This window comes from Reichenbachiella versicolor (genome assembly GCF_003171675.1).
Lineage (GTDB): Bacteria > Bacteroidota > Bacteroidia > Cytophagales > Cyclobacteriaceae > Reichenbachiella > Reichenbachiella versicolor.
Window position 1 is genome coordinate 115,343 of record NZ_QFZQ01000011.1, and the last position, 57,671, is coordinate 173,013.

Annotated in this window: 52 protein-coding genes (2 of these 52 running past the window's edge); 30 read left to right on the top strand and 22 right to left on the bottom strand. The window is 36.4% G+C overall.

Annotated elements, in window-relative coordinates; all coding sequences use genetic code 11:
• The 10 genes from DKG80_RS18990 to DKG80_RS19035 form a co-directional block, all read right to left on the bottom strand.
• Window positions 1-325 carry the 5' portion of an OmpH family outer membrane protein gene (locus DKG80_RS18990; protein ID WP_109832960.1) on the bottom strand. It extends 224 nt beyond the left edge of the window, so only the first 325 of its 549 coding nucleotides appear in the window; its start codon is at window positions 323-325; its stop codon lies off the left edge, out of view.
• Between the two features lie 65 nt (window positions 326-390).
• Window positions 391-3,003 carry a BamA/OMP85 family outer membrane protein gene (locus tag DKG80_RS18995; protein ID WP_245907041.1) on the bottom strand — a complete coding sequence of 871 codons (2,613 nt, stop codon included), beginning with the start codon at window positions 3,001-3,003 and terminating at the stop codon, window positions 391-393.
• 97 nt (window positions 3,004-3,100) lie between these two features.
• Window positions 3,101-3,835 (bottom strand): isoprenyl transferase, encoded by a 735-nt coding sequence (locus tag DKG80_RS19000; RefSeq protein WP_109832962.1) that lies wholly within the window; start codon window positions 3,833-3,835, stop codon window positions 3,101-3,103.
• 88 nt (window positions 3,836-3,923) lie between these two features.
• Window positions 3,924-4,619 carry a type IX secretion system protein PorG gene (gene porG, locus DKG80_RS19005; protein ID WP_109832963.1) on the bottom strand — a complete coding sequence of 232 codons (696 nt, stop codon included), beginning with the start codon at window positions 4,617-4,619 and terminating at the stop codon, window positions 3,924-3,926.
• A gap of 29 nt (window positions 4,620-4,648) precedes the next feature.
• Entirely contained in the window at window positions 4,649-5,788 is a 1,140-nt protein-coding gene (locus DKG80_RS19010) for a DUF6089 family protein (protein ID WP_109832964.1), read from the bottom strand.
• Window positions 5,789-5,859: 71 nt separating this feature from the next.
• Window positions 5,860-6,735: an NAD kinase gene (locus DKG80_RS19015; protein ID WP_109832965.1), complete on the bottom strand. Its 876-nt coding sequence runs from the start codon at window positions 6,733-6,735 to the stop codon at window positions 5,860-5,862.
• A gap of 25 nt (window positions 6,736-6,760) precedes the next feature.
• Window positions 6,761-7,426 (bottom strand): CBS domain-containing protein, encoded by a 666-nt coding sequence (locus tag DKG80_RS19020; protein WP_109832966.1) that lies wholly within the window; start codon window positions 7,424-7,426, stop codon window positions 6,761-6,763.
• Window positions 7,423-8,205 (bottom strand): alpha/beta fold hydrolase, encoded by a 783-nt coding sequence (locus DKG80_RS19025; RefSeq protein ID WP_109832967.1) that lies wholly within the window; start codon window positions 8,203-8,205, stop codon window positions 7,423-7,425. The genes DKG80_RS19020 and DKG80_RS19025 overlap by 4 nt, the downstream gene beginning before the upstream one ends.
• A gap of 27 nt (window positions 8,206-8,232) precedes the next feature.
• Window positions 8,233-8,772: a CvpA family protein gene (locus DKG80_RS19030; RefSeq protein ID WP_109832968.1), complete on the bottom strand. Its 540-nt coding sequence runs from the start codon at window positions 8,770-8,772 to the stop codon at window positions 8,233-8,235.
• On the bottom strand, window positions 8,773-9,222 hold the full coding sequence (locus tag DKG80_RS19035; protein WP_109832969.1) for a GatB/YqeY domain-containing protein: 450 nt from the start codon (window positions 9,220-9,222) through the stop codon (window positions 8,773-8,775). It lies immediately after the preceding gene.
• A 109-nt stretch (window positions 9,223-9,331) separates the two neighbouring features.
• Here DKG80_RS19035 and DKG80_RS19040 point away from each other — a divergent pair, with 109 nt between their 5' ends.
• The 7 genes from DKG80_RS19040 (at window position 9,332) to DKG80_RS19070 (ending at window position 16,838) form a co-directional block, all read left to right on the top strand.
• Window positions 9,332-10,045: a pyridoxine 5'-phosphate synthase gene (locus DKG80_RS19040; RefSeq protein WP_109832970.1), complete on the top strand. Its 714-nt coding sequence runs from the start codon at window positions 9,332-9,334 to the stop codon at window positions 10,043-10,045.
• The gene (locus tag DKG80_RS19045) at window positions 10,045-10,809 is read left to right on the top strand and encodes an alpha/beta fold hydrolase (protein WP_109832971.1); all 765 of its coding nucleotides are present in this window, start codon (window positions 10,045-10,047) and stop codon (window positions 10,807-10,809) included. Before DKG80_RS19040 ends, DKG80_RS19045 begins: the two co-directional genes overlap by 1 nt.
• Window positions 10,802-11,509, top strand: a complete 708-nt coding sequence (locus tag DKG80_RS19050; protein ID WP_109832972.1) for an SAM-dependent methyltransferase — start codon at window positions 10,802-10,804, stop codon at window positions 11,507-11,509. Before DKG80_RS19045 ends, DKG80_RS19050 begins: the two co-directional genes overlap by 8 nt.
• 111 nt (window positions 11,510-11,620) lie before the next feature.
• On the top strand, window positions 11,621-12,871 hold the full coding sequence (gene metK, locus DKG80_RS19055; RefSeq protein WP_109832973.1) for a methionine adenosyltransferase: 1,251 nt from the start codon (window positions 11,621-11,623) through the stop codon (window positions 12,869-12,871).
• A gap of 63 nt (window positions 12,872-12,934) precedes the next feature.
• Entirely contained in the window at window positions 12,935-14,947 is a 2,013-nt protein-coding gene (locus DKG80_RS19060; RefSeq protein WP_109833026.1) for a protein-disulfide reductase DsbD family protein, read from the top strand.
• Window positions 14,948-14,956: 9 nt separating this feature from the next.
• The gene (locus DKG80_RS19065; protein WP_109832974.1) at window positions 14,957-16,252 is read left to right on the top strand and encodes a peptidoglycan DD-metalloendopeptidase family protein; all 1,296 of its coding nucleotides are present in this window, start codon (window positions 14,957-14,959) and stop codon (window positions 16,250-16,252) included.
• Window positions 16,253-16,256: 4 nt separating this feature from the next.
• Window positions 16,257-16,838, top strand: coding sequence for a nitroreductase family protein (locus DKG80_RS19070; protein WP_109832975.1), 582 nt, complete (start codon window positions 16,257-16,259; stop codon window positions 16,836-16,838).
• Here DKG80_RS19070 and DKG80_RS19075 read toward each other — a convergent pair whose 3' ends face one another.
• Complete coding sequence (locus tag DKG80_RS19075) at window positions 16,839-17,822, bottom strand: glycosyltransferase family 2 protein (RefSeq protein WP_245907042.1); 984 nt, start codon at window positions 17,820-17,822, stop codon at window positions 16,839-16,841. It abuts the gene before it with no gap.
• 115 nt (window positions 17,823-17,937) lie between these two features.
• Here DKG80_RS19075 and DKG80_RS19080 point away from each other — a divergent pair, with 115 nt between their 5' ends.
• Window positions 17,938-18,798, top strand: coding sequence for a bestrophin family protein (locus tag DKG80_RS19080; protein ID WP_109832976.1), 861 nt, complete (start codon window positions 17,938-17,940; stop codon window positions 18,796-18,798).
• 426 nt (window positions 18,799-19,224) lie between these two features.
• Entirely contained in the window at window positions 19,225-19,959 is a 735-nt protein-coding gene (locus DKG80_RS19085) for a DUF6503 family protein (RefSeq protein WP_109832977.1), read from the top strand.
• On the opposite strand, the gene lipA is transcribed toward DKG80_RS19085, so the two are convergent.
• Window positions 19,956-20,846: a lipoyl synthase gene (lipA, locus tag DKG80_RS19090; protein ID WP_109832978.1), complete on the bottom strand. Its 891-nt coding sequence runs from the start codon at window positions 20,844-20,846 to the stop codon at window positions 19,956-19,958. The genes DKG80_RS19085 and lipA overlap by 4 nt on opposite strands.
• A 126-nt stretch (window positions 20,847-20,972) precedes the next feature.
• The gene (locus tag DKG80_RS19095; protein ID WP_109832979.1) at window positions 20,973-21,671 is read right to left on the bottom strand and encodes a hypothetical protein; all 699 of its coding nucleotides are present in this window, start codon (window positions 21,669-21,671) and stop codon (window positions 20,973-20,975) included.
• 204 nt (window positions 21,672-21,875) lie between these two features.
• Here DKG80_RS19095 and cysS point away from each other — a divergent pair, with 204 nt between their 5' ends.
• Together cysS and DKG80_RS19105 are read left to right on the top strand one after the other, a co-directional pair.
• Window positions 21,876-23,369, top strand: a complete 1,494-nt coding sequence (cysS, locus tag DKG80_RS19100) for a cysteine--tRNA ligase (RefSeq protein WP_109832980.1) — start codon at window positions 21,876-21,878, stop codon at window positions 23,367-23,369.
• Between the two features lie 15 nt (window positions 23,370-23,384).
• Window positions 23,385-23,684, top strand: a complete 300-nt coding sequence (locus DKG80_RS19105; protein WP_221409161.1) for an MTH1187 family thiamine-binding protein — start codon at window positions 23,385-23,387, stop codon at window positions 23,682-23,684.
• A gap of 97 nt (window positions 23,685-23,781) precedes the next feature.
• On the opposite strand, the gene DKG80_RS19110 is transcribed toward DKG80_RS19105, so the two are convergent.
• The 3 genes from DKG80_RS19110 to DKG80_RS19120 are packed head-to-tail and all read right to left on the bottom strand — an operon-like array spanning window position 23,782 to window position 26,288.
• Window positions 23,782-24,528 (bottom strand): ZIP family metal transporter, encoded by a 747-nt coding sequence (locus tag DKG80_RS19110; RefSeq protein WP_109832982.1) that lies wholly within the window; start codon window positions 24,526-24,528, stop codon window positions 23,782-23,784.
• A complete protein-coding gene (locus DKG80_RS19115; protein WP_109832983.1) occupies window positions 24,525-25,268 on the bottom strand; it encodes an SAM-dependent methyltransferase in 744 nt (247 codons plus the stop codon). The genes DKG80_RS19110 and DKG80_RS19115 overlap by 4 nt, the downstream gene beginning before the upstream one ends.
• A 6-nt stretch (window positions 25,269-25,274) precedes the next feature.
• On the bottom strand, window positions 25,275-26,288 hold the full coding sequence (locus DKG80_RS19120) for an FAD:protein FMN transferase (protein ID WP_109832984.1): 1,014 nt from the start codon (window positions 26,286-26,288) through the stop codon (window positions 25,275-25,277).
• A 186-nt stretch (window positions 26,289-26,474) separates the two neighbouring features.
• On the opposite strand from DKG80_RS19120, the gene ruvB reads away from it, so the two are divergent.
• The 6 genes from ruvB (at window position 26,475) to DKG80_RS19150 (ending at window position 34,014) form a co-directional block, all read left to right on the top strand.
• Window positions 26,475-27,503, top strand: coding sequence for a Holliday junction branch migration DNA helicase RuvB (gene ruvB / locus DKG80_RS19125; protein ID WP_109832985.1), 1,029 nt, complete (start codon window positions 26,475-26,477; stop codon window positions 27,501-27,503).
• 1 nt (window position 27,504) lies between these two features.
• Complete coding sequence (queG, locus tag DKG80_RS19130) at window positions 27,505-28,434, top strand: tRNA epoxyqueuosine(34) reductase QueG (RefSeq protein ID WP_109832986.1); 930 nt, start codon at window positions 27,505-27,507, stop codon at window positions 28,432-28,434.
• A 346-nt stretch (window positions 28,435-28,780) separates the two neighbouring features.
• Window positions 28,781-30,832 (top strand): M3 family metallopeptidase, encoded by a 2,052-nt coding sequence (locus tag DKG80_RS19135; RefSeq protein WP_109832987.1) that lies wholly within the window; start codon window positions 28,781-28,783, stop codon window positions 30,830-30,832.
• Between the two features lie 239 nt (window positions 30,833-31,071).
• The gene (locus tag DKG80_RS19140; RefSeq protein WP_109832988.1) at window positions 31,072-32,478 is read left to right on the top strand and encodes an MATE family efflux transporter; all 1,407 of its coding nucleotides are present in this window, start codon (window positions 31,072-31,074) and stop codon (window positions 32,476-32,478) included.
• 83 nt (window positions 32,479-32,561) lie between these two features.
• On the top strand, window positions 32,562-33,518 hold the full coding sequence (locus DKG80_RS19145; RefSeq protein ID WP_109832989.1) for a vWA domain-containing protein: 957 nt from the start codon (window positions 32,562-32,564) through the stop codon (window positions 33,516-33,518).
• Between the two features lie 4 nt (window positions 33,519-33,522).
• Window positions 33,523-34,014: a YfbK domain-containing protein gene (locus DKG80_RS19150; protein ID WP_109832990.1), complete on the top strand. Its 492-nt coding sequence runs from the start codon at window positions 33,523-33,525 to the stop codon at window positions 34,012-34,014.
• A gap of 77 nt (window positions 34,015-34,091) precedes the next feature.
• On the opposite strand, the gene gpmI is transcribed toward DKG80_RS19150, so the two are convergent.
• The gene (gpmI, locus tag DKG80_RS19155; protein WP_109832991.1) at window positions 34,092-35,612 is read right to left on the bottom strand and encodes a 2,3-bisphosphoglycerate-independent phosphoglycerate mutase; all 1,521 of its coding nucleotides are present in this window, start codon (window positions 35,610-35,612) and stop codon (window positions 34,092-34,094) included.
• Window positions 35,613-35,915: 303 nt separating this feature from the next.
• On the opposite strand from gpmI, the gene DKG80_RS19160 reads away from it, so the two are divergent.
• Window positions 35,916-37,106: a GAF domain-containing sensor histidine kinase gene (locus tag DKG80_RS19160; protein WP_109832992.1), complete on the top strand. Its 1,191-nt coding sequence runs from the start codon at window positions 35,916-35,918 to the stop codon at window positions 37,104-37,106.
• A gap of 2 nt (window positions 37,107-37,108) precedes the next feature.
• Here the strand turns inward: DKG80_RS19160 and DKG80_RS19165 are convergent, their stop codons facing one another.
• Window positions 37,109-39,031 carry a monovalent cation:proton antiporter family protein gene (locus tag DKG80_RS19165; protein ID WP_109832993.1) on the bottom strand — a complete coding sequence of 641 codons (1,923 nt, stop codon included), beginning with the start codon at window positions 39,029-39,031 and terminating at the stop codon, window positions 37,109-37,111.
• Window positions 39,032-39,123: 92 nt separating this feature from the next.
• On the opposite strand from DKG80_RS19165, the gene DKG80_RS19170 reads away from it, so the two are divergent.
• The 3 genes from DKG80_RS19170 (at window position 39,124) to uvrA (ending at window position 43,807) form a co-directional block, all read left to right on the top strand.
• The gene (locus DKG80_RS19170) at window positions 39,124-40,023 is read left to right on the top strand and encodes a TIGR01777 family oxidoreductase (protein ID WP_109832994.1); all 900 of its coding nucleotides are present in this window, start codon (window positions 39,124-39,126) and stop codon (window positions 40,021-40,023) included.
• Window positions 40,024-40,111: 88 nt separating this feature from the next.
• Window positions 40,112-40,816 carry an LOG family protein gene (locus DKG80_RS19175; protein WP_109832995.1) on the top strand — a complete coding sequence of 235 codons (705 nt, stop codon included), beginning with the start codon at window positions 40,112-40,114 and terminating at the stop codon, window positions 40,814-40,816.
• Window positions 40,817-40,948: 132 nt separating this feature from the next.
• Complete coding sequence (gene uvrA, locus DKG80_RS19180) at window positions 40,949-43,807, top strand: excinuclease ABC subunit UvrA (protein ID WP_109832996.1); 2,859 nt, start codon at window positions 40,949-40,951, stop codon at window positions 43,805-43,807.
• 9 nt (window positions 43,808-43,816) lie between these two features.
• On the opposite strand, the gene DKG80_RS19185 is transcribed toward uvrA, so the two are convergent.
• A complete protein-coding gene (locus DKG80_RS19185) occupies window positions 43,817-44,185 on the bottom strand; it encodes a hypothetical protein (protein ID WP_109832997.1) in 369 nt (122 codons plus the stop codon).
• 82 nt (window positions 44,186-44,267) lie between these two features.
• On the bottom strand, window positions 44,268-45,392 hold the full coding sequence (gene hemW, locus DKG80_RS19190; protein ID WP_109832998.1) for a radical SAM family heme chaperone HemW: 1,125 nt from the start codon (window positions 45,390-45,392) through the stop codon (window positions 44,268-44,270).
• 37 nt (window positions 45,393-45,429) lie between these two features.
• On the opposite strand from hemW, the gene DKG80_RS19195 reads away from it, so the two are divergent.
• The 9 genes from DKG80_RS19195 to porN all read left to right on the top strand — a co-directional run bounded on the left by DKG80_RS19195 (window position 45,430) and on the right by porN (window position 55,680).
• Entirely contained in the window at window positions 45,430-47,088 is a 1,659-nt protein-coding gene (locus DKG80_RS19195) for a BamA/TamA family outer membrane protein (RefSeq protein WP_162555995.1), read from the top strand.
• Window positions 47,089-47,151: 63 nt separating this feature from the next.
• Window positions 47,152-48,156, top strand: coding sequence for a glycosyltransferase family 4 protein (locus DKG80_RS19200; protein WP_245907043.1), 1,005 nt, complete (start codon window positions 47,152-47,154; stop codon window positions 48,154-48,156).
• The gene (locus DKG80_RS19205; protein WP_109833000.1) at window positions 48,157-49,266 is read left to right on the top strand and encodes a DUF4271 domain-containing protein; all 1,110 of its coding nucleotides are present in this window, start codon (window positions 48,157-48,159) and stop codon (window positions 49,264-49,266) included.
• A gap of 19 nt (window positions 49,267-49,285) precedes the next feature.
• A complete protein-coding gene (locus DKG80_RS19210; protein ID WP_109833001.1) occupies window positions 49,286-50,071 on the top strand; it encodes a uroporphyrinogen-III synthase in 786 nt (261 codons plus the stop codon).
• Window positions 50,072-50,120: 49 nt separating this feature from the next.
• On the top strand, window positions 50,121-51,080 hold the full coding sequence (locus DKG80_RS19215) for a PorP/SprF family type IX secretion system membrane protein (RefSeq protein WP_109833002.1): 960 nt from the start codon (window positions 50,121-50,123) through the stop codon (window positions 51,078-51,080).
• A gap of 227 nt (window positions 51,081-51,307) precedes the next feature.
• Window positions 51,308-52,306 carry a T9SS ring complex lipoprotein PorK/GldK gene (gene porK / locus DKG80_RS19220; protein WP_245907044.1) on the top strand — a complete coding sequence of 333 codons (999 nt, stop codon included), beginning with the start codon at window positions 51,308-51,310 and terminating at the stop codon, window positions 52,304-52,306.
• Window positions 52,307-52,359: 53 nt separating this feature from the next.
• Window positions 52,360-53,178, top strand: coding sequence for a type IX secretion system motor protein PorL/GldL (porL, locus tag DKG80_RS19225; protein WP_109833004.1), 819 nt, complete (start codon window positions 52,360-52,362; stop codon window positions 53,176-53,178).
• Window positions 53,179-53,208: 30 nt separating this feature from the next.
• Window positions 53,209-54,804, top strand: a complete 1,596-nt coding sequence (gene porM / locus DKG80_RS19230) for a type IX secretion system motor protein PorM/GldM (protein ID WP_109833005.1) — start codon at window positions 53,209-53,211, stop codon at window positions 54,802-54,804.
• A 15-nt stretch (window positions 54,805-54,819) separates the two neighbouring features.
• Window positions 54,820-55,680, top strand: coding sequence for a type IX secretion system ring subunit PorN/GldN (gene porN, locus DKG80_RS19235; protein WP_109833006.1), 861 nt, complete (start codon window positions 54,820-54,822; stop codon window positions 55,678-55,680).
• 31 nt (window positions 55,681-55,711) lie between these two features.
• Here porN and uvrC read toward each other — a convergent pair whose 3' ends face one another.
• Together uvrC and DKG80_RS19245 are read right to left on the bottom strand one after the other, a co-directional pair.
• The gene (gene uvrC / locus DKG80_RS19240) at window positions 55,712-57,520 is read right to left on the bottom strand and encodes an excinuclease ABC subunit UvrC (RefSeq protein WP_109833007.1); all 1,809 of its coding nucleotides are present in this window, start codon (window positions 57,518-57,520) and stop codon (window positions 55,712-55,714) included.
• Window positions 57,521-57,671 carry the 3' portion of a transglycosylase domain-containing protein gene (locus DKG80_RS19245; protein ID WP_109833008.1) on the bottom strand. It continues 2,123 nt past the right edge of the window, so only the last 151 of its 2,274 coding nucleotides appear in the window; its start codon lies beyond the right edge, outside the window — the gene reads right to left on this strand; its stop codon occupies window positions 57,521-57,523.

A 57,671-nucleotide genomic window follows, 5' to 3' on the forward strand; every position in this document is an offset into this window, starting at 1 on the left:
ATCCAAAAACTTTGTTTTGATAAGCTTTTACTTCATCCCAACGTTCTTGAATTTCCTTGTATCTGTCATCCTTCATTTCTTTGGTCAGCAAAACCTCTTCCGCCTGATAAGAGGCTTCTAGTTCTTCTACCTCTTGATACATTGCTTGGATTTCTTGCTGCCATTTTGATGACAGTTTATCTATTTCCGATTTTGCTTCACCGTATTCTGGCATTTGCTGAAGTACATACCCTGTATCAACATACCCAAATTTTTGCGCATAGGAATTGACTCCTGATAAAAGGAGTATTACAAAAACAAGGCCATATATTTTTAGATGATTCATCTATTGATCAAAAGACCGTCAAAAATAGTCGTTTGTATGTTTTTTAAAAGCTTAAGTCTCAATAATTATCTAAGTGTTTGACCAATTGAGAAGTGAATTTGCCCTCCACTTGCTGGCTGATTCGGAGTATACTCTCCAGCCACAGGCTGCGGATCATAGCCATACCCCCAATCAATTCCTAACAAACCAAATGCTGGCATAAAAATTCTAACTCCAAAACCACTTGATCTATACATTTGATTTGGATTATAATCGGAGAAATTCAACCAGTTATTTCCAGCCTCAGAGAATGCTAATACATAAATTGTTGCTGAAGGATTTAATGATACTGGATATCTTAATTCCATTGTGAATTTATTATACAAAGTTCCACCACGTATATTCCGTTCCCTGTCTATAGGAGTGATAGAATTATTCTCATAACCTCTAAGACCTATAATGTCCGTACCTAATAAAAAGCTAGTCCCAGTCAATCCATCACCACCAACTTGGAATCTTTCAAAAGGACCGACACCAATTGAAGGTTTATAAGATCCTAAATAACCAAAATGAGCACGAGTTTCCAAAACTAAATCTCCAGCTATCTGCATATAATATTTAGCATCAAACATCCATTTATGATATTCTACCCATTTATATCTATCAGCATTATCTGCCGTAGAATAATCAATGTCATTAAATGTTGAATACGGAGGCGTAAGAGCCAGACTTAGCGATACTGAAGACCCGGTCCTTGGATACATTGGATTATCTACGCTATTTCTAGCAAGTGTTGTATTGAAAGATATATTATTAGCGATTCCAGTATCAAAACCTAACTGGTTTCCAAAATACTCGTCAAGTGCATACCTGAGGTAACTTACAGAATTACTTAATGTAAAGTAATCATCTGGCCATTGTATTCTTCTACCCAAACTAACTGTAACACCTTGCACTTGGAGCGAACCCGTAAAACTTCTGAAATTTCTCCCTGACGGATTAAACCTTTGAATAGAATAATTATAACTAACACCAAAAGATTGAGGTTTTCTACCTCCTAACCAAGGTTCAGAGAAACTAACTGAATAACTCTGATATTGAGTACCGTTTGCTTGTGCTCTCAATGATAATTTCTGACCATCCCCTACTGGAAGTGGCTTCCATTTATCAAAATGAGTTAAATTTTTAAGTGAGAAGTTGTTGAACGTTAGACCAAGAGTACCAACAAAACCAAAGTTTCCTCCCCATCCTCCTGATAATTCAATTTGATCACTAGGTCTTTCTACTAGCTTCCATTCAATATCTACAGTCTCGTCCGCCGGATTTGGAAGAGGATTTGGTACAACCTGTTCTGGGTCAAAATATCCCAATTGAGAAAGTTCTCTTTGAGTTCTTATTAATTCAGATCTATTAAATTTTTGACCCGGGAGGGTTCTGATCTCACGCATGATCACATGATCATATGTTCTATCGTTACCAGTAGCATAAACTTTTTTAATTGTAGCTTGAGCACCTTCGTAAATCCTCATTTCTACGTCAATAGAATCCCCTTCTACCATTACCTCAACAGGAGTAACACTAAAAAACAAATACCCATTATCCATATAAAGAGAACTTATATCAGGTCCATTAGGATTAAAGTTTAATCTCTTATCTAAAGACTCCATATCATATACATCTCCTTTCTCAACAGATAAAATGCGATCAAGAGTAGCATCGTCATGAATATAATTACCTACCCAATAGACATTTCTGAAGTAGTATTTTTTTCCGGGATCCACTCGGATATCAATATCTAAAGACTTAAAATCAATGTTTACTATTGTGTCTTCCACGATCTTAGCGTCACGGTAACCTTTAGAATGATAAAAAGCTATCAAACTCTCCTTATCTTCTTCATATTTTTCTTTTACAAACTTGTTGGACTTAAAGACATTTAACTTGATATTTTCTTGAATTATCCCATAGAATGTATCCGTCCATGTAGTACTGTCTTGTTTAAGTTTTTTCTTTTCAGTACCTGACTTAAAAGCATTGAGAACTATTCCTCCAATCGCACTTGGTACTTTGATTCTTGGCCGTTCACCAGAGTTTTTCATTTTGCTCTTAAGCTTTGAATCACTGAACTCAGTATTTCCGACAAAATTGACATTTCTAATTTTTACTTTATTTTTCTTATCAACTTTGATTTCCATTATGATACTATTTCTTAACGAAGAATCTTGACGGTAATCCATCTGTACTTCGGTATTAAGAAACCCCTTTTCAAAGAAATAACTTTTGACCTGAAGCTCGGTATTCTTAACCATTGCATTAGTCATCACACGACCTCTTATCAACTCTATATCTTCTTTGAGATCCGATTCTTGAGACTTTGAAATACCACTAAACTCAAAACGACTAAGACGTGGCCTTTCCTGAAGAGCTATTGTTAAATAAATACTTTCTCCCTCTACCTTATTAGCTAAAATTTCAATATTACCTATAAGCCCTTGCTTCCAAAGCTTCTTTAAAGCGTTAGAAATTTCATCACCTGGGACTTTAATTTTATCACCTACTTTGAGACCTGATATGGACTTAAGTGCCACAGCATCCAAAAATTCAGCACCTTCAACGTCTATTTGAGCAATAGTATATTCCTTAGGACTAGAATAGCTCAATGAAATATTCGCATTTCCAGATGATCTCCGGCTAGGCATATTGTATCTAATTTGAGCTAACAAAGATTGAGCTAGCAAAAGAAATACAATTAGTACTTTAAATTTTATCATGATGTGATTCCTTCTCGTCTTCCCTTCAACTTAATTGTTCACTGGTTTGACCAAATCTTCTTTCTCTACTTTGATACTCGATTACTGCTTTAAACAAATCATCTTTTCTGAAGTCAGGCCAAAGAACATTCGTAAAGTACAACTCTGCATAGGCCAGTTGCCAGAGGAGGAAATTACTTATGCGTACTTCACCACTTGTCCGTATCATTAACTCTACTTCTGGAGCAGTATTTTTATCAATATATTCTTCAAATTTTGAAACTGACATTTCAAAAGGATCCAATTCACCAGACTTAATTTTCTGAGCTAAACCTTTCATACACGTCGCCAATTCCCACTTTCCGCTATAGTTTAATGCCAAATTAAGAGTCATTCCTGTATTCTTTGACGTTTCTTTTACGCCTTCATTCAAGTTTCCTTGAGCTTCCTCAGGTAAATGCGTGATTTCTCCCAATGGTTGTAGTCGGATATTGTTTTTTTGAAGAGTTGGGATTTCCTTTTTTATAGTAGATACTAAAAGATTCATCAAAGCATCAACTTCTACCTTCGGCCTATTCCAATTCTCTGTTGAAAAAGCATAAAGTGTCAAATGTTTAACCCCAAGCTCAGCACAACCTTCGGTAGTGTCCCTAACAGCTTGAATGGCGTTTTTATGACCAAAAATTCTCTTGGCACCCCGCTGTTTAGCCCAGCGGCCGTTACCGTCCATAATTATCGCAATGTGGGAAGGAATATTTTCTTGATCTATCTGCTCTTTCATGCTTTATGGAGTCCAGTATGCTCCGAATTAAGAGCGCAAATTTGTACTTTTTTTTGGTCAATCGGAATATAGCATTACTATTTCATACCTAGTACATTGACTTATTAGGAACATATTGATAAGTACAAGGTATTTTATAGAGAATCCAACTAATAGAAATTCCAAAATGATAATACCAATCGTCATCTGCTGGATTACCAAACTGATAGTTTTTATTTGTGACATCTCCATCTGAAACCTCATCCAGTTCATCAAAAAACGTCTTTCTCGCCCCAAACTCAATTGAGGCAGTAAACTGCTTACCTATTAAATGCTTAAAACCTAAACCAAAGGGTAAAATCGGCTGAATTGAATTATAATCTGAATTTGAAGTGTTGAAAAATTTGGCTACTCCTGCACCTGCAAATAAATATGGAGACCAACGAATAAGAGACCTGTCGTTTTTGTAATCAATAAAATGATATTCAAACACTGTGGAAACTTCTAAAAATTTCCTCTCAAATGAAGCTTGTCTTTGTTCTCCCAGGATATCTATTGGGTTGTTATCATCTCCTTTAATCCCCCCATAGAGAAAACCAACCTTCCAAGCTACATCCTGACTAGTATTAACTCTTGCTATTCCTTGAATACCAAAACTTTGATCGATAATGTTGTAACCTCTATATAAATCACCCGAATAACTCACTGCCCCTAGGCCCAGTCCGAATTCATATTTCTGTGCCGAACAGAGATGCCCATATAAAATAAAAGCCGATATGAAAATCGGCAGTATTTTTTTAACCATAACCTGTAAACAGTCTAAAGAGTATATTATTATCTAAACTTCCCTTTAGACATTCCTTTTTTATCCAGAATATACACCACCCTTATTTGAGTAGTGACATAAAAGTCATTTGTTTTCCCTCCTCTAGTAAATCCTTCGTAAGAATCTGTCCTTGGTGAATAGTTTTCACCATGTGTGTAAAAAGAATCCCCAGTCCAGCTTGGATCAGCCAACAAGTCAGGGTTTTTTACATTAGTAGTAGTAACATTATAAAGGGCATTATCTCTGACCTGAGAATCACCTTTCAAATAAGCATTAGCATTTGCTCCTCTTTCTGACATTGCTCTAGCCAAATGATTTGTTCCAAATTCATCTAGGTCTTTATAAGTACCTCCAACATCATCGATATAGTCTGTGAATGTATATCTCAATCCAAATTCAAGATTTACATCTATATCTCTTGTTACTTTAACCTTGACACCTAACCCAATTGGAACTGCAAACTGAAATCTGCTGTAACTTTCATTACTTGTATTTAAAGGCTGCAAAGCAACCCACTCTCCTCCTTTTCCAGTTGGGTTTCCAGCCTGATCTGTCTCTGGAGCAATAGCCTTAGGATTATTGTAAAATCCCGCTACACCCAAATAGACAAATGGATTTATTGGAAACCTTCCTCTTGCTCCACTATTACTTGGAATCAAGTCTAATTCAAACCCTGCTGAAATCTCAAGAATATCATTTCTGAAATGGAAATTTCTGGCATATCTACCTCTATCACTGGCATCTTCAGCATTCACATCCCCTGAGTCTCTGTAATCTGAACCTTGAAGCCTAATCCAATTAAAACCTCCTCGCAAAAACACACCCGGATACACTACCTTGGAATACGTTAAACCTAGACCTCTTGGAATAAATGAGCCTGCATAATCAGCACTGAATTTGGAATTTCCTGCGGTCAAGTCTCCCATGTAAGTTCCAGTATTAATGCTAAAACCTACAGTTTTATATTTTGGATTACCTACTCCACTGTAGCCAACTTTACCGCCGCTATACTTTGAAAACTTTTTTTGGTTATTTTTTTTGCTGTAGCCATAATTGCTACGCTTTCTTCTCTTATACTGTGCTTCTACATTAAAAGACAGAGTCACAGTGACAAGTAAAACCAGAGATAATATAAGTTTGTTATTCATTTCAAATATTCAAACGACCACAGGATCGAGTTTTATACATTCGCAATATAATTTATTTGGAGTCATTATTCCTAATTTCGAATATCTAGCCCCCAATTTAGCTTGTTTCTTAATGTATCGAAAAAATTATAGCCCTTTAAGTTAACAAGTTTTACACAAAAGTTCTCTTTTCTAACAGATAGCTTTATACTATTATCTACCGTATAAGACCGATAATCTAAAGATGTCAAAAACGTTCTTCCTTTTCCTTCAATCTCAAAACTAATAATACTTGAGCCTGAAACAATAAGTGGTCTAACATTCAGATTATGAGGACTAACTGGAGTGATAATAAAGTTGTCAGAATGGGGTAAAACCAGTGGGCCTCCCGCACTTAAAGAATAGCCAGTAGAACCTGTTGGTGTTGAAACCATCAAGCCATCAGCCCAATAAGTATTCATATACTCTCCATTTACATAGCAATGCACTATTATCATGGAGGAAGTATCTCGTTTAAGAATTGCTACTTCATTAAGGGCAAAATTTAAACCATCAAATACATCCTGATTACTATCTAAATGAAGCAAAATTCTACTATCAAAAGAAAACTCTTTCCTAAAAAATTTCTCTAATGCTATATCAATTTCATGCTTGGCTGTGGTAGCCAAAAAACCTAGTGTACCCAAATTAACTCCTAGAATTGGTATCTCTAGATGTCCAATTTTAGTAACCGTCTCTAGCAAAGTTCCATCACCACCTAGACTAAAGAAATAGTCTACCTGAACTAGAACATCTTTATTCTCAATAATGTTTTCTATTGGGAAATTGGCACTATATTTTTTCAGCCTATGTGCTAACTGCTCAGTGAAATAAACCTCAGAACCATTACCTTTAATAGTATCTATTACTTGCTGTACATAAACAATAGATTCAGAGTTAACATCTCTTCCGTGAAGGGCAATTCTCATTTAAGCTTGGTGGTTTATTCAGAAATTAAATTTCCAGATATTTTAAGAGAGTATCAAGTCTCTCTTTTTGATAATCATCCTCATTTTCAAGCCCAAAGGTAGAAACAATATTGTAACCATGTCTGCCAAAAGATGATATTACTGCATTACTACTATGCGGATCAATTTTAAGTGTGACTCGAATTGTACCAGATTGCCCTTCAAAATCTTCTATAAAACTGCTTAGAACCTTACCATCTTCTGTTTCAACGATTCTACTCAATTCAGTCATTGAATAATCTTGAATATTCATGGATATAATGATAATTACTCCAGGACTTTGAATAGAAGACATTTTTGAAAAGGCCTCAACTACATCCTGAATTGTTATAGCTCCAATGTATTCTTCATTTTCGTTAACAACTGCTACTAGATTGGAATTAGAATCGTAGGCTCTTTTAATTACATCATAATAGTGCTCATTTTGATCCACAAATACTTGTGAACCTACTATTTGTATGTCTTCAATGGTCTCTGCACCAGAGAATTCATCAAACAAAAGATTTTCATTGAAAAGACCTAAGAACTTTCCTTGATCAACAACTGGTAATTCATGAATATGAAATTCCCCCATCCACTGTTGCGCCCTATCTACATTATCTTTGAGCTTTAGGGGAGGGATACTATAGTTGATCAAATCTTTTGCTCTCATGCTGTTACTGTTTCTTCCAAAAATTCCTCTAATATCTCATTGTAGCGATCCGGCTGCTCCATCATCGGAGCATGACAGCACTTATCAATGAATCTTAAAGTTGAGTTCTCAATTAAACGATTAAACTCATGCGCTACATGTGGAGGTGTAATAGTGTCATTTAACCCCCATATCAATAACGTCTTGTTTTTAATTTTATGCAATTCATCTGCCAAATTATTTCGCTGAGCAGACTTGGCTATACCTACAATACGTAAACAACAAGGAATACTTTTCAATGTCTCGAATATTTCATCAATATATTCCTTTGTCGCTGTTTTAGGATCATAAAACGTATACTCTACCTTTTCCTTTATGAAATCATAACTGCCTCTTTTTGGAAATGATGCCCCCATAGAGTTTTCGAATAACCCAGAACTACCTGTCAAAATCATTCTGTCAACTTTTTCAGGGTATTTCAACACGAACATCAATGCCATATGCCCACCAAGAGAATTACCCATGATGTCAAATTTATCGTAGCCTTTAAATTCAAGAAACCCTTCTAAAAATTCAATTAGTTTAGGTAAACCAGCTTGTTTGACAGGTAACTCGTAAATTGGAAGCATAGGAATTACAACTTTATACTTCCCGGAAAATTTATTGATAACTGATTCCCAGTTGCTAAGTGCACCAAATAGCCCATGAAGTAAAAGCATAGTTTTACCTTCACCTTCTTCGATGTAGCTATACTCACCTTCTTTTTTTACTTGTATTGTTGCATTCTTAATCTCTGGCATAATGTCAAAAGTTATTTATTCTAACGATCAAACCCCAATAGGAATTTGATTAATTGATTCTTGTGTCTGCTCAAAATACTCCATAAAGTGAGGGAACATATTGGAAAAGAAACCAAATAATCCTGGAGCAAAAGCTTTAATTGGTTGATAAAGAATACTAGTTTCTGTAGTTTCTTCTTTTAGTGAACCACCAAAATTGTTAAAAACCCAAAAAAAGATACTAATAAATAGTGCCCATTTTAAGATTCCTAGAATGCTTCCTGCTATATCATCAAGACTGCCTAATAGAGTCATATCTAAAATAGTTTTAAGACCTTTCCCAATCAAATTCAATGATAAAACAACACCAATGAAAATTATGGCGAAAGAAATAACAGGTAAAGCGTGTTCATATCCATCAATGTATTTGTCTAAAAGTTGAATCACATAATCTAGCAATTTAATTCCTAGTAACATCGCTATGAAAAAAGCTGTTAAGGAAATGATTTCCATTAACAAGCCTTTTTTATATCCCGAATATGCTCCAATCAGAAGGAACACCAATATGATAATATCTATAGTATTCAACTAGGAAAGTAATGTCTTGACCATTGCAGAGATAGCCTTTCCATCTGCCTTTCCAGCCAATGCTTTAGTTGCGGCTCCCATTACCTTTCCCATATCTTGAGGTCCTGAAGCCCCTATTTCGGCTATTACTTTTTGCAATTCTGCTTTCAACTCTGCTTCAGACAATTGCTTTGGCAGATACTCACTAATAATTTCAAACTCACTTTGCTCGATATCAGCTAAATCATCTCTTCCCTGTTCTCTATAAAGAGCTATTGAATCTTTTCTTTGCTTAGCAGCCTTCATTAAAAGCTTCATTTCCGAATCCGTAGAAATTTCTTCGGCAGCGCCTTTTTCTGTTTCAGCTAACATGATCATCGATTTAATAGCTCTAAGTGCTGTTAGTCTTTCTTTCTCTTTTGCCAACATTGCTTTTTTTATGTCGGCATTTATTTGGTCTTTAAGGCTCATCTTTCGTACAGATTAGAATCCTAGTAAATGTTTAATTTTACGCCCGATCAGCTACAGGCTCATCTAGGGCTCAATTTGGGATCGAATATACGATAGCTTATCAAATAGTATGACAAAACTGAGTGTAAACGTAAATAAAATAGCCACGATAAGAAATGCACGTGGAGGTAACAATCCAAACCTTATTCAAGTAGTTAAAGATTGTGAAAGATTCGGTGCCCAAGGTATTACTGTGCATCCAAGACCAGATGAGAGACATATAACCACTCAAGATGTCTATGATATCAATGAAATTTGTACCACTGAATTCAACATAGAAGGTTATCCAGATGAGAGATATATAAAAATGATTGAAGAGATCAAGCCTCAGCAAGCTACATTAGTTCCTGACCCTCCTGAAGCTATAACTTCGAATGCTGGATGGGATACTATTAAAAATAAAGAGCTGTTATCTGAAATAATTTTAAGATTAAAAGCAACTGGTACAAGAGTCTCAATTTTTGTAGAACCAGATACAAAAATGATTGAGGGAGCTGCCGAAATTAAAACTGACAGAATAGAACTATATACAGAACCATATGCTGAATTATATCCAAGTAACAAGAAATCTGCAATCAAAGATTATTTAACAGCAAGTCTACTTGCAAAAGGTTTAGGCTTAGGTATCAATGCAGGACATGACTTAGACTTAAACAACCTTAAGTATCTAAAGGAACAGATACCATTCATCGACGAAGTATCGATTGGACATGCACTTGTATGTGATGCACTTTACTCAGGATTAGAGAACACAATCCAAATGTATCTTAGACAACTTATATAATGGAACTACTTAACCACAAGGTTTTTGGAAACGGACGACCTCTTATTGTTTTACACGGATTTTTAGGATCGTTAGATAATTGGCTCACACTTGGAAAAAAGTTCGCGGAAGAATATCAAGTGATCTTGGTTGATCAAAGGAACCATGGGAAATCCTTTCACAGTGCTCAATGGGGATATGATGAAATGGTAGATGATCTAAATACTTTAATAGAACATTACAATTTTGAAAACCCAATTTTACTTGGTCACTCAATGGGTGGAAAAACAGTCATGCAATATGGGGCGTATCATGATGAAAAGGTCAGTAAAATTATTGTCGCTGATATTGCACCAAAGTTTTATCCTATACACCATCAACAAATTTTAGCCGGGCTAAATGCCATCCCTATAGACGAAATAAAAAGTCGAGAAGATGCTGATCAAATACTGAAGCAATACATCTTAGAAGATGGTGTAAGAACTTTTTTACTCAAAAATTTATCTCGCTCTTCCGAGGGGTTCTCATGGAAAATGAACCTTAGTGTATTAAGCAATCAAATTTCAGAAATTGGAAAAGAATTAAACTATAGATTACCTATTGAAACAGAGACATTGTTTATTAGGGGTGGGGCTTCAAATTATATTCTAGATGATGACTGGAACGAAATTGAAGAGGTTTTCCCAAATTCTAAACTAGATACTATTAATGGGGTCGGGCATTGGCTTCATGCCGAAAAACCATCTGAGTTTTATAATAAAGTAATGACATTCATTAATGAATAAGGGTAAATTATTCCTCATCCCAACCGTAATAGCTGAAAATACCGAGACAAACGTAATCACTGAACAGGTCCGTAATGTGATTAAATCTTTGGATTATTTCTTAGTAGAAAACATCAGAACAGCCAGACGCTACATAAGTAAGCTTAAACTAGGTGTTCCTATTGAAGAATTACAATTTGAACTTTTAGATAAAAACACTGATACTAGCACAGTAGAAAAGCTTCTTTCTCCAGTAGTAAGAGGCAGAAACGTAGGAATCATATCCGAATCAGGCTGTCCAGGAGTTGCTGATCCAGGCTCAATTGCTGTAGCTAGTGCACATCAAAAAGGAATTCAAGTAATACCGATAACTGGGCCATCATCTATATTGATGGCACTAATGGCCTCAGGTTTCAATGGTCAATCATTTACGTTTCATGGATATTTACCAATAGACAAGAAAGATCGAATCGAAAAGATACGATCAATGGAACGAGACGCGCAGAAATTGAATCAAACTCAAATTTTTATGGATACTCCATACAGAAACCAAAAACTTTTTCAAGACGTAATTAAGACCTGCTCAAATGGAACCATGCTTTCAGTGGCTAGGGGGATTACGGGAGTTAATGAGCTAATTCTTACAAAAGACATTTCCAACTGGGAAAAAACTAAAATTGATTTAAATAAGATACCTACCATTTTTTCAATACACGCTTAATATTTGATTTTTAAATGATTGAGCAAAACTTATCTTTGCCCGCTATTACACATCAAAATAGAGTTTAATAAAAATATGCCCAATAATTCTGGGCTCAATTAGAATAATATTATGCCATATTTATTTACATCTGAGTCTGTATCTGAAGGACATCCAGACAAAGTAGCCGATCAGATATCTGATTCATTGCTTGACCATTTTTTGGCTTTTGATAACCAATCTAAAGTCGCTTGTGAAACACTTGTTACTACTGGATTAACCGTACTTAGTGGTGAAGTGAAAACTAAATCTTATATAGATGTTCAATCTGTAGCAAGAGATGTTATTAACAAAATTGGTTATACCAAAGGAGAATATCAGTTTGACGGTGATAGCTGTGGTGTGATATCTGCCATTCATGAACAATCCCCTGATATCAATCAAGGTGTAGAAAGAGCTAAAGAAGAGGAGCAAGGTGCAGGAGACCAAGGTATGATGTTCGGTTATGCAACAGCAGAAACAGAGAACTATATGCCATTAGCTCTAGATCTTTCTCATATGCTATTAATTGAACTAGCTAAACTTAGAAGAGAAAATCAAGACATAACATATCTTAGACCTGATGCTAAATCACAAGTTACAATAGAGTATAGTGACGATAATAAACCTACAAGAATTGATGCTATTGTAATTTCTACACAACATGATGATTTCGCAGAAGAAACCGAAATGTTGACTAAGATTCAAGAGGATATTAAGACCATCTTGATACCAAGAGTGGTAGCACAATTGAAGCCTGAACTCCAAGCATTATTCAATGATGATATCAAATACCACATCAACCCTACTGGTAAGTTTGTGATCGGTGGACCTCACGGTGATACTGGATTGACGGGTAGAAAAATAATCGTAGATACATATGGTGGTAAAGGCGCTCATGGTGGTGGAGCATTCTCAGGCAAAGATCCTTCTAAAGTAGATAGATCTGCTGCCTATGCAACTCGACACATCGCTAAAAATTTGGTAGCAGCAGGTATTGCTGATGAAATCTTAGTTCAGGTTTCTTATGCTATTGGAGTAGCAGAGCCTATGGGTATCTTCATAAATACTTTTGGATCAGCAAAGGTTGACTTAACTGATGGTCAAATAGCTGAATTAGTAACTAAAGTTTTTGATATGAAACCTGCGGCATTAATCAAGAGGTTGAAATTGATGAACCCTATCTATTCTGAGACTGCTGCCTATGGTCATATGGGACGTACACCCGAAAATAAGACAGTAACGTTCCATAGCCCAACTGGTGATGTAACTCAAGAAGTTGAAACTTTTACTTGGGAAAAACTTGACTACGTAGAAAAAGTTAAAGAAGCTTTCAATCTTTAAGTTTCAAGACGGAACTTTTTGACATAATTTGCGATTAGTATGTCATTGCTAAATTTATAAATGATGAAGAAGCTAATCGCGATTGCTTTAATAATATTTTTGAGTCCAATTTGCTGGGGGCAAGTACTTCACCCTGCAGATTGGACTTTTTCCGTTTCTAAAGTTAACCCAACAGTTGGTGAGGAAGTTGAATTAGTCTTCGATGCGGTAATAGAAGAAGGGTGGTATTTATATTCGTCTGATTTCGACCCGAACTTAGGGCCACTTGTTACAGAATTTACCTTTGAAGCTAATGATAGCTATGAGTTATTAGGGAGTATACAGCCTCAAAACCCAAAGAAAAAGTACGATTCTCTTTGGGAAGGAGAGTATACATACTTTCGACACAAAGGCAAATTCATTCAGAAAATCAAAGTTCTTACTGAAAATCCAGAGGTAAAAGGAGGCAACTTTTATCAAGTATGTACGGATGTAGACGGTCGTTGTATTCCTTTTGAAGAAGAATTTAACTTTACTGCTTTACTCCAAGGAAAGTCTATTGAAAAAGCAGAAAAAAAACCTGAAGAGTCTACTTTCTCTATTAAATCAGAACAAGAATCCGGTGAGAATACAAGCGATGAAGAAAAAGGCATCTTGACAAAGAAAAGTAGTACTGACCCATATACACTTTTGACATTTATGATTGCAGCTTTCTTGGCAGGGCTCGCAGCGATTTTCACACCTTGTGTTTTTCCAATGATACCTATGACCGTGACTTTTTTCACTAAAAACGGAGGTAAATGGAAAGGTGTAATGTACGGCTTCTTCATCATATTAATATACACTTTAATAGGTGCAGTATTGGCTCCATTCATGGGGCCAACAACAGCTAATGAATTAGCCACCAACTGGATTCCGAACATAATATTTTTTACAGTATTCCTATTTTTTGCACTTTCTTTCTTAGGGCTCTTTGAGATTACGTTGCCAAGCAAATTTGTCAATAATATTGATCGTCAATCCGACAAAGGTGGCTTGATTGGTGTATTCTTTATGGCTTTTACTTTGGTGTTGGTTTCATTTTCCTGTACGGGTCCTCTTGTAGGAACTATCTTAGTTGAATCTGCAGGTGGGCAAGTATTGAAACCTGTATTAGGAATGTTTGCTTTTTCTCTAGCTTTCGCTCTTCCTTTTACCGTTTTTGCGTTATTCCCAAGCCTTATGAATGGAATGCCAAAGTCTGGTGGATGGCTCAATGAGATAAAGGTCGTTTTAGGGTTATTAGAACTAGCATTCGCATTTAAATTCTTAAGTATTGCAGATCAAGCTTACCACTGGCATATCCTAGACAGAGAAGTGTATTTAGCTATCTGGATTGCTGTTTTTAGTATTCTAGGGTTCTATCTTCTTGGTAAGATTCGAATGCCACATGATTCTCCTAAAGAGAAAACTTCAGTCGGGGGATTAGTTTTAGCCATTACGGTTTTTTCATTTGTCATATACCTAATTCCAGGTATGTTTGGTGCTCCACTTAAAGCCTTATCTGGCTATTTACCTCCTTTGACATCTCAGGACTTTATTCTATCAGCAAAATCAGTTGAAAATACAGAAAGTTATATTTGTGAAACACCTGACCATGGTGAAGAGCTACATTTACCACATGGATTACAAGGCTATTTTGATTATGAACAAGCTCTAGCATGTGCGAAAGATCAAGGTAAACCTTTATTTATAGATTTCACGGGGCATGGTTGTGTAAACTGCCGAGAAATGGAAGCTCGTGTCTGGTCAGATGAAAGAGTATTGTCTAGATTAACGAATGACTTTGTAATGGTTGCGCTATATGTTGATGACCGTACTGAATTGCCTAAGTCCAAGTGGTATACTTCTACCTATGACAGCAAAATCAAAAAAACAATTGGGCAACAGAACGCAGATCTACAGATTACAAGATTCAATAATAATGCACAACCTTATTATGTTGTTTTAGATACTAATGGTGATCTACTTCTTCCTCCAAAGGCTTATGACTTAAATATTGCTAACTTTGTTGCGTTTTTAGATGAGGCGAAGAAAATATTTTCTTCGTCTAAGTAAAATTGAGTTATGGCAAATAAGGGAAGAAAAAGGCTCTATTCATTTGGAGCAGCCACCGTTATCTTTGCGGCATGGTATTTTATTCACTCTTCCAATGTTCCTAATGATAAAGTGACGCCTGAACTAGTTATTCAGGATACCGTTCCACAATATGTCCCCAAATACTATCATGGCATTATTGTAGATTCTCTTGAGGTATATGAAGGGGTAATCAAACGCAATCAAAACCTTGCTAATATTCTTAATGAGTATAATGTTACGGATGAAACATTATATAACCTTTCGGTTAAGTCAAAAAACGTATACGATGTGCGCAAATTTGGCAGTCGTAAGAAGTACTCAATTTTATACGAAGAAAAGGACTCTCTAAAATATGCAACACATTTCATCTATAGACCTGACCCAGTCAATTTTGTAGTATTTGATATAAAAGACTCTATTGAAATATATAAAGATCAGAAGGAAATTGAGATAAAGGAAAAAGAACTAGCTGGTGACATAAATATGTCTCTTTATGTTGACATGATGGAAAATGGAGGACACGTTGAACTAGTAAATGAAGTTGCCGAAATTTTTGGATGGGAAGTTGACTTCTTTAGTGTAAAAAAAGGAGACACATATAAAATCATCTACGAAGAAAAGTATGTTGACACTACTATGGTTGGGATCGGACTAGTAAAAGCTGCATACTTCAATCATATGGGAGACTCTATCTACGCTTTCAACTTTGATCAAGGAGATGGTGGAGATTACTTTGACGAAGAAGGAGAAAGTTTAAGAAAAACATTCTTAAAGGCACCTTTGAAATTTTCAAGAATAAGCTCAAGGTACTCAGGTCGGAGATATCATCCTGTGTTAAAAAGATGGAAATCTCATTTAGGCACTGATTACGCAGCTCCTAGAGGAACTCCTATTTATGCAGCTTCTGACGGAATAGTTACACATGCTAGATATAAGTCAAACAATGGAAACTACGTCAAAATCAAGCATAATGGCAATTTGGCGACACAATATCTACACATGTCCAAAATAGCCAGTGGAATCAAAAAAGGTATAAAGGTTAAGAGAGGTCAGACAATTGGATATGTAGGATCAACAGGTTTAGCTACTGGTCCACATTTATGTTATAGATTTTGGCAAAATGGTGTTCAAGTTGATGCTTTAAAAGTTAAACTTCCCCCTGCAAAGCCAATTTACAATGAAAATAAGCTAGAATTCGATTCAATAAGATCAGTATTTACAGAGAGACTGGATCAAATAAACATCCCAGATCGAATAGTCGAAGATCTAACGGCATCAATATAAATTCATGGCAATCGACCCAAAACAACTAGACGAACTGATCAAATCAAGAAGATCAGTCTTTCCTGCTAACTATACAGGTGAAAAAGTAGATGACCAAATAATTGAGCAAATGCTTGAAAATGCGAACTGGGCACCTACTCATAAATACACAGAACCATGGAGATTTGTGGTATTTACTGAAGGAGGTATTAAATCTTTTGCCAATTACCAAGCTGATAAGTACCTAGAGAAAGAAGGCGATCAGTCAGAAGCTAATAAAGAAAAAAAATTAAGAACTAAACCTCTTGCTGCTTCTCATATTATTGCCATATGTATGAAGAGGAATAATGTAATTCCAGAATGGGAAGAAGTTGCAGCAGTTTCATGTGCTGTTCAGAATATGTTATTAACAGCTCAGGCTAATGGAATTGGAGCATATTGGAGCACAGGAGGAGTTACTTTTTATAAAGATGTCAATGCTCACTTTGGATTAGGCTCTGAAGATAAACTATTGGGATTTTTATATGTGGGGGTTCCAAAAGTCAAAAATCTCCCAAAAGGAAAAAGGAAGCCTATTGAGGATAAGGTTAACTGGGTAATAGAATAATTAAGCAAAAAACCAGTAATCTTCAATCACCTTTTTACTCATAGAATCTAGCTGTGCTTTAATTTCAATTTTTCCATCAGGTGAAGAAACTACTATCATGATTTGAGGATTATCCAGTTCTAAGATTGTGCTGTAGTGCTTCATTCTAACTCCATAAATATCCTTACCAATTTTAGAATCACTATCACATACCCAGATAAACTTCTGATTCCTTTCTGAAAGTAGTTTTGCAATGTCTTTACCATTCCTGCCTGCTCCCCATAAAACTAATGGTCTTTTTTGATCTCTATCAAGCGTAAAAAAGTTATTGAGCTTGAGCGAGAAATAACGATTGTCTTTATAAACATCCCAAGTTCTGGAAATACGATCACCTCTATCACGCCAGTAATGCAAAACGTAATCAATACCAATGATCTTCAACTTTTGCTTATAAAATCTAAAACACAAATCGTAATCCTCTGGATAAATATCCGAATCAAAAGCTCCTACCGCATCCATATCCTCTTTGTGCAAAAGCCATGAATGAGAAGGTATCACACACTCTGTATAGATTTCCTCAAGATGTCTACCTTCGCGGGCTACTTGATTAAGCCATTGTTCATATCGTCGGAAACCTCCTCCTACTTCACCTTGGTCTACGAAATGTTCCGTACCACCAGCTATGACATGACCCTTCCCATATTTCACCCATTCTTCATACATCACTTGAAGTTTATATTCCGGCATCTTATCATCTGAGTCCATTCTATTGATAAGCTCTCCTGTACATCTAGCATAAGCAAATTGAAGAGTTGGAATTAATTTAGGAGCAGTACTATCGTAGTATTTTATTCTAGAATCTATTTTAGCATATTCAGCTAAAATTTGTGGTGTATCATCAGAAGAATGATCATTTACAGCTAACAACTCCCAATTTTGATAAGTCTGATTGAGAATAGAGTCTAAACATGCGCTTAGATACGGAGCTGTATCTTTTGTCGCCATTATGATTGATATTAATGGTTTATTTCCACCCATGGCCACAAAAATGATCAAAATCATTCCAATAGCCATTATCTAAACTTCCTTCATTCCAAATCATTCTACATAGCTTTGTTAAATGCTCAACTACAATCCGCGCCACTGGATCATATTTCTGATCCATACTTACAGCAAAGACATCGTCAGCAGACTAATGCCAGGTCTAATAATGGTGGCAGTTTTTACTTCACTTATTACGTATGGTTTTGAAAAGTTTAACATCAACTATCAAAGTAATACAGCTGTTCACAGTATACTAGGTATAGTTTTAGGATTCTTTTTGGTATTCAGAACCAATACCTCCTACGATAGATGGTGGGAAGGCCGAAAAGTATGGGGTGCTCTGGTCAATAACTGTCGAAATCTCTCTATGAAATTGAATGCAATGGTACCAAAAGACCACCCATTATATGAACCAATGCAGATCTGTATATCTGATTACCCAAAAGCCTTAAAAGAACATCTAAGAAATGGCGTACCTGAAAGGCATGTACAATATCTTAAGAATAAGCTTTCAATCAGTGACATGGAGCATATTCCTAATGCCATAGCAAGAGAACTAATTATCAATGTCAATAAAATAAAAAAAGATGGAACAATAGATGGACATCAGTATAGAATATTAGACAGTGAGGTATCCTCTCTAACTGATCTTCTTGGTATGTGCGAACGTATCAAAAATACTCCTCTCCCTTTTTCATACGTGATGTTTATGAAGAAATTCATCTTTACTTATATCATTACACTTCCTTTCGCATTTGTAACTCAGTTTGGATATTGGACGATTGCAATAGCAGTACTTCTACTCTATATCCTTCTTAGTATCGAATTACTTGCAGAAGAAATAGAAGATCCATTCGGAACGGATATCAATGATCTTCCTACTGACGAATTATCTATTAAGATCAATAACAATGTAGAGGAGATTATGAAACAATAAATTATTAGAAAAACGTACGATATACGGCGAATAGAGGGCTTTTCATCTAAGTCAACTACTCGCCGTTTTTATTGAAATCCACTCAACCCTCGATTTTAGTCACTTATCGAAGAATACTTTCCAGTCGTCTAAAAGCACTATTCCGCCTCAGGAAAGTACAAAAATTCACTCTATCATTGTCTCATGAAAACAAGAAAAACAATTACCAAACGTCTTTTAGAAGAGCTAAAATTCGCCATCGAGTTCACTAGTTCTTGTAAAAACAACCAACCCGCTTTAGTACCAATAAGAGTCAAAAAGCGATAAGATATTTACGAGTAGGTTAATTAGGTTTATTTTTTGAAAGAGGTGTCTGGGGAGGCGCCTCTTTTTTTATGAACCTTTTTAAATTGTAAGTCGTTACGACCTTAATCAATTAATAAAAAAGTGATACGTAATAGCTTCTTACTTCTCCTGATAACTGTACTTGCAGCTTGTGAATATAATGATCCACAGCAAATTGTAGATGATGCAATATACGCTCATGGATTAAATGACTTATCAAATCAGTCTTGTGAATTTGAGTTTCGCGGTAAGCAGTATTCCAGATCAATGCAAAATAATGGCACAGTCTACACAAGGAGCTTTTCTGATAGTACTGGAGTAGTCTCAGACTCTTTAATCAACCATGATCAATTTGTTCGGTACATAGATGATAGTTTAGTCAATGTCTCCAGTCTATGGGCAAAACGCTACTCAAGTTCTATCAATTCGGTTCTTTATTTCTTTCAATTACCCTATGGACTAAATGATCAAGCAGTCATAAAAGAATTTGTCGAACAAAATATCCTCAATGGCATAGGTTATAACAAAGTGAAAATCACCTTCAAACAAGATGGTGGAGGAGAGGACTACGAAGATGAATTTTTATATTGGTTTAATGCCAAGACCAACGAACTAGATTTCATGGCCTACGCATATGCTACTAATGGCGGAGGTATAAGGTTTAGAGAAGCCATAAACAAACGCCGTATAGACGGGCATCTTTTCCAAGATTATATTAATTATAAACCTGCGTCAAAAGAAATCACCCTGACCGAACTGGATGATTTATTCGAACAGGGTGAGTTAATAGAGGTTTCTAGAATAATTAATGAGAATATTAAAATACTAAGTCATTAATCGATTGGTACGTTAGCATGACGCTCAGCATGGTAAGAAGATCTTACTAATGGCGAAGACTCCACATATCTTAGACCTCTTGCTAACCCTTCTTCCTTATATTTTTCAAATTGATCTGGATGGATGAATTCAGCTACTTCAATATGCATTTTAGTAGGCTGTAGATATTGCCCTAGAGTCAAAATATGCAAGCCATGTTCTACCAAATCATCCATAGCTTTATGTACTTCATCGGCAGTTTCGCCTAAACCAAGCATAATTCCTGATTTAGTACGTTTGCCGTATTCGTTAGTCAATTTAATTTGATCCAAGCTCCTTTGATATTTAGCTTGCGGACGAACTCTTCGATAAAGACCCTCTACAGTTTCCATATTATGTGAAACCACTTCCTGACCACCGTCTATCATTCGATACAGAGCATCCCATTTTCCTTTTACATCTGGGATTAGCGTCTCGATAGTAGTCTCAGGAGATATTTTCTTTGTCTCAATTACAGTTTGATACCAAATCTCTGCTCCACGATCTTTTAGTTCGTCTCTATTCACAGAGGTCAGCACTGCGTGCTTAACTCCCATAGTCTTAATTGCGTTTGCTACACGCTTTGGTTCCTCTTCATCATATTCGGGAGGTCTACCCGTAGCTACAGCACAAAAGGTACAACTTCTAGTACAGACATTCCCAAGTATCATGAAAGTAGCTGTACCAGCTCCCCAACACTCTCCCATATTTGGGCAATTACCACTTTCACAGATAGTATGTAGCTTATGCTCATCTACGACCTTTCGTACATTGGCATAAGCCTGACCCACAGGAAGCTTTACTCTCAACCAATCTGGCTTCTTTTTCTTTACAGCTTTTTCTCCTTCTACTACTGGTAACTCTATCATGTTCAATCGATTTGATTTGATGGCGGTCGACTAATTCACGCCAATTGAAATGTGTTGCCGCTTTTTATATTTCTTGCAAAGAAACACACAAGACCTCTAAAATCATAACTAGGAAGTACACAGACCTTACTTACGCTTACCGTAGAAAAAAGTAATGAAAAGTGTAGGGTAGAATTTGGTGTTTTTGTCGCTATCAACCATTAACTCCACTTCTCTGAAATAGTAATCAAACAAAGTCCCAACCTCAAAACCTGTGACATTGCTTTTAAAAGCTCCCATTTCGAAGCTTAAAGAAGCTTTTAAATTAAAACCTGCTGTGAGCTCCGATTCAAAAAGGCCTTCAAAGGGATATCCTGTACTTATTACTTCTCTATAATCATCTCCTGGCCGAAAATGATAACTCTCACCCTGATCATTAGTAACATAATATGGTGCGACAACTCCAATGCTTGGTCCTCCGGCGTAATCAACATTAATCTGTACCCCTTTAGAAGGAGTTTTCTTAAAGAGAATATGCCCTCTGCCAAATTGAAATCTTACTGGATATAAATAGTTTGTTTTAAGTGGTATAAACTGACCGAAACCAGTAGACAATTTAACCTCATCAGGATTCTTGAGGTTAACCATTTCAAAACCAAACGTACTAAACTGCTTTTCACCTCTAGACTTTGACCATTTGAAAATAAAGCCTCCTATAAGCCCCCCACGAGTATTTTTATTAACTCCCCATACAAACTCCTTGGTATAGTCATAATTTCCATCAGATTGCGCAATAGCGAAATCTGAGACAAAAAGAACGGTACATATGACAAGAAATCTCTTCAATGTAGTCAGCTTGAATGTATACTGATTTTAGTCTATTCAAATTAAAGCAGTAATGCTTTGATTTAATATAAAGGTGCTTAAGCTTTGCGAATTAAACGAATTTATCACTCTAATGTGGTCAACGGGAGAGAGTAAATTAGCGACTTATCCATATCGCTGGCCATTGAATTTCAATACCTGATTTTCAGGAACAACTTCGAATCGATGCTCAAGGATCTTAGAATCAACAATTCCCTTACTGGTAAAAAAGAACTTTTTGAACCCTTACACGCCCCTTTCGTCGGGATGTATGTCTGTGGACCAACTGTGTATAGCAATGTTCACCTGGGAAATGCACGTACATTCATCAGTTTTGATGTTATCTATAGATACTTAATGCACCTTGGCTATACCGTACGCTACGTCCGAAACATTACAGATGTGGGACATTTAACTAATGATGACGATGCTGGCGAAGATAAAATAGGTAAGAAAGCCAAACTTGAAAACATTGAACCGATGGAAATTGTTCAGCGATATACACAAGATTTCCATCAAGTCATGGAACAGTTCAATGCTCTACCCCCAAGCATCGAACCCAGTGCAACAGGGCATATCGTAGAGCAGATAGAGTTCATCCAAGAACTACTAAACAACGGACTAGCATATGAGGTCAGTGGATCGGTCTACTTTGATGTTAAGACCTACAATGAAAAGAACGACTATGGTAAACTGTCTGGACGCAAAATTGAAGAGTTACTTTCCAATACGAGAGATCTAGACGGTCAGGATGAAAAGAGAAATTCAGTTGATTTTGCATTATGGAAATCAGCTGAAGGTACAGATCATATCATGAGATGGAATTCTCCATGGGGAGAAGGTTTCCCAGGTTGGCATTTGGAGTGTACCGTCATGGGAACAAAATATTTAGGAAAACAATTTGACATACACGGTGGAGGAATGGATTTGAAATTTCCTCACCATGAATGTGAAGTAGCTCAGGCAGTTGGGGCACACGGATGTGAACCTGCAAAGTATTGGCTACATACTAACATGCTAACAGTAAATGGTCAGAAAATGAGTAAGTCTTTGAACAACTCTTTCTTACCACACGAACTGTTCAATGGTGATCATGAGTTACTTGATAGAGCCTACAGTCCAATGACAGTTAGATTCTTCATGCTGCAATCGCATTATGCAAGTACACTAGACTTCTCTAATGACGCTCTGAACGCGGCTCAAAAGGGGTATAGAAAAATGATGAATGGGCTGAAAACATTGAGAAAGATAGACTCTTCAAATATTGAAGCTGGAGAATTAAACGAAAAAGCTATTGGTCAAATTAATTCTCTGTGTGACAACATTTATCGGGCTATGAACGATGATTTCAATACTGCATTGACTATTGGTCACTTGTTCAATCTCTTGAAGAAAATTAATTCGGTGTACACACAACAGTTACCTTTAGCATCTATAAGTGAAGATGTCTTTGCTCGAATGAAAACAACTTACGAGGAAATAGTGATCGAAGTACTTGGACTAAAAGAGGAGTCTAATGTAGACGTGGAAGGACTGTTAGAAATAGTCATCAAAGAATATGCTGTTGCAAAATCTGAAAAAAACTACGACAAGGTAGATGAAATCAGAAATCAGCTCAAAGAGCAAGGTGTGGTATTGAAGGATACTAAGGCAGGTATTGACTGGGCATACGACGAGTAAACTATGGGAGCAATCATGAACTTCGCAATCTTTCCAGTTGACAAGGGTGCGCATATTGGAGAATACGTCAGCAAGGTGATATCGTACATCAAAGAGAGTGGTGTCACCTACCAACTTACCCCTATGGGTACCATAATAGAAGCCGACACGGTTCCAGAAGTCTTGGCAGTAGTAGAAAAAGCATACGAAATCCTCGACCCAATATCAGAACGAGTTTACTGCGTAATGAATATGGACTACAACAAGAAAAAATCAGGCTTGATCAAGTCCAAAATCAATTCTATTGAAAGTAGAATAGGAGAAGTAAATACGTAATTTCTATACACAAATAGAATGTCAACAATAATTAAAGGGTATATTATTTGCCGGTCTTAACTTCATCGTAAAACTCAAATAATTAGCTACCCTACGATCAAATTAGCAACTCAGCAGCCACTGCTAATCCAGCACCAAAAATAGCGATAGCCATTTTTTTACTATTCCATTTATGTTCGGGGCTAGACTCAATAAAAATCGTAGTCGAAATATGAAGAAAATTACCCGCTACAAATGCAAATAGGTAAGTCATCTGAGTAGTATTCAACACTCCTGTTTCTTCAAGAAAATGCCCTGCGAAAATTCCAATCGGTGAAGACAACGAAAATATCAACAACATCAGTAGTTGCGTTTTGACATTCTTATGTGCACACGCTAAAACCGACAACAAAGCAATTGCCGCTGGAATTTTGTGCAAAACGATGCCTGTCAATAAAGTTCCTTCAGAATGATCATGATTATGTACTGCTTCTGGATGAGCCAATAAAGTACCTTCCAAAAAGCTATGAACACAAAGTGCTAACATCAATGAGAAACTTCTCATACTTGTATGGCCTTCTCCATGACCATGAGCATGCATATGGCCATGTTCTACGCCATCAGAGAAATATTCCAAAAACAACTGGAAGAAGAATCCACCTAAAATAAATAAGCTCAAGTACAAGCTTGGAACCTTCGCCTCGAATAATTCTGGAAATATGTGAATCACCGTAATAGAAAACAAAAACGATCCAGCAAAGACCAATAAGTGCTTAACATTAGAAGTAATCTTATCAAATGACTTCATTGCCATCACTCCTCCCAAAATGGAAGAAAGAAATAATATTATGGCACTCTTTATCATGGTTTACGAATAACAAAAATTAAGCGATCAGATACTGCACTGTCATAGGGTGTCAAATAATAATCTCCATACTGATCTAGCACTTCTAAATTTTGTTTTTCGAAATATGTAATAAAATCCTCTCGACGGATCGCCTTTACCTTCTCATAAAACGCGTATTCTTTACCGCCGTCATTTATCTTTATCGACTTTTTGATGTAGTCATCCTCGGTATACTCTCTTTCGATTTCGAACTCGACACCGTCGATTATTTTCTGCTCACATTTCACCAGCTTATTGACTACTACATATGGATTAAGAAAATCAAGTATAAATAGACCATTGCTTTTCAAAGACGCTACTGTAGCCTCTATCACATCAAGGTTCTCTTCTTTAGTATCAAAATAACCGAAGCTTGTAAAGAGATTAAAAATGTAGTCAAACCGATCCGGACTATATACATCACGCATATCATGTATAGCAAATCTCAAAGAGTCATTTGCAAACTGATTGGCATGTTGAATGTTATTAAAGGATAAGTCAACACCTGTAACATCAAGGCCTTTTTTATTGAGGTAAATAGAATGACGACCTTTTCCACACGCTAGATCCAATACATTTGCACCTTGGGGAATATCATATTTAGCAACTAAATTATCAATAAACATCGCAGCTTCTTCGTAATTACGATGCTTATATAAGATGTGATAGTAATGTGTATCAAACCACTCGTCGAACCAATCTTTTTCTCTCTCTTTCAAAACTTGTTAGTCTAATACTTCTATTTGATTAATCATAGCAGGTGAAGTGTACCACTGAAATTTACCATTGTCATCAGTGTATATCAAAAAACCATCTACCCCATCTATTCGTTCCAGCATTTTTATAGATTCTTGAACTCCCAAGACCATGCATGCTGTGGCATATGCATCAGCCATGGTACAGTTTTCAGCAAATACTGTAGCGCTCAATAAGTTTCTGACTTCAGAATATCCAGTCTTGGGGTTAATAGTATGAGCTACTATCTTGTCCCCTGACATATGATAGTTTCTATAGTTACCAGAGGTAGCCATTGCCTTATCTTGTAAAAATGTAGTTGCAAACAAAGCACTTTTATTTGCTGTCAAACTCGGCTCATTTATACCTATTTTCCAAGTTTTGTTTTTCTTATTTTTTCCTGAACAAATCACCTCTCCGCCTATTTCAATCATAAAATCGTGAATCTGCTTTTGTCTTAGCATATCAGCTACTAGGTCTATAGCATAGCCTTTGGCGGAAGCCGAAAAGTCTAAAAAGAAACCATCTGGCTTAGTTGCTTCACTTTGATCAAAGGTCACTTTATCATACCCAACAAATTGTAATAGTGAATCTATTTTCAAACTGTCTATTCGAGCAGATTTGTCCTTACCAAATCCCCAAGCATTAACTAACGGACCTACCGTTGGATCAAATGCTCCATTAGACATTTCAAATGCCTCCTTACTCATTTCCATTACAGGATATATGAACGGGCTTCTAAACTGAATCTTATTGGTTTTATTGAACATCGACAACTCGGAATATGAAATATAAGTCGATAGCGATTCATTAAAAGCATTAAGTAACGAATCAATACTTGATTGTAAATCTCTATTATCAACATACTTAATAGAATAAGGAATAGGTCCCATAGTAGTGCCTGTTAAATGTTGAAGAGGCTCCTCCTTAGGCTGATGAATTTGTTTCCAGATGACGAGTACTCCTACGGCTAGGAGTATGATCAGAATTCGTCTTTTTTGCATAATACAGATTTTGAGTCCGCAAAGATAATGGCTTATCTCAATTCCTTTTTTCGATATTGATGAGACTCTGAGTATTAAGACTAATAGACAAAGACTATGCAATTAAAAGTGCCGATTGCTTGATTACATTTGCAAATGTTTCGCTATCACTGTGAGCAATAAAATATCCAAAAACAAAGCGTTAATATGAGAGAGGATTACTTAAATCCCGATGGAGAGGACATGCAACCAGAGGAAGTTGAATTTGAAAAAGCTCTTCGACCTTTGTCGTTTGACGACTTTACAGGGCAAAACAAAGTACTTGAAAACATCAAAGTTTTCGTTTTAGCAGCTAATCAAAGAAACGAGCCTCTTGATCATGTGCTTTTACATGGCCCTCCTGGTTTGGGAAAAACTACACTCTCCCACATAATAGCCAATGAGCTCGCTGCAGGTATAAAGGTTACCTCAGGACCTGTACTGGACAAACCGGGGGATCTTGCTGGACTATTAACCAATCTAGAACCCAATGATGTTCTATTCATCGATGAAATTCACAGACTAAACCCAGTAGTAGAAGAATACCTGTACTCTGCCATGGAAGATTACAAAATCGACATCATGCTAGATTCAGGACCTAGTGCTCGCTCTGTACAAATTGGTTTGAACCCTTTCACCTTAATCGGCGCTACAACTCGATCAGGATTATTGACTTCACCACTTAGAGCTAGATTTGGGATCAATGCAAGATTAGAATATTATGATTCAGAACTACTATCCAAGATAGTCACTAGATCATCAAATATCATGAATACTCCTATACAGCCCAATGCAGCGCTGGAGCTAGCCAGACGAAGCCGTGGAACACCTCGTATCGCAAATAATCTACTCAGGAGAACTAGAGACTTCGCTCAAATCAAGGGAGACGGGACTATCACATTGGATATCACTCAAATGGCCCTAAATGCTTTAGACGTAGATGCCAATGGCCTCGATGAAATGGATAATCGTATTCTAAATACCATAATTACTAAATTCAAAGGTGGTCCTGTTGGACTTTCAACTATTGCCACTGCGTGTGGAGAAGAGTCTGATACGATAGAAGAGGTATACGAGCCATTCCTAATCAAAGAAGGTTATATTAAAAGAACAAGTAGAGGACGGGAATGCACAGAATTAGCCTACAAACATCTAAAAATAGTCCCGCCAGCTCAGACGGGAACTCTATTTGATTGAAATGAATAAGGAACAGCTAACCCGGAACATTAGACAAGCCTCTATCAAAGAAGGGTTCCAGTTCTGTGGTATTTCCAAAGCAGATTTTCTCAAAGAAGAAGCTCCTAAACTAGAAGAATGGCTGAATCAGGGTATGCATGGAGAAATGGCTTATATGGCAAACCACTTCGACAAACGACTTGACCCGCGCAAATTGGTAGACGGAGCAAAGTCAGTAATCTCACTCATCTATAACTACTACCCAGAAGAAGATCTAGCCAAAGAAGGAGAGTATAAAGTAGCGAAATACGCATATGGCAAAGACTACCACTACATCATCAAACCAAAACTCAAGACCGTACTTCAGTCCGTTACCGATCAAATAGGAGAAGTAAACGCTAGAGTTTTTGTAGACTCTGCACCTGTACACGAACGAGCATGGGCTGCGAAATCAGGACTTGGATGGGTAGGAAAAAATTCTTTACTTATTAATCGATCTATGGGTTCTTTTTTCTTTCTCGCAGAAATCATCCTTGACCTCGAACTAGAGTATGATGGACCAATAAAAGATTATTGTGGGACCTGCTCTAGGTGTATGGATTCATGTCCAACGGATGCCATCCCAAAACCATACGTGGTAGATGGAAGTAAATGTATCTCCTACCTAACAATCGAACTAAAAGACCAAATACCTAACGAGTTTTCAGAGAAGATGGAGAATTGGATGTTTGGTTGCGACATCTGCCAAGACGTTTGTCCTTGGAATCGGTTCTCCAAACCTCATCAAGAGCCTCTTTTCGAACCAAATTCCAAATTTGCCGAAATGGATAAGAAAGACTGGAACGAAATGACTGAAGAGCTCTTCCGAGAAATATTCAAAGGTTCAGCAATCAAACGCACAAAGTATTCAGGCTTAAAAAGAAATATTGATTTCTTAAGTAAGGCAAAATAAGAGAAACACGGGAAAGTTTCCTGCAGCTTGCAGGAGCCAATCGGGAAGATCTTGAAAAGTTCGAGTATATGTCGGGTCTATTCAGTAAAGTGTGGAGTCTGTTCAACAAAGTGTGTCAGATAAGTAAAAAAGAATAACTTAAAAGAGATGGTTGAATCCTTTGATGAAATAAACCATTGAGTATCCAACAGACAGGAGTTAGCGTAGGACATTGGGCAGAATCAGATAGATTTGTGCTTCTTATATAAAGTTCGTTTGAGAGACCTATCAAAATCTATTGCTGAGCTGTCCAAACGTACAATTTTGTCTAGTTACCCTATGGATTCCATATAATTTTGAAAAGAACATGAGTAATAAAAATCCCCTTTTAAGTGCATTTGAGACACCATTCGGAGTACCGCAGTTTGATAGTATAGAACTAGAACATTACAAGCCTGCCATCGAAGAGCTCATCAAAGCATCACTAGAAAGTATAGATGAGTTGATTCAGTCTTCAGAAGCTCCTACTTTCGAAAACACCATTGTAGCACTGGAGAAAGAAGGGGAGTTATTAGGATATGCTTCTTCAATATTTTTCAATCTCAATAGCTGCGATACCAATGATAAGATGCAAGCACTGGCGAACGAAATTTCACCAATGTTAACGGAGCACGGGAGTCAGGTCATGCAAAATGCTCAGCTTTTTGATAGAGTAAAAGCAGTATATGAAAACGAGCTTGATAGTCTTGTCGATCCGGAGGATAAAACTTTGTTAGAAAAGACATACAAGTCATTTGTCAGAAGTGGTGCCAATCTCAGTGATGATGATAAAAAGAAGTATGTAGAGCTATCCAAAGAGCTAAGTCTAGCTTCATTGAAATTCGGAGAAAACGTGCTGGCCGCTACTAATGCCTACGAGCTTGTTCTTGAAGATGAAAAAGACCTAGCAGGTCTTCCAGAAACTGCGTTGGAAGCAGCAGCTCTAGCCGCAAAGAATAAAGGGTATGAAGGTAAATGGTTAATAAACCTACAGGCTCCAAGTTTTATTCCGTTTATGGAATATGCTGAGAGAAGAGAACTCAGAGAAAAACTATTTAAGGCCTACATGTCTAAAGCTTATGATGGTGGTGACTTAGATAATCAAGAGTTAGTTAAGAAAATTGTCAAGCTTCGTACGGACAAGGCTAGTCTGCTTGGCTATGACAGTCATTCACAGTATGTATTGGAAGAAAGAATGGCAGAGTCAGCCGATACCGTAGTCTCGTTTCTAACGGACCTTTTAGATCAAGCATATCCTTTCGCTGAGAAAGAGGTCGAGGAAGTAAAGGAGTTAGCCAAAGAAATGGATGGAATAGAAGACCTACAGAGATGGGATTGGGCTTACTATTCTCAAAAGTTAAAGGACAAGAAATTTAGTCTCAATGATGAGTTGCTTAGACCTTACTTTGAATTAGAAAAGTCAGTCAATGGGATGTTTGAAGTAGCGAATAAGTTATATGGATTAACATTTGAAAAGAACGATAACATTCCTGTATATCATAGCGACGTGACAGCTTATGATGTCAAAGATGAGGCAGGAAATCATGTATCTGTATTTTACACAGATTTCTTCCCTAGAGAAAGTAAGAGAGGAGGTGCATGGATGACTTCGTACAGAGGGCAATGGAGAGATGGTGATGCAGAAACAAGACCGATAGTATCTATCGTTTGCAACTTCACACCTCCTACAGATACTAAGCCTTCTCTTTTGACTTACAATGAAGTGGAAACATTATTCCATGAGTTTGGCCATGCACTACATGGTATGCTCGCTGATGGTAAATACGATTCTCTTTCAGGTACGAATGTTTTTTGGGACTTTGTAGAGTTACCCTCTCAAATTTTGGAAAACTGGGTGCAAGAAAAAGAGTGTCTAGATTTATTCGCGGTTCACTATCAAACAGGAGAGAAAATTCCAGAAGAGTACATTGAGAAGATCAAGGCTACTTCTAATTTTCACGAAGGGTATCAAACTGTGAGACAGCTTAGTTTTGGATTGATGGATATGGCTTGGCATTCATTAAAGCCAGAAGAAACAGATATTAAAGATGTAGCAGTGTTTGAGCAAAAAGCGATGTCGGCCACTGAGTTGTTTCCAAAAATTGAAGGAACTTGTATGAGCACACAGTTTAGCCATATTTTCCAAGGTGGTTATGCAGCAGGCTACTACAGTTACAAATGGGCTGAGGTACTGGACGCAGACGCTTTTTCGCTATTCAAAGAAAAAGGCATTTTCGATAAAGAAACCGCCCAATCTTTCAAAGACAATATTTTGTCTAAAGGAGGATCAGAGCACCCAATGGAATTATATAAGCGATTTCGAGGTCAGGAGCCAACTGTTGATGCCTTGTTAGAAAGAGCTGGATTATCAGATTCTTAAATATCGAATGTATTTACATTCAATATTAACAATTTGTAAAAAAAGGATGAGAATATTGTAGGGTTTGAAAAACAACCCTACGTTTGTGCCATCATGTTACTGATTACAAACATATCGTGTTCCGTCTGGACCCCAGATGGTATGAAGTGCTCCTCGGCACTCAAATAAGGATCACCTGATCCTACCAGGCTAACAGCCATTTCGATAGTTCTGTTTTTCACCATTTACACTTTACACCGATGAAAAGTATAATCAGTAATCTCAATAAATTCTACACCTATTTTTTAATTGCTCTTAAAGGCGAAGAGTCTGAATTTACCACTGGAAGCATTAATAAAGCCATTTTTTTACTATCCGTACCGATGGTATTAGAGATGGTGATGGAGTCTCTATTTGCAGTAGTTGACGTATACTTTGTAGCCAAAGTAGGTGTAGACGCCGTAGCAACAGTAGGCCTTACAGAGTCTGTAGTGATGATAGTTTACTCTATCGGTATAGGTTTAAGTATGGCTGCCACAGCAATAGTATCACGTCGAGTAGGAGAGAAAAAATACAAAAGGGCAGGTGACGCTGCTTTTCAGACTATTTTGATTTCAGCTTTGTTTTCAATTGCGATTTCAGTTGTTGGAATTCTTTATGCTGAGGATATTCTTAGACTAATGGGTGGTTCTGAGAAGTTAGTCAAATCTGGATATGGATATACCAAAGTGATGCTTGGTGGGAACCTTTGTATTATTCTACTTTTTTTGCTCAATGCTATCTATAGAGGAGCGGGCGACGCTTCGATGGCCATGCGTTCACTTTGGATCGCAAATGGCCTGAATATACTGCTTGATCCCTTGTTTATATTCGGATGGGGACCTATACCGGCATACGGAGTAGAAGGTGCGGCTATTGCTACTACCATAGGACGTTCTCTAGGTGTATTTTATCAGTTGATTGGACTTATCAGTGGAACTAGATTGATTAAGCTGACTGTTGAAAATATTAAGATTCGTTTGAAGACTATCAAAGATATTTTTTCTATTGGTCTAGGAGGAATGGGGCAATTTCTTATTGAATCAGCTAGTTGGTTATTCTTAGTAAGAATTATTTCGGAATTTGGCAGTGAAGCTCTTGCTGGTTACACAATCGCATTTAGAATTATTGTATTTACGATTTTACCATCATGGGGCTTAGCTAATGCCGCAGCCACGTTAGTTGGTCAAAATCTAGGAGCACAACAACCTGATAGAGCAGAAACATCCGTATGGACTACTGCGCATTGGAATACTGTATTTTTATTTTTGGTTTCAGTGATCTTTTTCGTTTGGTCCCCAGAGTTTGTAGGGCTCTTTGCAGAAAAAGAAACTGTCATTAATTACGGTATTACCGCGTTACGAATTATTTGCTTGGGATACATTTTCTTCTCATATGGGATGATTATCAGTCAAGGATTTAATGGAGCAGGAGACACTCGAACGCCATCTTTGATGAACGTCATCTTCTTTTGGGTTATGCAGATACCAATGGCTTACTTATTAGCGTTCAAGTTTGACTATGGGTTTGAAGGGGCTATAATAAGTGTAGCTATTTCATTTGCACTGCACGCATTGGCTTGCATCGTTTGGTTTAGAAAAGGAGACTGGAAAAGGGTGGAAGTTTAATAAAGCGTAATGCCTCATTCCAACTAAATAGATTTTGGTAGTGTCAATAAAATCGAGATGAGTTACTACCAAAATCTATTATCATGAAGTTGTTCAGTATTGCTTTAGCATTTATTGCTCTATTAGTTTTTTCTTGTGAGGAATTAGACGAGTCTGCGAGTTTTGGGGAGGACGGGTATTTCTCTGACGTAGAATTAGGAGATCAATACTCCGATTATGGTGAAAATCCATTTGTAAAAACAGTAGAGCAGAGTGTGTCTACCTTTTCAATTGATGCAGATGGAGCTAGTTATGCTAATGTCCGTCGATTCATTACTCAAGATCAACAGCTTCCACCATTGGGAGCTGTGCGAACCGAAGAGTTGATTAATTATTTTGATCTAGGTTATTCTCACAAAGAATCTGAACATCCAATTAGTTTGAATAACGAAATCAGTGAATGTCCTTGGAATACCGAGCATAGACTACTAAGAATTGGTATTCAAGGCGAGTCGATCGATTTGTCAAGTACTCGCTCTAATTATGTCTTCTTAATTGATGTTTCTGGATCTATGGCAGCAGAGGATAAATTGGATTTGCTCAAAGCCGGATTTACTAGACTTGTTGATGAACTACATCCTGAAGACAGAATTGCAATCGTCACCTACGCGGGCGCGGCTGAGATATTATTAAGGTCTACACCTGTCAGTGAAAAGAATACTATTGTATCGGCTATTAGTAAACTTGGTGCCGGAGGAGGTACAGCAGGTGCTGAAGGTATAGTTACAGCTTATGAAATAGCTACTGATCATTTTATTGAAGGAGGAAACAATAGAATTGTTTTAGGGTCAGATGGAGATTTTAATATTGGAATTTCTGATCAAGAAGAATTAGTACAGCTATTAGAAGAGAAAAGGGAATCGGGGATTTTCATCACGATACTAGGAGTCGGGAGAGGAAATTTAAACGATTCAGTAATGGAGCAAATGGCTAATCATGGAAATGGAACTTACGAGTATATTGATAATATAGAGCAGTTGAAGAAGGTCTTTATGCTATGATAAAATGAAGTTTCATAGTGTAGCTAAGAATGTTAAAATTCAAGTGTCATTCAACAAACAGGTGGTAGAATCATATCGACTCATTGGATACGAAAACCGGGTATTGAATGAAGAGGATTTTGATGATGACGAAGAAGATGCTGGTGAGATAGGAGCAGGACAAAATATTACAGCACTGTATGAAGTAGTTCCGGTGGAGATTAATGATGAACCATCTGCCAAGGTAGAGTTACGATATAAAAACCCAGATGCAGATAAAAGTAATTTATTGGAAGTGGATGTAATTGACTCGGGCAAATCCTTCTCAAATGCTTCTGATCAAATGCAGTTTGTTGCTGGAGTTGCGGCATTTGGGATGCAACTCAGAGGGTCTCAATATAAAGGAGATTGTAGTTACAATAAGATTTCTGATTGGTTAAAGATGAGTGACTTAGATGACCAGTATGGGTTTAAAAGTGAACTTATCGATTTGGTAGAGAAAGCATCAAAGTTATAAGAGCGGTTAATCTGTTTATTTATAAAAAAGGCTCACCATCGGCGAGCCTTTCAATATATTTTAAGTTGAATTGACGATCAAATCAATACATCCCCAGTCATATCAGCAGGAATATCAACACCCATCATCGTTAAGATTGTAGGTGCCAAGTCACCAAGTTTACCATCTTTAACTGGTTCTTTGATATCTTCATCTACGAAAATACAAGGTACTAAATTCGTAGTGTGAGCAGTATTAGGAGAACCATCTTTGTTGATCATGATGTCGGGGTTACCATGATCGGCAATTAAGATTGGAGAGTATCCGTTAGCTACCGCAGTTTCTACAACTGATTTAGTACATCCATCTACAGTTTCACAAGCTTTTACAGCTGCTTCAAATACCCCCGTATGTCCAACCATATCTGGATTAGCAAAATTTAAACAAACGAAATCAACCTCACCTTTTTCAAGTTCCGCATTGATTTTGTCTCTAATGTCTTCTGCACTCATTTCCGGCTTCAAGTCGTAGGTTGCCACTTTTGGAGAAGGGCAAAGTAATCTTGACTCACCTTCAAATGGCTCCTCTCTTCCTCCCGAGAAGAAGAATGTTACGTGTGGATATTTTTCTGTTTCAGCAATTCTGATTTGTTTCTTACCAGCAGACTCTAATACTTCGCCCAGAGTATTAGTTAAATTGTCTTTATCATACATCACAGTGACATCTTTAAACGTATCATCGTAGTTAGTCAGCGTGTAGTATTTCAATGGCAAAGTTGACATACCTACCTCAGGGAAATCCTTCTGAGTTAAAGCTTCAGTTATTTCTCTTCCTCTATCAGTTCTAAAGTTGAAGCAAATTACTACATCACCTTCAGCTACTTTTCCTACAGGTTTGCCATTGGTATCAGTATTGATAATTGGCTTGATGAATTCGTCAGTCACGTCTGAATCATATGACGCCTGCATAGCACTGCTAATGTCTGAAGTTTTTTCGCCAGCTCCATTGACCATAGCGTCCCAAGCCATTTTTACTCTTTCCCATCTCTTATCTCTGTCCATCGCATAGTATCTACCTGTGATACTCGCTATCTGTCCAGTAGTCTTTTCCATGTGAGATTGTAGATCTGCTAAATAACCTTTTCCTGCTTTTGGGTCAGTATCTCTTCCATCTGTGAAAGCATGAACGAATACATTTTCAACGCTAGCCGCAGCAGCACCATCTAGCATGGCTTTTAGGTGGTTAATGTGTGCATGAATACCTCCATCAGATACTAGTCCAATAAAGTGAACAGCTTTGTCATTGTCTTTTGCGTAAGTGAAGGCCTCTGCCAAAGTTTCGTTGCTAGCAAGAGAACCATCGGTAGCAGCGTTGTTTAGTCTTACTAAATCCTGATAAACTACTCTACCCGCACCGATATTCATGTGTCCAACTTCAGAGTTGCCCATTTGCCCTTCAGGAAGACCTACCGCAAGGCCAGAAGCTTCAAGTTTGCTATTAGCGTACTTAGCGTACATAGAGTCCATAAATGGAGTGTTGGCTTTAGCGATGGCAGACACCTCAGGGTTAGTCCCTAGTCCCCATCCATCCAAGATCATAAGAATTACCTTCTTGTTCATGTGATTAGTATTTTGCTCTAAAATGGTCTTAGAGACCGAATTGAGTCGCAAATATAGGTTGACCAGTTTCCTATGGGAATGATTAATGTTAAAAGTTCATTATTGATGATGATTGAAAGAATATTCACTGAGTTCTATCAACTTATTTATTTAAAAGTCTAGTCGTTTATCAACATACAACTTTCATTAAGTCATCATAAGGACATTTTGATACAAAAATTGATTATATTCTATGAGTATTATTAGTAATACGTCCTTCCTGTACCCGTCTTACTGATTAAATAACACCTATTAAAACCAACCATGCACCTAGGACAAGACTTTATTGCAAATGAAGAGTATTTTTCTATTGACTCTTCCAAAACTGAATTAGAGAGAGCCATTGGCCTCGCAAATAACCTAAAAAAAATCCATCATCTAACGGTTAAAAATTTTCAAAATATAGATCAGCTATTTCAGAATTATATAGCTACTGGATTAGAAATTTTTGGAATGGAAATGGGGATAATTTCCAGAGTCGATGGCGACTTATACATCGTTATTGATGTATTGGACAAGTCCAATGCAATTAAAAAGGAAATGGAATTTCCTTTGGCGGATACTTATTGTGCTCAAGTTGTTAAGACTAACTCCGTTATAGGTTATGCCCAAGTTGGGAACTTGGATGAATTGAAGAACCATCCAGTATATGTCAATATGAAATTAGAATCCTATTTATCATCACCTATTCATGTTGGAGGGGAGATATATGGGACCTTTAATTTTACCTCTCACACTCCACGAAAGAATGGGGTTTCTGAACCCGAAAGGGATTTAATCGCCTTAATGGCTGGAAATATCGGAATCGCAATTGAACATGCCAAGCAGCAACAGGAGCTGAGGGAAACAAATGAGCGGTTGTTAAAATTGACTGGATTTGTTGCACATGATCTTAGAGGACCTCTATCCAATATTAAAGGGTTATCTGCTTTTATAAATTCTACAGATATTAAAGAAACGGTCAAGATATGCGCTGATAGAGGTTTAGAAATTGTTCAAACTATCTTAGTTATGACAGCTATGGGTACTGGTAAAATTAAGATGGAGAAAAGTGAGACTAACTTATCTACCCTGATTTTAGAAACCGCTAGATCTTACGAAGGAATTGGCGCAGACAAAGGCCTAATTTTTCAGTATAAGGTGGAAGAAGACATTCAAGTCATAGTTGATGAAAGTAGAATGAGGCAAGTTTTGACAAATTTGATTAGTAACACTATAAAATACACTCCTCAAAAAGGCGTAATCAACATTGAATTGAAAAGAGAAAACAGAGGTAAAGTCAAGTTTAATATTAGTAACGATACTACTCAAGAAATCAGTGAGGATAAGACTCATTCTATCGGATTTGGTTTGGAGATTGTTCGAGAAATTTTGGAATTGCATCGTTCTAAGCTCGAAATGAATCAAGAAAAAGGTCGTTTCAGCGTAGCCTTTGTGCTTAAGGAAGAGCTTTGATTTTAAGCATGGTCAAACTTGACAGTCATTTCATCCAAACTTTCTTTCGATCCAACAAATGTCACTACATCTCCCAGGCGAAGTCGAGTAAAGCCGTGTGATATAATCATTTGGTCATTTCTATGAATAGAAAGGATCAAAATATCCGATGGTAATCTTAAATCTCTCAAAGTCACACCATGTAGGTTTGGATCTTGAAGTTCAAGATCCCTAGTGTCTTGACCTTTTTCCATACCCAAAAGAAGCGATGTAGCTTGAGGAGAACGAACCATATGGTCCATTAGACTTACCATAGCAGTAGATGGATCTACAACTCTTACACCTAGGGCTATGAACTTTTCATAGTACTTTCTATCACTTAGCCTTACAATGATGTCTGGTGTACCAAAATTCTGATAAGCAATTTCAACAGTTTCAAGATTGCGTTTATCTGACATTATACAAACAATTGCCTCAGTCTTATCGGCTCCTAATTGCTTCATTGTTTCCAGAGTCACACCTGGAATGTGCTTAACAGTGATGTCATCAGGAATATCAAAAGTTCCTCTTTTCTTTCTAGTTGCAATTTGTACTTTCCAGCCGTTGGCTAATAGTTGTCTAGCTAATGAAACACTTTGATTTTCATAACCAAAGATGATTGCATCACGGATTCCATCGGTTTTGAATGTAGCTCGGTTTCTATTTTCTCCCAGTTTAGTAAGCGCATATTTAAAGGCTGGAGGGCCCACCACTTGATTAATAACGATTACAGCAATCACCATAGTGGCAAATTGGGGACCCCAAGTAGGAAATGCGTTGGCTACAAGAGTAGAAAGGCCAAGAGCTACTCCAGCTTGTGTAATGTATGGCATCCAACCAAGGTGAATAAACTTCCAAGGGTCTTTGGCCATTATTCCTCCGAAATATGAACCTCCTATAATGGTAATCAACCTGATGAAGAAGAAGAATACAGCAATAAACCAGATGGCTATGAATGTATTGATATTAAGTGAAGCACCCGTTAGTGTAAAGAAAGCTGCATATACCATTGGTCCAGTCTTCTCTAGAATATTCAAGAACTCAGGTTTATGTCTAGTATAATTTGTGATATAGAGACTACAGATAATGCAAACGATCAGAGGTTCTATTCGAATTTCATGATCGAGTAAACTACTAAAATGATGTATCCAATGGTTGAACCAGTAAACCCCGTACCCCAAAAAAAGAAGTATTAATGATTTAAGCTCAATTCTGAGATGGAATTTTAATATCAACTCTAAAATTTTGCCTAATAAGTATCCAATACCGAACGAAAGACCTATTTCGATGATAGGAAGCAGAATACTTAGATAGTCAAATTTGGTGCCTGTATCAAGAGACTTTGCAAAAGAAAAACAGACTGAAAAGAGAATAATAACAGCAAAATCTTTAACTACTGTTACTCCCATGACAGTTTGAGTAAATGGGCCTTTAGCCCTCAGTTCTTTAATAACTGCAATGGCACTTGCAGGCGATCTGGCAACAAAAACAGTTCCTGTTAAAAGTGAAGCAGCTATTTTGCTAGCAACACTCATTTCTTTCATATAAGGAATGAAGTCTGAAAGAAAAAAAACAAATAAGCTACCAAAAGCAAAAGAGAAGGATAGCTGTCCTATAGTATTCCACTTTATGCTTTGAATTCGGGATGTCAATTCTCGAAAATAAAGTTCCGAGCCAGCCGCAAAAGCGATGAAAGCAAGAGCAGTTTCATTAATAAAGTTTAGTCGGTGAATTGACTCAATTGGTATTAATTCTAAAACAAATGGTCCACAGATAATCCCTGTGAAAAGAAATCCCGTAATAATTGGTAATCTATAGCGCTGAAATGCCAGAGCTATTTTACTGGCAGCAATGCTGATAATGGCAAAGCCAGATAGCAAAATGATTAATTCTAAATATCTTTCCATTTGGGGTGTTTATTGCAAGTTGTGATTTTGCAAGAACTCCTAAAATAGTGAAATACTTTAAAAAAGGCTTAATACGAAAGATTTAAACCAATATGAAAGTTGTTATTGCAGGGGGTAGTGGACTTGTAGGATCACGCCTTACTAACTATTTAATAAGCAAAGGCTATGAAATAAACATCTTATCAAGGAACAAATTTCGACACTTAAACGCTGCTGTTTATGAGTGGAATCCAACAAAAAACTACATAGAAAAAGGTGCTCTTGACGGTGTAACTGCCGTAGTGAATTTAGCTGGGGCTGGTGTAGCAGATAAGTCTTGGACTGAAGAAAGAAAGCAACTGCTTCTAGATAGTAGAGTGCATTCAGCTGAATGTCTTTTTCATAATCTAGAGTCATTAGTTAAAAAACCAAAGGTGGTAATTAATGCTTCGGCAATTGGTTATTATGGATATGGTAGTGCCTCTCAATTATTCAGTGAACAAGATTCTTCAGGGAGTGATTTTTTAGCAGATGTTTGTGTGCAATGGGAACGAGCAGCTGATAGGTTCACCGCATTGAATATCAGATTAGTGAAAATGAGAATTGGGGTTGTTCTTGATGCAAAAGGAGGTGTTTTGAGAAAAATGAAAAAACCAATTCAAATGATGGTAGGCGCTCCACTTGGAGATGGCGAACAGATGATTAGTTGGATTCACGGAGAAGATATTTGTAGGATGATAGAATTTGCAATTGAAAAAGAAGACGCAAGAGGTGCCTATAACGCTGTTAGCAATCCTCCAGTGTCAAATAGTGAGTTCACTACCACATTAGCTAATGTTTTGAAACGACCACTAATACTTCCTAATGTCCCAGCTTTTGCAATGAGATTGATGTTAGGAGAAATGTCAGAAATTGTATTGAAGGGAAGCAGTGTTTCTAATGAAAAAATAAAGTCTTTGGGGTTTGATTTTAAGCACACTAATTTAAAAAATGCACTTATTGATTTATTATAGGTATTGATTTGTTCGTCCATCGTTCGGATCTAATTCAATCAAACTATTTTTATCAACCATTCACAACACCTATCCAAAACAATATACTATGAGCGACAAAAAGATTTTAAGAGCACTTAAGAAAAAAAACTGGAATGAAATTAAGACTGCCGATTCTTGGGCAATTTTCAAAGTGATGGCAGAAATGGTCGACGGATTCGAAAAGTTGGCTAAAATAGGTCCTTGTGTTTCAATATTTGGTTCAGCTCGTACGCCTGAAGAAAATGAGTACTATCATCTTGCTAAAGACATCGGTTCAAAGCTAGTAAAGACTGGGTATGGAGTTATTACTGGTGGAGGACCAGGGATAATGGAAGCAGGCAATAAAGGGGCTAACTTGGAGAATGGAGTTTCTGTAGGGTTAAATATTGATTTACCATTTGAGCAAAGTAATAATATATATATAGATCAGGATAAGCTTCTTAACTTTGATTATTTCTTTGTTCGAAAAGTAATGTTTGTAAAATACTCCCAAGGATTTATAGTTATGCCTGGTGGTTTTGGTACTCTTGATGAATTATTTGAGGCATTGACTTTGATTCAAACAGATAAAATAGGGAAGTTTCCAATTGTTTTAGTTGGTACTAGTTATTGGTCAGGGTTAGTCGATTGGATCAAGAATGTAATGCTTGAAAAGGAAAAGAATATAAGTCCAGAGGATCTGGATTTGTTTATAATCGTTGATACTGCGGACGAGGCAGTAGATGCAATTGATAATTTCTACAAGAAATACAGTCTTTCACCTAATTTTTAGAATTACCAATACAGACCATTATACTTTTGCAGCTCTTTGCGAATTGAACTTGTCATTTATTTTAATGGCCTATTGTATCAATGTTGATGCACAGAGAAGTCCGCATAGACTACCAAACTCCCAACAGATTAAATGGAGACAAACGAATTGGAAAGCAACACCCTTGAGGTTCTGGAAAATGACCATACCGAATACATAGAGGTTTATGGAGCACGTGAGCATAACCTTAAGAATATAAATGTAAAATTTAAACGAGATCAATTAGTCGTAATCACTGGAATCAGTGGAAGCGGTAAGTCTTCGTTAGCGTTTGACACTATATATGCAGAGGGGCAGCGTCGATATATGGAAAGCTTTTCAGCTTATGCGCGTAGTTTCATGGGAGATATGGAACGGCCTGATGTTGACAAAATCAATGGTTTATCACCTGTTATCAGTATAGAGCAGAAAACAACGAGTAGAAACCCTAGATCTACTGTAGGTACAGTGACAGAGATTTATGATTTTATGCGTTTGTTATTTGCCAGGGCTGGTGATGCTTATTCTTATCTGTCAGGAAAGAAAATGGAAAAGCAGACCGAAGAACAGGTTCTTAATCATATACTTTCCAATTTTGATCAGAGAAAAATTACACTTTTAGCACCAGTTGTTAAAGGGCGTAAGGGTCATTACCGAGAGTTATTCGTTCAGATTGCTAAAATGGGTTACACTAAAGTACGAATCGATGGAGAGGTTCAGGATTTAGTGCCCAAAATGCAAGTGGATAGATATAAAATTCATGATATCGAAATAGTGGTTGATCGACTACTAGTTGACCAAAAAGACAAGAACAGAATTAATAACTCGGTCAAGTCTTCACTTCAAAGAGGGCACGGTATAATGATGGTTTTAGACCAAGATGATGATCTACACCATTTCTCAAAGACCTTGATGGATCCAGAGACAGGACTCGCTTATGACGATCCGGCTCCCAATATGTTTTCATTCAATTCACCTTATGGTGCTTGTCCAGATTGTAACGGTTTGGGAACAATTCAGCAAATTGATGAAAATAATATCATACCTGATAAAGAGTTGAGCATCAGTAGAGGAGGAATTGCGCCCCTTGGCGATTATAGAGATATTTGGATCTTTAAAAAGATATCCGCAATCCTTACTAAACATGGTTACAAACTAACCGACCCAATTAAAAATCTTAGTGACGAAGTCGTCAATATACTCCTACATGGTGATGGAGAGCCAGTTTCAGTAGAATCTAAAAAGTATCCAGGTACAGAATGGAATACTAAATTCGAAGGAATAATTACTTTTTTAGAGAAACATCGTGAGGGAGGAAGTGAAAAACTTCAGCAGTGGGTCAGTGATTTTACTTCTAATGTGACTTGTCCTACTTGCGATGGAGCAAGACTTAGAAAAGAGTCTCTTCATTTTAAGATTGACGGTAAGAATATTTCTGAACTTGCACAGCTCAACATTAAAGATTTAGGAGAGTGGTTTCACGATATTGAATCTAGACTCAGCGATCGTCAAAATGTGATCGCCAAAGAAATTCTAAAAGAAATTAGAAAACGACTTATTTTCCTTCTAGATGTAGGTTTAGATTATTTGGAATTGAATAGGCCGCTCAGGACACTCTCAGGTGGGGAGGCTCAACGTATAAGATTAGCTACACAAATTGGAACTCAGTTGGTTGGTGTGCTTTACATTCTAGATGAACCTAGTATTGGTCTTCATCAGAGAGACAATGTCAAGCTGATCAAAGCGCTTCAAGATTTAAGAGATTTAGGTAATACAGTGATCGTAGTAGAACATGACAAAGACATGATGTTAGACTCTGATCATATAATTGACATAGGACCTGGTGCAGGTCGTCATGGAGGCCAAATAGTAGCTCAAGGTAGTCCTAAAGAGTTTCTAAATAACAACACTAAGACTGCTGGCTTTCTGAATGGAGATTTGACTATTGAAATTCCAAAGAAGCGTAGAGAAGGAAATGGCAAATCAATTAAGCTTTTTGGAGCTACAGGTCACAATCTTAGAAAAGTGAATTTAGAACTTCCATTGGGTAAGATGATCTGTGTGACGGGCGTTTCAGGAAGTGGAAAGTCTTCATTAATTCACGAAACTTTCGTTCCTATTCTTAATCAGAAATTTTATCGATCTAGGAAAGAGCCATTGCCTTATAAATCTATTGAAGGAATGGAGAATGTAGATAAAATTATTGAAGTTGATCAGTCTCCAATCGGTCGTACACCTAGGTCTAATCCAGCAACTTATACAGGAGTATTTACGGAAATCCGGTCATTATTTACACAGTTACCCGAGGCTAAAATTAGAGGTTATAAACCAGGACGTTTTTCATTCAATGTCAAGGGTGGGAGATGTGAAACGTGTGAAGGAGCAGGAATGAAATTGGTAGAGATGGACTTTCTTCCAGATGTTTATGTACCATGTGAAACATGCAAAGGGAAAAGATATAACAGAGAAACTTTAGAGGTTCGATTTAAAGGAAAATCCATTGCAGATGTTTTGGATATGACTGTGGAGCAGGCAGTAGAGTTTTTTGAAAACCAACCAAAAATCGTTCGAAAAATTAAAACATTAAAAGATGTAGGTCTGGGTTATATTACTCTCGGTCAGCACGCTACTACCTTATCCGGTGGTGAAGCTCAACGAGTTAAGTTAGCTACAGAGTTATCAAAAAAAGATACTGGAAAAACCTTTTACGTACTAGATGAGCCTACTACAGGTTTACACTTTCAAGACATCCAACACTTGCTGGATGTACTGAATATTTTAGTAGAAAAAGGAAATACTGTAATGATTATTGAACATAACTTAGATATAATTAAGGTTGCCGATCACATTGTTGATTTGGGACCAGAAGGAGGTGTCGGTGGAGGTACAATCATAGCTGAAGGTACACCAGAAGAAGTAGTTAAAATTAATGCAGGTCATACTGCTAGATTTTTAGCTGAGGAATTAGGGTAACTAGGTTATTTACTCTTCACGAACTTTAGTCATTAGTTCTTCGTGTAGATCCCAATCCTTAGCCAGATTGAGCATAGCATTTGCTTCCATTTCGGTTAGGTAACCTTTCTTTTGGTTGTCTTCCCAGACTTCAAACAGATATTTAGTTTTGGTTTCTTTAGGAAGACTACCTATTTCTTTCTTTAAATACTGGCGACATCTTTCGAATGCAGAAATAAAGTCCTCGGCAATAAAAGCGTTGGCCCATTCAAGTTCTTTATGCGCATCTAAAGCATCCGCAGATGCATTGAGAATCTTTTCTTCATCCTCATCTAATCCATGATAGTGAAAGATGAGAGATTTAAGTAATATGAAGGCTTTTTTTTCTTCTTGTTTCATTTAGGCTCGGGACTATTTCAGTCGTTTACAATAATAGCTATAAACAATTGAATTATAAAGGGTGTCACACTATCTAAGATACTTAGATTATGAGTTTTTCAATGACACTATCAGCCAATAATTTACCATTGTCGGTCAATTTTAAATTTTGATTGTCAATAATGATGAATTTTTGATTTTCCAACGTCGCTAATTCAGTTCTTTTAACTTGTAAAATATCATACTGAAATTCATCAATTAGGCTTCTGATATCGAGCCCGTTTATCGTTCTTAGCTGGATTAAGATTCTTTCGTTTATTTGATCTTCATGTGACAATTCTTCTTTTTCAAATGGAATGCGATCTTGTCGTAGTGATCTGATATAATGTGCATTGTTAGAAACATTGAATTGACGACTAGTCCCGTCAAAAGAATGTGCTGAAGGGCCTATTCCTAAATAAGAAGTACTTTTCCAATATGATGAATTATGCTTCGATTTATAGCCTTGTCTTGCAAAATTTGAGATTTCATATTGAGTATAACCCATTCTTTGAAGTTCTTTCATTATAATCTCGAATTGTTGGGCAGCTATTTCGTCGTCTAATGGTATTAATTGGCCTTTTTGATACCTTTTTCCAAAAACTGTATTGTCTTCAATGGTCATTCCATAGATAGATACATGTGGAATATCTAGCTTTTCGATGATCATTAAGTCTTTTTGAAGTTGTTCATTTGTTTGGTTAGGCGCTCCAAAGATTAAGTCTATGCTCAAATTGCTGATTCCATGTGCTTTGGATCTTTCGATACATTGTAATCCCATCGAAGAGTCATGTGCCCTGTTGAATGATTTCAATATTTCATCATCAAAGGATTGTAAACCAATACTAAGTCTATTGAAACCTATTTTTGTCAACTCTTTGAGTTTTTGTTCGGATAAATCATCAGGATTAGATTCACAAGTTATTTCAGGGTTAGGGATTATCTCAAAAGTGTCATAGACATGGTCAAGGATTCGGTTCAAATCTTCCGCTTTTAAAATAGATGGTGTTCCTCCTCCAAAATAGATGGTTTCTAAAATATTTGAGGGGAGATAATATTTTTGAAGGTCAATTTCACGAATTAGACAATCAATAAGTTCATCCTTGAGTTTAAGACTAGTGGAAAAGTGGAAATCACAGTAGTGACATGCTTGTTTGCAAAATGGTATATGAATATAAATTCCTGACAATGCTCCATCTTTGTTTCGACTGCTAAACTATCGAGTATTGTTCAGACTTGTTTTTTATATCTTAATAGTTATCGTATTCTACCCTTCTTTGGTATCTGCACAGAAAATGTTTTTTAAAGTAGAAGGTTTAAATACAACTATAACTTCAATCCCGAAATCAATTGATTCCTCAAAAGTAGATTATCAAAAAGAGGAATTAATTCAACATCTTCAAAACCTAGGTTTTTGGACAGCTTCAGTAGATTCGATAAAAACGATTAGTGATACAGTTACAATGTTTGTCAGCGAAGGGAGGAAGTTTTCAAAAGTCGAATTAGAGCTTTATGAAGGAGATAGCCTCATTCTGAAGTCAGACTCTAAAAGGAATAAATCATTTCAAATTTCTGCTCAATTCGATTCATTCTTTGAGGAAGTTTTAAAAAAATACGAAAACAAGGGCTTTCCTTTTGTTTCTATAAAAGTATCTGACACTCGAATAAATAGTGATTCAATTTTGATAAGGTGTGTATTGAAGCCAAGTTTGTTCTTGAAAAATGATCAATTACAAGTAGTTCCGGATAATATAGTAAGTACTAAATTTCTAAGCTCTTACTTACAATTTAAGTCGGATGATCCTTTTAACGCTGAAGTTATCAATAATATCCCGACTCAGTTAAAGCAATTACATTTTCTTGCTCTTAGGTCTGTAGATGTTTCTTATCAGTTGAAGAAGGCAAGTGTCATTCTGGAAATTGAAAAACGAAAAGCAAATTATTTTGACGGAGTATTAGGGATGGTTCCAAGAACTGAACGGACTGGGGTTGAGTTTACTGGGGAAGTCAATCTAAAACTTCGAAATCTATTTAAGTCAGGTAAAAAATTAGATTTTCATTGGGAGCAGATTAGACCAGAGAGTCAAAAGCTCGATTTATCATACGTTCACCCAGTTTTTTTAGGCTCACTTATTGATTTGCATTTCAGTTTAAATCAGCGAAAACAAGATTCTATTTTTTCAAATCGATCTTTTAGTGTAGGGTTTGAATATAGAGTCAATCCAACTGCTCTTCTAAAGTTTAATTATGAAAATATACTTGGGACGTCATTAGAAAATGATTCAGATTCTGTAGGTAATTTTGATATAGACTATTATGGAATTGGTTATCGTATCAATAATACAGATGACCTTTTTTTCCCTAGAAAGGGATTTCAATTCGAGCTTAATTCTCAAGTTGGTTTTAAAAAAGTAGATGATTCACAGTTTCGAGTTCCTAAATCGACTCAGTATCGATTTACAGCCAATTACAGTCATTTTCTAGGGTTAACAAATCGCAGTATTATAGCCTTTTCAGGAATTGGTGGAATTTTAATTAATGATTATCTCTATTTGAATGATCTATTTAGATTGGGAGGATTAAAGTCTATTCGCGGCTTTGATGAAGATGATTTTTATGCTTCTCATTACGGGATAGCTTCTGTAGAATGGAGGTACTACATAGATGATCAATCTTATTTTCTGCTGTTTTATGATCAGGCTTTTTTAGCATATGACTTAATTAGCAAAAGCTTTAATGATAACCCAAGTGGACTTGGAGGAGGTCTTCAAATTTCTACAGAAGGAGGTGATTTTCGGATTCTATACGGAATGGGTAGACGAAGCAATGAACGATTTTCCATAGATACTTTCAAAATCCACTTTGGATACAGTGCATTGTTTTGATGTCAACTTAATATTTCCATTATTTTTGAAACTGATCCAGATAGAATAAATATGATTGAGTCAATGCTCATTTTTTTTTGGTCGATGCTGATTTCGATGTTTTCCATTCCTACTATCATAAGTGTAGCTCATAGTAAGAGAATTTTAGACGAACCAGATTATAGAAAAGCTCATAAGACGATGACCCCTCAACTGGGCGGTGTAGCTGTATTCGCAGGTTTCGTTACAGGTGTTGCTATTTTTGGGCAGATGATAGGGGGTGTTCAACAAATGCTAGCAGGATGCCTTATAATGTTTTTCGTCGGAGTTAAAGATGATATCAATGGGGTGTCTGTATTTAAGAAGTTTTTCGTTCAGGTTTTAGCTGCTGGTATTGTTCTTTTTTACGCAGATGTTCGGATTACTAGTTTTCATGGCCTTCTAGGAATATACGAACTAGAAACAGGAATAAGTTATGCTTTTAGTTTCTTAGTTATTCTTTGTATTACCAATGCGGTGAATTTAATTGACGGGATTAATGGTCTAGCAGGAACGATAGTAATTATCATGTGCATGTTTTTTGGAGGCTATTTCTTTTACTATAATGAAATGAATTATGCCTTTACAGCATTTTCTCTAGCAGGCGGAATGGTTGGTTTTCTGAGATATAATCTTTTAAATGCTAAGGTTTTTATGGGTGATACAGGTGCATTGGTAAGTGGCTTTATCATTTCTGTAATGGCAATCCATTTTATTGAAATGAAATCCATTAATTCTACACCCGCATTGTCTATTGGTATTTTATTTATTCCTCTTTTTGATACTCTAAGAGTGTTTATGATTAGAGTATTTAATGGTGTTTCTCCATTCATGCCGGATAGAAATCACATACATCATTATTTGAATGATATAGGACTTTCGCATTTTATGGTAGTAGTTGTGTTAGCACTATTAAATATTATGGTCAGTGTAGTGATGATTTTGTTTTCTGACCTTGGAAACTCGATACTGTTATTGGGGCTTGGAGCCTTTGGGTTAGTTTTGAGTTTTATTCTGGAGTTATTACAAAAAAACTTCAAGAAAAGATAGATGTTAAGGGTGTTATTCCTACTTACCTGTATTCTATTGATGGTTTCTAATTTAGAAGCTCAGCCATCGAAATATCGAATTATTAAAGACTTACGAAATGACTGGTTTGTTTATAATGACGGGTCGTTTAAATTATTTACTAATGAGAAGAAAGCATCTCATATTAAATTAAATTTTTCTTTAGAAGAGACTAATAAAAGTGACTATTTATTCTTAGAGTCTCCCGAGAGTACTTCAATGTTCATTAATAATCAATTAATAATTGAAGACTCTATCTCGTTATTTGGTGTTTCCCAATTTGGTAATCATCAGTTTGTACAAATAGATGTTTTGGGAGAAGACTTTAGGCTTTCGGAACTCAATACTTATATCCTGAGATCAAAAGTGGTAAGCCAACAGGGTGTTGATCAGTATTTAGAAATAAAGACTAGGCCAGAATTCACAGGGTACTCTGATGTTTATATGACAGTATTAATTTTTGTTATGATGTCAATTGCAAGTGCTAGATCTTTGCAAAGAAAATCCTTTAAAGAGCTATTTTCATTTGGAAATCTGATTAGCATAAAACCTAGGCTTGAATCACTTCTTTCAACGTCTGTTTATTCATTATCTAATCTAGGACTTGTTCTTTTATATTCTATTGTTGTAGGAGGTATTATGTCAATAGTGTCACTGAATGAAGTAGATGTTATGGGATTTGGTTTATTTGATTCTATAACAAGTTCGACTTATACTTTTGGTTTTATCCATGCCTTGATAGCATTTGTTTTTATGCTGTTAAAGTTTCCTTTGATTAGGATTTTTTCAGGTATTTTTCATATTTCTCGATACTCGGAATTTCAGTTTTTCATTTATTTCAGACTTAGTTTCTTCCTTTCTATTGCCGTGTTGGTATTGGTAATTTTTGATGCTAGTTCGAACTTTACATATTCGGAAATATATCCTCAGTTACTATTTAAAGCTTTACTTTTATTCGTTTTTGTAAGAGTGTTTTATAGTTTCTTAATCTTAAATAAGGAAGTCGATTTTCGAAAACTTCATTTATTTATCTACCTTTGCGGCACAGAATTGATACCTCAGTTAGTTTTATTAAAACTACTTGTAAGTTAATTTCAAAAGATCGGTAGGAATGGGTGAAGAATTAATGACTTCAGACAAATCAAGGTTAAAAAAAGTATCAAGTGTTTTGGTTTCTCAACCAAAGCCCGCAGGAGATAAATCGCCATACTTCAATTTAGCAGAGAAGTATAATATCAAAATAGACTTTCGTCCTTTTATCCAGATAGACCCTGTTGATGCTAAAGAATTTAGAAAGCAGAAGGTTGATATATTGAGTCATTCAGCTGTCATATTTACAAGTAGAAATGCAGTTGATCATTTCTTTAGATTAGCTAAAGAAAATAAGGTTGAAATTCCAGCTGACATGAAGTACTTCTGTATCTCTGAACAGACTTCAAACTATCTGCAGAAGTATATTGTTATTAGAAAGAGAAAGATTTTTACAGGATCAAGAACGGCTGCTGATTTAATAGAAGTATTGAAGAAGCATAAAAATGAGAAATATATTTTCCCATGTTCTAACATCAGAAAAAATGATATTCCAGACTTTTTGAAAAATAATGGTTACGAATATTCTGAGGCGATAATTTATGAGACGGTGGCTAGTGATCTTTCGGATCTTGCTGATGTTAATTATGATGTAATTGCGTTTTTCAGTCCTTCAGGAATCAACTCTTTGTTAGTAAACTTTCCGGATTTTAAACAAAATAACACGAGAATTGCGGCTTTTGGTCCTACAACTGCTAAGGCAGTAAAGGATGCAGGACTCATTTTGGATATACAAGCACCATTACCAAACGCGCCTTCTATGACAGGTGCTCTTGAATTATACATAAAAGAGGCTAACGGAGTTTAATCAATTAGTCTATTTTTGGCTAACTATTTTTAAACGGTTGGTCAAACAGATGAACAGAATATTATTAGGTATTTTAATGATTGGGATTACTACTGAGATACAAGCACAGCAGGATCCTATCTTTAGCCAGTATATGTTTATTGAGTCTTATTGGTGTCCAGCTTTATTAGGTGTAGATGATAAAGCGTCTATCTCTATATTTAGTAGAAACCAATGGACTGGATATAGTGCTACAGAGTCATCTATTTCTGAGACTATATCGACACAGTTTTTCAACTTTACCCTCCCTGTTAATTTATTAGATGAACAATCTGTAACTGGATTGAACTTTATCTATGATCAGTTAGGGCCATCAAGTAGCGTTCAGGTACAGTTACCTTTTGCTCAACATTTTTCATTAGGTCAGTCAAGGTTAAGTATAGGTTTAAGGCCATCATTTAATTCTTATCGGCAAAAATTCGGAGAAAACAATTTTGTCAATTCATCAGAAGAGTTTGGTGCAGATGTATCAGACTTTGGTGTAGATTTAGATGCAGGAGTCTCATATTCAAGAGAGAATATTATTCTTGGCTTAGGTGTATTTCATCTACTTCAGCCTTCTTATGAATTCGTTACCTCTTCTTTTGCAGGAGAACTGCGATCGAGCAGCCATTTATACAGTTTAACAGCAGAATATAAATACCAAATATCCTATAAATGGAGATTAGACTTATCTACTTTGCTTCTATCAGATCTTTTGGTTTATTCAGCAAATATTGCTGGTACGATTAATTATAGAGATAAATTTTGGGGAGGTTTATCATATAGACATCAGGAGGCAGCTGTTATTCTTCTTGGATATTCATTCTTTGATGATAAATCTCTAAAGCTTGGTTATTCAATGGATTATGTGCTTTTTGAGCAGGATGCAAAGTCTTATACTTCGCACGAGTTATACATTAGATACAACTTGCCTACGTTGTCTGGAGGTGATAGAAAAGTAATAAGAACACCTCGGTTTAGGTATTAATCCTGTTTACAATTCATATTAAGGGCATATTTTTTATTTTTAGATATTAGTATAATTTTATGGGCTCATTCTGCACTTCCCAAAATGGATGTGCTATATTTATGGCTTAAACTGCGCAATATTTATTTGAGCAGTGCTGTTATGATAAAGTGTGAATATTTAAAAAAAGTGTTATGATAAAATTTCGTGTAAACAAAATTTTTTCGTCTCTTCTTGCCTTTTCTTTAATGATAAGCTTACAAAGCTGTAGTCTTTTAAACATTTTTGGAGGAGGAAGTGGCTATGATGACAATGGTGATCTAGTCGGTGCAATGGGACGAGAAGGTTTCGAAATGGTTAGACCATTCGGTATGGTAGCCATCCCTCCTGGAACTTTCCACATGGGACAAGCCGATGAGGACGTAGCTGCAACTCAAATCAACTTTAATAAGCAGGTGACGATAGGTCCGTTCTACATGGACGATACAGAAATTACCAATAATGAGTATAGACAGTTTATAGAGGATATTACTGAAGGAGCTGAAGTTGAGCTTCCAGAAGGATTTGTTATAGAAGATTTGATTCCAGATTCTACAGTTTGGACTAGAGATTTTACACATCATATGGGAGATCCTCTTGTTGTATATTATTGGCAGCACCCTGCATTTGACAATTATCCTGTTGTTGGTGTGGATTGGGAAGCCGCTAAATATTTCTGTGAATGGAGAACCAATCATATGAATAACTATAGAAGGGACAGAGGTTTATTTGATATGCCAAACTTCAGACTTCCAAATGAAGCAGAGTGGGAATATGCAGCCCGTGGAGGTAGAGATATGAATAAATATCCATGGGGAGGCCCTTATATCAGAAATACAAAAGGATGTCTTTTGGCAAATTTCAAACCAGGAAGAGGAAACTATTTTGATGATGGTTTTGCGTACACTAATCCTGTTGCCACTTTCTTTGCAAATGATTATGGTCTATATGAAATGTCTGGTAACGTAGCAGAGTGGTGTGAAGATGCATTTAACCCTTCATCAATGCCTTTAGTTTGGGATTTGAATCCTACCTATTACGATGAATCGGAGCCTAAGAAAGTAGTAAGAGGAGGTTCTTGGAAAGATATTGCCTACTACTTAGAAACTGGTACAAGAACTTTCGAATACAAAGATTCTTCTAGAGCATCTATCGGATTCAGATGTGCTATGACTCACCTAGGTCGATCAGGTGGATCAGAATTTTAAACTGAACTTAAAACATTATTAATAAGTATTAATAACCTAAAATCTTTAATAAAATGAGTGCAAAAAAAGGTAGTTTCCAGGAATTATTGTTTAAAACAATAATGCCTAAAGTATATGGTATTGGAGCGGCAGTAGTAATTGTAGGAGCTTTATTTAAAATTCTTCATTTACCAGGTGCGGGTTTAATGCTTGGGGTTGGATTAACTACAGAGGCAGTAATTTTCCTTTTGAGTGCTTTTGAACCTCAACATGCTGAGCTTGACTGGGCTAAAGTTTATCCTGAATTATCTGATGACTATGAAGGACCTAAAGGAGGAAGAGCTGTAGCTGCACCTGCAGCTTCAGGAACATCTGCACAATTAGATAAAATGTTGGCAGATGCTAAGGTTGGGCCAGAATTAATTCAGAGTTTAGGAAAAGGAATGACTAATTTGGCTGAGTCTGCTAAGAAAATGTCTAATTTAAGTGATGCGGCAGTGGCTACTAATGATTATGCTAAAAATGTACATGCTGCTTCTAAGTCATTAACTGATATGAATAAGTCGTACGCCACTACAGCACAGGCTATGACTTCAATGGCCAGCGCGACTAAGGATGCATCTGCATATCATGCTCAAGTTCAAAGTGTAACTAAAAATTTAGGTGCTTTGAATGCAGTTTATGAGATGGAATTAAAAGATGCTAATAGCCATGTTAAGGCTATGAATAAGTTCTATGCCAATGTTACCTCGGCTATGGAAGGAATGGCTGAAGCAGCTAAGGATACTGAAAACTTCAGATCTGGAATGACTAAGCTAAACACCAATATCACTGACCTGAATAGCATTTATGGTAATATGCTAGCGGCTATGAGAGGTGGAGCTAAATCTTAAGTTTTATTCACTTAACTAAAATTAATTCCTATGGCAGGAGGTAAAGAATCACCAAGGCAGAAGATGATCGGTATGATGTATCTCGTACTGACAGCGCTTTTGGCTTTGAACGTAAGTACAAGTGTCCTTGATAAATTTATATCTATCAATGATGCATTTGAGACTACAAACGGCGAAAATGGCACTGAGAATGGCAATAAGGTAGCTGCTATTCAAAAAGCTGTTGAAGAATCAGGAAATAGAAAACAGGACCTTAGTGTTTTAACCAAGGCTCAAGAAGTAAGATCAGAGACTCAGAAAATTCTAGCTAAATTGGAAGAGTACAAAGAAGAACTGATTGAGATTACAGGTGGTAGAGACGAAGGTACTGGTGTCGTTCTTGGTAAAAAAGATATTGATGCAGCTTCTTCAATTTTTGTTCATGAAGGAAAAGGAGATGTTTTAAAAGAAGAGCTTAATGGTTATGTTCAGTTTTTAAGAGACAAAACAGGAATGACCAAGGAAGAGCTTAGGGATATCGCACGAGATGCTAAGGATATAGAGGCATATAAGAATGATGAAGATCAGATGAGAAAAGGTTTTGCGGAGTTAAACTTTGGTCATAATACACCAATGGTAGGTGCTTTGGCAACTCTTTCTCAATTTCAAGCAGATATTCTTTTAGAGGAGACAAAAGCTCTAGAAAATTTGGCTGCTGAAGTTGGTGCAGCGGATTTGAAGTTTGATAAAATCATTCCTATGGTTAAGCCAATTTCAAAATATGTGGCTGCTGGAACCAAATATGAGGCTGATCTTTTCATAACAGCTGCGTCATCATCCGTACAGCCAACTATGAAAGTTAATGGCAAAGACATTCCTGTGGAAGGAGGGTTTGGTAAGGTTAGTTTTACTGCGACTCCTGGTAGCTATGACAAAGAAGGCAATGCTCGTAAGACTTTCATAGGAGAAATTACTTTGAAACAACCAGGAAAAAAGGATACTACTTTTACTGACACGATCGAGTATTTCGTTACTAAACCTGTTATTCAAATTCAGTCAGCATCTGTTCAAGCACTGTATTTGAATTGTGGTAATGAACTGAATGTAAATGTCCCTGCTTTAGGAACTTCTTATAACCCTTCTTTTAATGTAAAAGGAGGAACAAGTGTGAAAGGAGCTGATAAGGGACAAGTAACAATTGTTCCTAAATCTGCAAAAGTAACATTAAGTGTTTCGAGTAATGGGAATTTGATTGGTTCTCAAGATTTTAAAGTAAAAAGAATACCAAAACCGGAAATCAAAGTATACAGCGGAGGTCGAGAAGTAGATATGAAGAGAGGTGTAAAATCTTGTCCTAGATCTATTAAACTTCAGGCTGTGGCTGATGAATCATTCGCGCAGTTTTTACCTAAGGATGCTAAGTTTCAAGTAGCTGGTGCGGAAATAACATTGGTAAGATCTGGAAGAGCGGTTGTTCCGATGAAAACTACCAGTCCAAATGTTAACTTATCAAGATTGGCTTCACAGGCAAGATCTGGTGATGCCATAGTTATCGAAATCAAAAAGGTAAAGAGGAAGAATTTCCAAGGTAAGATTGAAGATTTTCCAAACTTTAGTCCTAAGATTTTGAATATTAGAATCAATTAATAAACAGGAGAGGTTATGAAGAAATTTTGTTATGTATTAAGCCTTTTGACCATCTTGTCTGTTGCTGCTTTTGCTCAGGAAAAGGCTCAGGGATATAACCCTGATTCAGTTTATCCTGTACATGAGTCGTACAAGATGTTTAAAAGAGAAGTGTGGAGAAGAATTGATCTGAATGAGAAGCAAAATGCTCCATTCTTTTCAAGAAACGGTGAGATTTCAACGATTATTATTAACGCGGTTAAGTCAGGGTTGTTGTTTCCTTATACCAATGACTCTGTAAACACAAGAATGTCTAAAGAGACTTTCTTGGAGAATCTGAAACTAGAAGAAGATGGAGGAGGATTAACTGAAGAAGAGCTTGCCATGGGATTCGGTGCTGAGGAAGAAGATGATTTCTTCGGAGGGGATGATTCTTTCGGAGGTGGAGGAGAATCTGCTGAAGAAGTAACTGTAAGCAATGAGTTCGCTAGTAGAGATTTTTCTATTTTAGAGTTGAAGGAGGAAGTATTTTTTGATAGAATGAGATCAAGAATGTATTTCGATATTTTAGCAGTTACAATTTTACTTCCTGCTGATAAGAATCCTGCAATGTTTGAAAAGCCATTAGCGTCGTTTAAATATAAGGATTTGGTAACGCTATTCAGAAGTATGCCTGATGAGGCAATCTGGTATAATGTTCAAAATTCTGCGGCACATAAGAATATGGCTGATGCATTTAATTTGAGATTATTTAGCTCGATGCTAACTAAGTATTCTAATCCAGGTGACGATAGAATTGTGGATATTTTTGACAAATCAAGAAAGGATGGATTGATTGCATCTAAGAAGTTGGAATACGATATGATTGACTTTGAGAACGAACTTTGGGAGTTCTAAAAGATATTTTATTAAAGATTTATAGAGGGAGCTAATTAAGCTCCCTTTTTTTTTGAATGTATGAGAATACAATTTCGGCTTTTGATTTTGGTATTGCCATTTTCAAATCTTCCAAACTGGCCTCTTTGATTTTTTTGAATGATTTGAAGTGCTTTAGTAAATCAGTTTTAGTTTTCGGTCCAATACCTTGAATTTCGTCAAGCTCTGATTTGGTTTGCCCCTTACTACGAAGTGAACGATGAAAAGTAATTGCAAATCGATGAGCCTCATCTCGTAAATGTTGAATTAAACGAAGAGACTCTGATTTTTTACTAATATGTACAGGGATGCTATCTTCAGGATAGTAAATTTCTTCTAGCTTTTTCGCTATACCTACAATTGGAATCTTCTCATATACGCCTACTTTTTTAAGAGCATCGCAAGCAGCACTCAACTGACCTTTACCACCGTCTATGATTATAAGATTAGGAAGTGGTTGATCTTCTTCAATAAGCCTTTTATACCGCCTAGTGACAATTTCATTCATAGAGGAGAAATCGTCTGGGCCAATAACTGTTTTGATTTTAAAGTGTCGATAATCTTTTTTAGAAGGCTTTCCGTTTTTAAAGCAAACCATTGATGCTACTGGGTTGGTTCCTTGTATGTTTGAGTTGTCGAAACACTCTATATGATTTGGCAAAGCTTTAAGTTTGAGGTCGTCCTTGAGTTGTTGTACAACTCGTTGTTGAGGAGTAATGTGATTATACCTTTTATTAATATCCTCCTTTTTGAATTGTAGAACATTTTTGTACGATAGCTCTACGAGCTTTTTCTTATCACCAATCTTTGGAATCTCAAGTATGACTTTGTCATTCCAAGTATCAAACTCTAAATTGGAAAGTACAAGGTTGGCAGTACTTTCATATCGTTGACGCAGTTCTGTATAGGTTAAAGAAAGAATTTCAGCTGTTGATTCATCGAGCTTGTTTTTTAGCTTGATTGATTCACTAATATTTATCATACCATTTTCAAGCTTGGTATAATTGATATAAAAAGTACTTTCGTGTTGAGTAATTGTAATTATATCTGTGTCTTGAATTTTTTTATTGAAAATGATTGATTTGCTCTGAAAGTTTTGAAGTAGATCAATTTTTTCTTTTAACTCTTGAGCCTTTTCAAATTCCAAAGAACTAGCTGCCACAGTCATTCGTGTAGTAAGGTGACTTTCAACCTCTTTGAGGTTACCTTTTAATATTGATCTGGTTTGTTGTATGTCCAACATATAATCCTGCTCGGATTGAAATCCTTCACAGGGCCCTAAACAGTTTTTGACATGGTACTCTAAACAGATTTTGAATTTACCTTGATTGATATTGTGTTCAGATAAATTATAGTTACAAGTACGGATGGTGTATAATTTATTGATAAGCTCAAGAAGATTATTTAAGGCTTTTACACTGCTATAAGGGCCATAATATTCGCCTTCATTACGTTCATGTCTTCGAGTAGAAAATACTCTAGGAAATCGTTCACTAGAGATACAAATGAAAGGGTAGCTTTTATCGTCTTTAAGAAGAATATTGTACTTAGGTTGATTTTCTTTTATCAGGTTGTTTTCAAGAAGCAATGCATCAAACTCAGTATTAACAACAATGTATTCTAAGTCTGATATTTCTGAGACTAACTTTCTGGTTTTAAGACTTATTCCTGTGCTTTTAGTAAAGTAACTACTTACACGTTTTTTAAGATCTTTAGCTTTACCGACATAAATTAGTTCCTTGTCTTTATTGAAGTATTTGTAGATCCCAGGTTCGTTTGGGAGTCTAAGGATCTTTTGTTTTATTTCCGAGCTTTCTTTCAATTAGAATTGAATATTTTCCAAGTCATCAAGCATTTGGTCTACATCCGCATTTACTGAATCAGCTTCTGTAGAACCTCCTATATACAAGTTGCAGTCTAATTCTACGTCTAGAGCTACCGATGGTTTCTTGAATTCTCCTTTGGTAATTCCT

Bases quoted from the DNA above. Each gene is read 5' to 3' on its own strand.
- DKG80_RS18995 (WP_245907041.1), bottom strand. From the start codon at position 3,003: ATGCCTAGCCGGAGATCATCTGGAAATGCGAATATTTCATTGAGCTAT.
- DKG80_RS19000 (WP_109832962.1), bottom strand. From the start codon at position 3,835: ATGAAAGAGCAGATAGATCAAGAAAATATTCCTTCCCACATTGCGATA.
- porG (WP_109832963.1), bottom strand. From the start codon at position 4,619: ATGGTTAAAAAAATACTGCCGATTTTCATATCGGCTTTTATTTTATAT.
- DKG80_RS19010 (WP_109832964.1), bottom strand. From the start codon at position 5,788: ATGAATAACAAACTTATATTATCTCTGGTTTTACTTGTCACTGTGACT.
- DKG80_RS19015 (WP_109832965.1), bottom strand. From the start codon at position 6,735: ATGAGAATTGCCCTTCACGGAAGAGATGTTAACTCTGAATCTATTGTT.
- DKG80_RS19020 (WP_109832966.1), bottom strand. From the start codon at position 7,426: ATGAGAGCAAAAGATTTGATCAACTATAGTATCCCTCCCCTAAAGCTC.
- DKG80_RS19025 (WP_109832967.1), bottom strand. From the start codon at position 8,205: ATGCCAGAGATTAAGAATGCAACAATACAAGTAAAAAAAGAAGGTGAG.
- DKG80_RS19035 (WP_109832969.1), bottom strand. From the start codon at position 9,222: ATGAGCCTTAAAGACCAAATAAATGCCGACATAAAAAAAGCAATGTTG.
- DKG80_RS19040 (WP_109832970.1), top strand. From the start codon at position 9,332: ATGACAAAACTGAGTGTAAACGTAAATAAAATAGCCACGATAAGAAAT.
- DKG80_RS19045 (WP_109832971.1), top strand. From the start codon at position 10,045: ATGGAACTACTTAACCACAAGGTTTTTGGAAACGGACGACCTCTTATT.
- DKG80_RS19050 (WP_109832972.1), top strand. From the start codon at position 10,802: ATGAATAAGGGTAAATTATTCCTCATCCCAACCGTAATAGCTGAAAAT.
- metK (WP_109832973.1), top strand. From the start codon at position 11,621: ATGCCATATTTATTTACATCTGAGTCTGTATCTGAAGGACATCCAGAC.
- DKG80_RS19060 (WP_109833026.1), top strand. From the start codon at position 12,935: ATGAAGAAGCTAATCGCGATTGCTTTAATAATATTTTTGAGTCCAATT.
- DKG80_RS19065 (WP_109832974.1), top strand. From the start codon at position 14,957: ATGGCAAATAAGGGAAGAAAAAGGCTCTATTCATTTGGAGCAGCCACC.
- DKG80_RS19070 (WP_109832975.1), top strand. From the start codon at position 16,257: ATGGCAATCGACCCAAAACAACTAGACGAACTGATCAAATCAAGAAGA.
- DKG80_RS19075 (WP_245907042.1), bottom strand. From the start codon at position 17,822: ATGGCGACAAAAGATACAGCTCCGTATCTAAGCGCATGTTTAGACTCT.
- DKG80_RS19080 (WP_109832976.1), top strand. From the start codon at position 17,938: ATGCTCAACTACAATCCGCGCCACTGGATCATATTTCTGATCCATACT.
- lipA (WP_109832978.1), bottom strand. From the start codon at position 20,846: ATGATAGAGTTACCAGTAGTAGAAGGAGAAAAAGCTGTAAAGAAAAAG.
- cysS (WP_109832980.1), top strand. From the start codon at position 21,876: ATGCTCAAGGATCTTAGAATCAACAATTCCCTTACTGGTAAAAAAGAA.
- DKG80_RS19105 (WP_221409161.1), top strand. From the start codon at position 23,385: ATGAACTTCGCAATCTTTCCAGTTGACAAGGGTGCGCATATTGGAGAA.
- DKG80_RS19110 (WP_109832982.1), bottom strand. From the start codon at position 24,528: ATGATAAAGAGTGCCATAATATTATTTCTTTCTTCCATTTTGGGAGGA.
- DKG80_RS19120 (WP_109832984.1), bottom strand. From the start codon at position 26,288: ATGCAAAAAAGACGAATTCTGATCATACTCCTAGCCGTAGGAGTACTC.
- ruvB (WP_109832985.1), top strand. From the start codon at position 26,475: ATGAGAGAGGATTACTTAAATCCCGATGGAGAGGACATGCAACCAGAG.
- queG (WP_109832986.1), top strand. From the start codon at position 27,505: ATGAATAAGGAACAGCTAACCCGGAACATTAGACAAGCCTCTATCAAA.
- DKG80_RS19135 (WP_109832987.1), top strand. From the start codon at position 28,781: ATGAGTAATAAAAATCCCCTTTTAAGTGCATTTGAGACACCATTCGGA.
- DKG80_RS19140 (WP_109832988.1), top strand. From the start codon at position 31,072: ATGAAAAGTATAATCAGTAATCTCAATAAATTCTACACCTATTTTTTA.
- DKG80_RS19145 (WP_109832989.1), top strand. From the start codon at position 32,562: ATGAAGTTGTTCAGTATTGCTTTAGCATTTATTGCTCTATTAGTTTTT.
- DKG80_RS19150 (WP_109832990.1), top strand. From the start codon at position 33,523: ATGAAGTTTCATAGTGTAGCTAAGAATGTTAAAATTCAAGTGTCATTC.
- gpmI (WP_109832991.1), bottom strand. From the start codon at position 35,612: ATGAACAAGAAGGTAATTCTTATGATCTTGGATGGATGGGGACTAGGG.
- DKG80_RS19160 (WP_109832992.1), top strand. From the start codon at position 35,916: ATGCACCTAGGACAAGACTTTATTGCAAATGAAGAGTATTTTTCTATT.
- DKG80_RS19165 (WP_109832993.1), bottom strand. From the start codon at position 39,031: ATGGAAAGATATTTAGAATTAATCATTTTGCTATCTGGCTTTGCCATT.
- DKG80_RS19170 (WP_109832994.1), top strand. From the start codon at position 39,124: ATGAAAGTTGTTATTGCAGGGGGTAGTGGACTTGTAGGATCACGCCTT.
- DKG80_RS19175 (WP_109832995.1), top strand. From the start codon at position 40,112: ATGAGCGACAAAAAGATTTTAAGAGCACTTAAGAAAAAAAACTGGAAT.
- uvrA (WP_109832996.1), top strand. From the start codon at position 40,949: ATGGAGACAAACGAATTGGAAAGCAACACCCTTGAGGTTCTGGAAAAT.
- DKG80_RS19185 (WP_109832997.1), bottom strand. From the start codon at position 44,185: ATGAAACAAGAAGAAAAAAAAGCCTTCATATTACTTAAATCTCTCATC.
- DKG80_RS19200 (WP_245907043.1), top strand. From the start codon at position 47,152: ATGCTCATTTTTTTTTGGTCGATGCTGATTTCGATGTTTTCCATTCCT.
- DKG80_RS19205 (WP_109833000.1), top strand. From the start codon at position 48,157: ATGTTAAGGGTGTTATTCCTACTTACCTGTATTCTATTGATGGTTTCT.
- DKG80_RS19210 (WP_109833001.1), top strand. From the start codon at position 49,286: ATGGGTGAAGAATTAATGACTTCAGACAAATCAAGGTTAAAAAAAGTA.
- DKG80_RS19215 (WP_109833002.1), top strand. From the start codon at position 50,121: ATGAACAGAATATTATTAGGTATTTTAATGATTGGGATTACTACTGAG.
- porK (WP_245907044.1), top strand. From the start codon at position 51,308: ATGATAAGCTTACAAAGCTGTAGTCTTTTAAACATTTTTGGAGGAGGA.
- porL (WP_109833004.1), top strand. From the start codon at position 52,360: ATGAGTGCAAAAAAAGGTAGTTTCCAGGAATTATTGTTTAAAACAATA.
- porM (WP_109833005.1), top strand. From the start codon at position 53,209: ATGGCAGGAGGTAAAGAATCACCAAGGCAGAAGATGATCGGTATGATG.
- porN (WP_109833006.1), top strand. From the start codon at position 54,820: ATGAAGAAATTTTGTTATGTATTAAGCCTTTTGACCATCTTGTCTGTT.